This is a genomic window from Metabacillus sp. RB-C-LZQ-3-1, assembly GCF_058315175.1.
The window spans coordinates 1-55757 of the sequence record NZ_JBZFLI010000014.1 but is presented as its reverse complement, the minus strand read 5'-3'; the positions used below and the strand labels follow the sequence as shown (position 1 = coordinate 55757).

The window sequence follows — 55757 nt, the reverse complement described above, 5'->3', positions numbered from 1 at the left end:
CTTAAACTTCTGTTAGCTCGTGAAACAACGGGAATGGGTGTTTGTACTAGATTAATAGATGTTGAGGGTGAATTTGTAAAAATAGTTCGTAGATTAGGAGGAATTAATCTAAAAATCTCAGAGGAATCAGATATTCGAATTAATCCTTTAGCGATGAACGTAACGACGATCCCACTTGAGCAAGATGATGAAGAATTAGAACTACTAGAGGATAGCGACGAAAAAGAGATTATCGAAAAAAACGGAAAGAAATATATATCTTTCGTTCCTTTAAGAGAAAAGTTAAATGAAATCTTAGGATTTTTCGATATTATCTGTCGTGGGAAAAATAGTGAAGAGGAAGGGCTTACTGTATTTGAAAGAAACTACTTAGAAGATGCTATCCAACATTTATTTGAGAAGTTTGGATTTACTACTCATCCATCCTCTTTATATGACAATCAAGTGCGTGAAGTAGATGGGCAGATCATTCAATCACAAGTAAGAAAACCAGAACCAACTATTTCAGACGTTTATCAGTATTTAATCGAAAAGTATGGAACTGAACAAAAGGCTGAGAGGTTAATAGCAGCCATTCGCCCATTCCTTCGCACAGGGAGTAAGCCAATATTTGATGGTGCTACCTATCTAGGGAAAAATGTAACACAAGCCCTTCATACTGCAAGATTAGTAAATTTTGATATTAGTAGCATGGAAGAAAACTTTTTAAGACCCATCGCTTACCACGTAATTCTCAACTATATTTGGGAGTACTTCGTAAAAAGTGTGGAAAATGCGTCAAAGAAAAAGATAGTAGTAGCTGACGAGGCTTGGACTTTAGTAGATTCGGAGCAAACCGTCAGTTTCTTAGAAACTATGGCTCGTAGAGCTAGAAAAAGAAATGCTGGCTTGCGTATTGCTTCACAAGACTTTGTGAGAATACTAGAAAGCAGAAAGGCAAGGGGTATCCTCCAAAACACGTTTACCTTTATGTTTTTAAAGCAAAACAAAATAGATTTACAGAAGATCAGAGAGAATTTTGACCTTTCAGAAGGTGAAATTTCGTGCCTATTTGGAAATCCCGAAAAAGGGGAAGCAATTCTAAGAAGTGGAAAATCGAGTGTTTGGTTACGCACTGATCCAAGTGATGAAGAGTTAACATTCGTAGAAAGTAATACGGCAGTACTGGAAGAAATGCTCCAACGTAAACGAATGAAACGAAGTGAGTAGGTGGTGAAAGCATGGCATTTTTATCGGATAAGATACTCGAAATATTCGGAGGTATATTTGGTTGGATTTACGAAACTTTAGTAGCTCCGTTTACTTCCCTAAAATCTTTGAAAGATTTAATTTTTGGAAAAGATAAAAGTGGGGAACTATTATTTAATACATTTACACAAGCTGATATAGAGAATGCGTATATACCTGGGTTCGAGACAACCATGTTTCTCGCTGCTTTCATTGTCTTGATCTCTATCATTTTATCGGGGATTAGGGTTTCCTCTACAGCCTTTAATCCCGCTAATCGAACATATTTTATAGAGTTTATAAAAGACTTAGCAATAGTGGGAATCATCCTTGCGAATTTAGGGACTGTATATTCTATTATCTTTCAATTTAATGGAGTTATTGTTGATATTTTCAGTTCAGCCTATAAAGCTAATTTAGATGGATTTCAAAAAACACTAGATGATAATATGGGTGAAATTGTAGGACGTATCATTATCAATCTAGCTTTACTAGGTCTAGCAATCTGGGCAAATTTTTACTATATGATGAGAAAACTAACATTACTTATGTTAATGATACTCGGACCGATCATGATGGCACTTTTCTTAAACCCTCGAACCAAAGCTATAACAGGAGCTTGGTTCAAGGAATTAGTTGGAACAGTGTTTGTGCAGGGAGTACATGCTTTTACATTTTGGTTGGTTGCAAGTATGGCGATTTCACAGGAAGGTTTAATAGAAAGTGTGATTCTCTACATCATTTTCATTCCAGTTTCGGAAGGTCTTCGTTCACTACTAGGTTTAGGTGGAGATATGAATGGGAGATTCGCTAAAGCCGGAGCAATGTTTGGTATGGCAGGTCTTGCAGGTGTGTATGGAGCTGCAAAAGGTGCTATAAAAGACCAATCTATTTCAGGTGCCTTACAAAACGCTTATCAAGGTGTAAAAAATAAGGTTACTGGTCAAGGAAATGGAGAAGTAGACGACAAAAAGAACACGATTGGTGCAAATTCAGGAACCGACACAAGCACAACCTCTGTTGCTGAAAAAATGCTAAAAGCAGGGCAAATTACATCAAAAATGGGAAAAGCCGTTGCGGGCATGGCTGGTTCTATTGCCGGTTCAACAATGGGACCAATGGGTGCTATTGGATTGGCTACAATCGGTGGAGAAGTCGGTGGTGTAGTAGGTGGACTATCGGGTCGTGTAGGTTCAGCAGCAGTACAAGGTATAGCTGACCGAATGAAAAAAGGGAACAAAGCTCTTAATGATACGTTAGATAAAGGATTAGCAGAAGGTACAGATGAAAGTCTTAAAGATGCGATTGCTGAAGATGATACAAATGCTTGGGCATCAAAAAACCAAAAGGAAGTTATGCGTGATTTGAAATCTCGTTTTCCAGATGCAACTGAAGATGACCTCAATCAAATGTGGGACAACAAACGGGATGAAATGAAGAAAGGGTTTAGAGCTAATGCGGGGGATAAGTTACAAAAATTAAAAGATGCAAGTGGTAAATATGCAAAAGGATACCAACTTGCTGAACAGACCGCTGATGATCTAACGAATGAATGGGCTAATAACAATCAATCAAATTTTATGAAGGATTATGAGAAACAAAATCCTCCTAAAGATGATATGACTGATAGTGAACACAAAAACTATAACAACCAAAAAGCCGAAGCATGGAATAATGTAGTCGGTGAGAAACGAAAGCAATTTGGCGAACTTACAAAATCAACCGCATCTTCAATGGTTGAAGGACGTTCTAATCCATACATTGACAAAAATACCTTTGCTGAAAAAGTGGGAGAACAAGCTACCAATCTGATTAAGGGTGATATTAAAGCACAAAATCCTAATATGAGTGACGAGGAAGTAGATGTTCAATTCGCAAAATCAAATGGAGGTAAAAATTCCATATATGTAGATGTAGCTAAAAACTCAGGTAATGGAGTAGAAAGCCTTCAATTATTTAATGGAAAGAAAGTCAATCGTGATTTTGTAGCAAGTCAATTAGCAGGAATGCGAACCGATACCGAATCTAAAAATACTTTCTTTGCAGATAAACGTTCTGAAGGATTATCGGATGAACAGATACAAGTTCAGTGGAAAAATGAGCGTGGTAATGAATATCAAAAAAATCTAGAAATCGCTAATGCAAGTGTTCCTCAATCCATTGCTCCACAAGTGGGAACATTAACTCTAGGTGCAAAAGCAGCAGGAAGCTTTGTACTCGGTGCTACTGGCATAGGTTCCGTTGCTAATTTCGCAAAACAAGTTGGTCAAGGCGTTGGTAGTGGTTGGCAACAAGCAGTAGCTTCAAGTGAAAATATCCCTTTAATTAAAGGTGTTGAAGGTACAATAGGGGCAACTGTTGGTGGTTTCCAATCAATAAAAAATGTTCTTACCGAAAATCCTGTTTCAAAGCAAGTCGGTTTTAGTAATTCAGTTGGATATATAAGTGGTGTCGTTGGAGGAGTATCGGGTTATCAAGCAGGTTCAAAATTTGCTTCAAAAATGAATCCTTACAATAACGCTGTAAATAACATCATATCCGAACCATCAGAAGTTCTGCAAATGGCTCAAACCATTAGTGGTGATAACGGGTTAGAAAGACTTGCCCCAGGTGCTGTTCGAATGATAACAACTCCTGATCAATCTTATATAGAAGTAAGAACAAAAACAGGACAATCCCGAATTGTTTCTCGTACTGGTCGTGGTGATAGCACATTGAAAAAAGGGGAAATCGTATATCAAGATTTACAAGTTGAAAATGGTTCATTTGTTACGCAAGACATTAAAGGTGCTGGAACAAGTGTTTACAAAGTGGACTCCGCAGGTGGGAAAATTCCGGTTTCCTCATCTCAAGTTAATGTAAATCCAAACAAATTAATGGGAAATCGAAATACACCAAAAAATCCTTATGTTGTTCAAGAAGTTCAAGCTTTTAACCAACAAGTAGATTCTGGCCAATTTTATTTAAGTGATTTAAAACAACAAGGGATGGAAAATGTACAAATGGTCATTGAAAGAGACCGTAGTTACATGCAAGCAACCACACCAAGTGGAGAAATAGTACGTGTATCACCTTATCAAAAGGGAGATGCTCGTATTCCACAAGGTAAAGTTGTTACTAAGACTTGCGTAGTGAGAGGACATAAAATTCAAGCTGATTCGATCGTTCAAGAAGAGTTCCAAGATTATACATCTACTATTGACCCTGATAAACTCATTTCAAATCGTCCGAATAAACGATTTGATACTAGAAAACAAGGAGAGATTTTACGTAAACGTCAATCTCTTGCGGGGTGGAACGGTTAATGAGTTTACCTCAACAGCAGCATGATGAACAAGAATCAGCCGTTGTCCGATTGGCAAAAGAAAAAGCCTCACAAGCTGTCCAAAAGCAAGGGAAAAATTTATTAAAAAAAGTAGGAAAAAAAGTAGCAAAATTAGCAATAAAGGCGATTGCAAAAGCAATCGCCCTCTTAACAAAAATGATACTTGGCTTTTTAAGTACTATAGGGTTACCCGCTCTCGGAGTAATATTAGGGATAATCATTGTCGTAATAGTGTTTATGATGGCTTCCTCATGGATTTATGGGGGTGATGGTGCAAAATTAACAGGTAAGGATAAGGAGATTCAACAATATATATTAAAACAATCTCATTCCACAGTTGATATGTCACGAGCTGAACAACGGAAATTCCGTGTGCCTGAGAAGTTGATAGCATCAGTCATCCAAATTGATTCTATGGTTAAAGGAAATGAAGATCATAAAAAACTAGTAAAAAAGATGGCCACAGCTTTAAAACCTAATATTGATTATGAAAAATTTAATGAATGGACAGAAACTGAAACAACCGTTTGTCGTGATGGAAAGTGCGGAAAAGCTAAGTTAGTAAAAACAGACAAATGGGTATCAAAAATCAGCTTTGCAGAGTATTGGGATGGAAATACAGATTATACCTATACACCTTATATAACCCCCTGGGTTACTAAGGTAAAGATTGATTATGAAACAGAGAAATACACCGTAACAGAAAAATATGTAGATATTGAGGAAAATAAAGAAACCATTTATGTAAAAAAACCTGTTCAAAAAAAGGTTATTGAGGAATATACAGAATGGGTACTGCAACCAGTATTTGTCGGAACTCAAATATTTTGTTGCGAAAAGAAAGCTGTAACAAAGACAAGAGAAGTAATAAAAACAGTTTACGAGGAAGTACCTGTCGAGATAATAAATGACGTACCCGTTGTAAAAACTAGAAAAGTTGAGAAAGAAAGAATCATAGAAATTAAAACTATTATTAAAACAAGACACCAAAAATTTAATGTTGCCGAAAATTCCGTAACGGACTATTCCAAATTTGATGAAGTTATGAATGCTCACGATATGGGAATAAAAGATAAGAAACTCATTGAAGCTTTATACGCTTCGGCTGGAGGACAAGTAACGTATACAGAATGGTTAGGTTCGATTGGTGGCTATGGAGGGAACTACGGATTTGATGGTATGGTTATACCAGGTGCAGGAGTTCCCACACAATTTATGCAATATTATTTAGATGCTGAGAAGAAATATGGAGTCCATTGGTACTCGATTGCCGCGATACATTTCGTTGAAACCGGCTTTTCGACACACCCAACCATGAGAAGCTCCGTTGGGGCTGTCGGTCATATGCAGGTGCGACCATAAGGTCATATAAGAAATCTCCTTTAGCAAAGAGTAGGCAAGACTACAAAGCCTATCACTACCAAACTTATCCGTGAGGGAAACCAAAATCGGGGAGTGTAGCATGTTTGGAAAGCTATAAGTTATCGAATCATCGCGATACGACTGAATAGCAAAGTGAAAAGATATAAATGAGGATAAAGGCTAAACTGCTTGAATGACAGTCCGAGGGGGTTATTGGTCCACCTTTGGCGGAAGATGGTTATATACGCCATATAGCAAAACAGAATGGGCAATTGGAACCCAATTTCTGAATACACTTTTGATTAATTGCGTGTCAATTGTGAGTAGTCTATTGCTAACCAACTACAATAAGTAGTAAAGGGCGAACGTCATATCCGACATTATATCGTGCTTGTTCTTATATGTACTAAATGGTGATTACCTACGTCAGAACGCTCATTATAATGAGCTATGATAGTCAGTATCTGAATATCTGATATGGTAACGGAGTTCCCGTAATAGTCCGAGTTAGGGAAAGCCTAACACATGGCGAAGGGGAACAGCTTATCAAGTCTAACTAATATTGGGAAGGAGCGCGAGGCTCTATGAGAAGTCCAAACACTGTGTTAGACAGTCTGGCCAAACAATCAAAACGTGAAGATTACAAATTCGAACGAATCTATCGCAATCTGTACAATACTGAATTTTTCCTTATGGCATATTCAAAAATCTATGCTAAAGAAGGTAATATGACGCAAGGTGTAGATGGTCAAACCATTGATGGTATGAGTCTAGAACGAATTGAAAGATTAATAGACAGTCTAAAAAATTTCAGTTATCAACCAAAACCGTCAAAACGGGTATACATCCCAAAGAAAAATGGCGGAAAACGTCCGTTAGGAATCCCATCATTTGAAGATAAACTTGTCCAAGAAGTCGTAAGAATGTTACTCGAAGCAATTTATGAAAGAACCTTTTCTGAAAACTCACATGGATTTAGACCAAAAAGGAGCTGTCATACTGCCCTATCGCAGATTAAAGACAGATTCAATGGAGCCAAATGGTTTATTGAAGGAGACATTAAAGGATTCTTCGACAATATAAATCATCGCAAACTCATCGACATTCTTAGAAGAAGAATTAGCGATGAAAAGTTCATTGACCTTATCTGGAAATTTCTTAAGGCTGGGTATCTTGAAGCTTGGGAATACCATAAAACTTTTAGTGGTACTCCTCAAGGTGGCATTATAAGTCCTATCCTATCAAACATCTATCTAAATGAATTTGATAAATTCATGCTAGACTACAAAAATGGCTTTGATAAGGGAAAAGGTAGAAAACGTCTTAAAGAATACCGGACAAGAGAAGCAAGGCTCTACCGAGCCAATTCTAGATATAAGGATAATTGGAACTCCATGGACGAGGAAGAAAAGGAACAAGCTTTACAACATCTTGATGAGCTAAAAAATCATATGATGGAATTACCGTACAAAGACCCAATGGACAAGGGTTACAAAAGAATCCAATACACACGCTACGCCGATGATTTTATCATAGGGGTTATTGGCAGCAAGGAAGAATGCCAACAAATTAAAAATGACATTAGCGTTTTCTTGGAGGAAGAACTGAAAATTGAACTGTCGCAAGAAAAAACTCTTATTACTCACTCAAGTAAAAGAGCCAGATTTCTCGGCTACGATATAAAAATAAGTCATGACAATAATACAATGAAGTACACAGCTAGTGGACATAAACAAAGAACCAGAACTATGAGCTGTGAGCTATTATTACCTCATGAAGTGTGGAGAAATAAATTAATCGAATACAAAGCGGTAAAAATAGACCCAAAAACCAATGAATGGAAGTCTACCCATAGACCTCACCTTCTTCAGAACGATGACCTAGAAATACTGACCATATATAATGCTGAAATTAGAGGTTTATATAACTACTACAAATTAGCAAATGATGTATACAAATTAGATGGATTTTATCACATCATGCAGTACAGCATGTATAAGACTTTTGCTAATAAGTATAAATGTAGCGTTAAAAAAATCATTAACAAGTTCAGTATTAATGGTCATTTCGCTGTCAAATATGAAACAGCCAAAGGAAACAAAGTCTCGTACTTTTACAAAGATGGATTCAAGAAACAGCAAATCCCATCTACCCTTTACGACATCGATTTATTTTCTAGAACAAGGGACATTATTTACAGCCGAACGAGCCTGATCGATAGATTGCTCGCTAATCAATGTGAATGGTGCCTTAAAACTGATGTAGTACTAGAAATACATCATATCAAGAAGTTAAAAGACCTAAAGGGTAAGAAACAATGGGAAAAACGTATGATTGAACGGAATCGCAAAACTATGGCGCTATGTGAAAAATGCCATGTAGATTTGCATAATGGAAGGCTAGATTGATAAGTGGAGAGCCGTATACGCTGAGAGGTGTACGTACGGTTCGGAGGGGAGTTCTTGGAAACCTACCATAGCAATATGGTAAGGCGCCGGGTTCTTACCCTACTTCATGCCCGCTACGTGGGTTGGATGGAAATATAACATTGGTGGAGGACTTGTAAGTTCTAGTGTTGATATTACTAGTCTTTCTGTAATAGCTAGTGGTCGAGGATATGGTAGAGATGGGGATGGCGATGGGAAGGCAGATCCGTGGAGTGTCGCAGATGCTATTCATACCGCTGCTTATTATCTATCAAAGAATAATTATGGCGCTGACGCAAGAAAAGCTATCTGGCAATATAATCACGCAGATTGGTATGTTGATAAAGTTTTAGCTAATGCTGAAAAATTTAGAGCAGAGGCTGTGTACAAACCTGCTGAGGGTGATATGCCTCCAATGACTGCAGGAGCCTTTATGCGACCTACAACTGGCTCTGTTACATCAGGATATGGTCCGAGATGGGGTAAGTTTCATGGTGGGGTAGATATTGCTAAGGCTGGAACAGTTCCCGTTGTATCCGTTGCAGATGGGGTTGTAGTTCGTTCCTATGTATCTTCTTCTTATGGAAACTGCATCATTATCAGACATAATGTTGAAGGACAACAATACGAAACTCTATATGCTCATTTACGAGATAGAGCTGTACAAACGGGAGCAACCGTAACAAAAGGACAGTTTATCGGGAATATGGGGAATACAGGAGACAGTACAGGGCAGCACCTTCACTTTGAAATACACAAAGGTAGTTGGAATGTTTCGAAGTCTAATAGGATGAACCCGGTATTATTTATTCAGTTTTAAAATTGATAGAGCTTGGATATTTCAAGCTCTATCCTTTTCTGTTCTATGTCTTAATATTGGAGTGATTGAATGCAAACGATAATAAAGATTAGTAGTATCTTCGCTATTATAGTTGGCGTGATAGCTTTGCTATTATGGTATTCCTATGGTCAAAAAGATGTGGAAATGCTTAATTTAGTTTCAGCAAAAGAACAAGTATTGTCGGATATAAAAACAGTAACCTCGGAGGAAGAGAGAGTTTACAAGTGGTTAAGTTCTAAAAATGTGGATACCGGTTATTTAGATAGTCATGATGAAGGAGTAATTGCCCATTATAGACAGAAAAAAGGGGTAGTGGAGTTTCTCTTTGCGACTATACTTATGAAGGACGTAGACCTTTTTATTCAAGCCTTTCAACCAGAAGTAATATCAAGTGATCTATTTAAAGTAGATACAGTTGATAAGAATGAAGTAGGATTAACCTTGATAAACAAAATATCAAGGGATGGTAAACTAACGAAAGTAGGATATGAAACGGAAAAAGGTGTGTTTGGTATAGAAGGTGATGAAGCTCTTGTAACTCTCATATATTCAGATGGCTTAGAAGTGACTATACTCCTTACTTTTGAAAGTGCCGGAACTCAACATGAACATGGTGATGATGCAATTTACTCCATTACAACTTCTGCCTGGGATATGATAAATATTATTGAAAACTCTAAATAAGCTATAAACCCCATCATAATGATTATGATGGGGTTTATTAGTCTCCAAAAACTTCTAGCTTTGCTTTTTTCCAACTACCAAACTTTCTATGATAGGTGGCTGCATTAGGCAAACCATGTTCAATGGCATATTTATTCCATTTCCCCATACTAGAAAAATGCTCGAAATTTCTTTTAGCAATTTTTATTAACTCTTCTTTGGAATAGTTGTATTTAATCTCTTTTGGTACAATCTCTTTCACTTCTTGCAACGAGAGATACCTTCTGATTGTTTTATACGTAGGTAAACTATGTTCTTTCGCATACTTATCCCATTCGGTACGGTCTTTATATTCAGTTCCATGTTCTTTTAAGACAGAAATCATTTCTTCCTTTTTTTCTTCTGCTGAAGGGTATGGTGTTGAATATGACAAATTCAACTTATCCTTTACAGCATTCCATGAGCCAAAATAGGCAATATAAGTATAACCGTTCGGTATGTCATTTTCTTTTGCATATTTATTCCAACGTTCGATTGTAGTAAACATATCTAAATGTTTTGAAGCGATCTCGATTAATTCAGTTTTCCTATCAGTATCTTTTAGACCTAATTCCTCTTTCAACATGGTCCAACTTCCAAAAACAGATATTAGTGATTGAGAAGAAGGGAGTGTATGCTTCTTAGCATACAAATCCCATTGCCTTACAGTTGTAATATGCTTTTTATGTTTTTCTAATATTTTTTTAAACTCTTCTTTCTTCACGTTGTTCTCCTTCCCACTTTATTGCACTTCCGTTTTTCATTAAAGCAATCATATCCGCATTACTCGCAGAATATTTAACTAACTCACGCATAACATGTGGATATTGAACACTATCAACGGTTTCAGATAAACTAGCCAACCTTTCAAGGTTATATAAATAGCGCTTTTGGATATAGTCTGTATATTCAATATAGGCACGAACCTGACCATAAACTTTAAATTGATTATCGAAATGAACTCGTTTTTCTTCTTTTATTTCATAAATTTTTTCGATTGATGAAAGAGGTACTTTGTTATATTCACCTTTCTTTTGTTCATTTGTTACTTTCATTTCTTTTACAAACTCATACTTATCCGTTTCTAAAAACTCCAAACGCAATCCATCAAAGTATTTTTCGGTAATTTCTTGAGAACTATGAAAAAGTTGGCTGTAATCAAAGTCATCTAAAGCATTATTAACAGAGATGGGTTGTGATTTCCAATAATAAGGAGATGGAACAAGCATATAAACTTTTTCATCTTTCGTAATTCCGATTAAAAAGTTATCATCACCTTTCATAGGTAGACGATTCAAGCGTAAAAAAGCTTCATCTAGATTTACTTCATTTGGCCATAAACCTCTAATAAAACTAATTAATTTTCTATCTAATCTTCTAACAAACGCTAATCGTTTTTCTTCTGCCCTTGCTTTTCTTTCAGCATACCCCTTTGGATTCAACCATCGGTACATACGAATAATAATATGTTCGATTAATATTATAGGGGATAACACTGCATACAATGCCCCTTTAAGTGGGAGAATTAATGTATACCGTAATAACCATTTAAGAAATGGATTTTGATTTACAGCATAAACAATTCCACATACGATAAAAAATAGTGCTAAAAGTGCAACCCCGATCACTGCAAGTGTTAAACATAAAGCTATAAAAAATCCTATTACACGTAATAACGTCATTTCGGAAGCACCTTCGTAAACAAGACCAATCTTGTCTGCAAAACTGATAACTCCTATATTCGTCAATAAAGGATGGATAATATCATTCCACTTCCAAACGCATAAAATAACTAATCCAATTCCAAACAACCCCGCTAAACCTGTGTCTTTTCCTCTGTCATAACTCATTTTAGCTTCAGCAGCCCAAAGTAAATCTCTTAACATGTTCATTCACCACCATTTTTCATGTAAATTATATATAACAAAATCAAATGACATTACACTTTTTGATATTATAATTATATAATTAATTGCAAAAAAAGTCAATATTTTAGTGAATTATTTTGGTTAAGGATACGTGTTTTTACAGCATTTACCGTATATAATGAGTATATTAGTGTTCGGGACACCAATTTGAGAGAAAGGGGAGCACAATGCCTCGATTAGATGGTACGGATACATTTAGTGAAATGCTTATTATCGAATCCCAAAAAGGAGTTAAACCAAAGGGGTTAGTTGAAAGACATCATATCACCATAGATCAAGCCAAAAGAATTTCTCGTTATGCTAATTATTTAGTAAAAGTAGAAGGGGAAATATCAGTATCAGCCTTTGAAAAAATGAAATCGTTAGGTTTAAAATCTCTTGTTTTTGCTCCTTTAATCAAAGAATCTGATTTTAAAGGCTTGGAAGAGGTCTTACAGGCTTCTTTTCCAACTATGAAACGTGATACCCTTGCTACACTTATTAAAGCATTAGGGGAAAAAAGAGAGAGGATTGAGCAATTTGAAAAGGAAGTATCAAGTAAATTATCCTGGTTAGAACGAAAGGAAAAAGACCTAAGTGATAAAGAAAATGAGATTGATAAACTACAAAAGAAAATACTAAAACAGTATTCGTTTATAAAAAAGTATGATAAAGTTGTGCAAACCTTTTTTCTAGAACATATCGGATTCTCAAATCCTCGTGATGAATATCAAAGAATGAATCATGAGCCTAAACTCTGCTTATCGAGAAGAATAGATTATAGATGGCAAAAGAACTTACGTAAAAAAGGAATTTTGGAATACTCTGAACAAAATTATGTTTACTATATAAAAGATTTAAATGCACTAGCTGAAGATTTACAACTTCGTATAAAAAGGGGATGGCCTATTTATTGGGATGAAGAGAAGGCGTATAAGATTACAGGTTACTCATACCATAGTGATTCTTTTCGTAATGCAGAGGGTCTTTCTTCTGATTTCCATAGTGTAATGGCACAGGTCAATGAGGATAGAGAAAAATTAAAGGAACAGAAAAAACAATTGCAAAAAGAAATTCGTTCATTAAAAAAGAAATCCCCTAAATCCTTTATCGAAAAAGTACATATAACCAACTATTTATCAGATAGTGAGCTAGAGATACATGGGAAACTACAAGATAGAGTAATGCGATTCCTCTATGATAAAGGATATGTCGTAGCATCTGAATTTACTTTGGAAAATAAAAAAAGAGTAGATGTAATTGCATATGATCCAGCTACCGAAAAGATAATCGTGGTGGAAGTAAAAGCTTCACGTAATGACTTTATCCAAGATACCAAATGGGATACTTATTTAACATACTGTGACGAATTCTACTTTGCCCTCGAAAAAAAGCAAAGACGGTCGATTAGTTTAGATGATAAAAAGTCAAAAGCAGGGTATTGGGTGATTGATAAAGGGAATTTACACGTTGAGGAACATTCTGATTGCAAATTACAATGTCAGGCTAATGGAAATAGAAAAGAAACGATAATAGGGATAAATCGTTTTTTATCAAGGAAATACATTCAAGGGTTTTAATCGGAAAAATGTTGAAATTTAGGGAAAAACATTGATATAGATATAGTCTGAATAGTATAATTAGGTATACAATTAAAAACGGCTAATAGGAGTACCCTACAAAGCAGAAAAATGCACTATAGCTTTTTATTAAAAGCTATAGGTGCAACTGTTTTGGGGTACTCCTTTTTGTTTTGAAAAGAAAGGGAGGTTGGAAAGCTTGGATACACAGCTAAATTCAATTCTCTGCACCATGTTAAGGTATCAAGAGAATTATGATTATTTAACCGGTTTACCTAACCGATTGCATTTAGAATCATACTTAACCGAAGCAATCCACCGAGCAAATAAAACTAACATGATCTTAGCTGTTATCTCAATGGATATTAATCGGTTTAAGGATATAAATGACATTAAAGGGCATAGTTTAGGTGACGATATAATTAAGAGCGTTTCCAGTCGATTAAAAGCCATTCTTGGTAATAACGTTCTCCTTGTAAGACCAGGGGGAGATGAATTTTTTATTGTTCTTGAAAATTTGATGGATAAAAGAAGCATTGAACTCACTGTTTCCAAAATTATTCGTTCATTTGAAACACCTTTTACAATCAAGAAAGAAACTTATTATTTAAGTATGAGTATTGGTATCAGCTTATATAAAGAACACAGTGAAAGTGTAGAAACTCTCATTTGCTTTGCGGAATTAGCAATGTACGAATCAAAAAAGTCTGGAACGGGTTTTGAGTTTTTCCAGCCTCATATGCGGACCTTTACAGATGAACATTTTCATATTGAATTACAATTAAGGCAAGCATTAGAAAATAGAGAAATAGATTTATACTTTCAACCTAAATACTCGCTTATGACGGGGCTTATAACAGGGGCAGAAGCTCTTATTCGGTTGAGGAATAATAAAAGGGTTTCACCCGCTGATTTTATTCCTATTGCCGAAAATACGGGGTTAATTCATCAGTTAGGCGAAATAGTGCTAAATAGGGCATGTGAAGAAGTTAAAAAGTGGAATGCAATTAGTGTGTATCCGTTAAGAGTGGCCATTAACTTTTCAGCTCGTCAGTTCCAGAAACCGGGTATTACGAAAAAAATAATTAAGATAATTGAAGTTCATCAGGTGCCTACTTCATGGTTAGAGATAGAAATAACCGAAAGTTTACTCTTATCACAAGATGCTGTTAAAGAATTGAGAACCCTTCAAAAAATGGGATTTCATATTGCAGTCGACGATTTTGGTACGGGTTATTCCTCGCTTAGTTATATAAAGGGTTTACCGATTCAAACATTAAAGATAGATAAATCCTTCATTAATGACATTCAAGAAGATGGCAGCAATGCAGAAATTACAAGCATTATTTTAAAACTTGCAGAAAAGCTAGGTTTAAATGTAGTAGCAGAAGGAGTAGAGAAAGTACATCAACTGGAGTATCTAAAGAAACAAGGTTGCCAAGAGGTACAAGGTTATTTATTAAATAAACCTATAATCGCAAGCGAATTTTTAGCTCTTATAAGTGAGAGTGGAGTGATTGGCTATAATGAACAATCTATGTAATGGGACTGTGATGGTTTAGGGAAAAGGACCACCCTCGGAGGTGGAAAGGAGTAAGAGAGGTAGGGCTTACTCTACCTAGACTGTATAACATTTATCATATTATCAAATGTTAAGTATACGGAAAGCGTACCTTTAAGTTGAATATTGAATTCGATTTCTATTAATATTATAAAAAAATATAAAAAAGTGGGGTCGTTCATGGATCACTTAGGTTTATGTTTACGGATCGAAAAACTGGTAAAGAAAAGCCTGGGACTTAATTTATTGAAAGAATCGAACATCAATCATCTTAGTGGTTTAATCGAAGTAGATGGGATCATTAATAAATGTGGATTCGCTGCGCTTTGCTCAGGCCTAACACCACATTATATTAACAACTCTACAGAAGAACAAAAAATATTGATTAACCAATTCATAAATAAATATAATTGGTTGCCATCTCTTGATGAAACAAGGTATTGGGAAGTTCTGGAAGATGCCTGTAATGATTATGAAGAGCTACTTAAAGAATTAAATATTATTTAGGAGTATAAAAAAGACGAGAGGAAATGCTCGCCTTTTTTTATTCCGCATTATCTATTTGTTTTCTCATTTCCTTTAATGTTGAATTCATGTAAATAGATGTGGTTTTAGGATTGGAATGCCCTAGTTGATGCTGGATCACATGTAAAGGGACTCCACTTTCAGCCAATTTAGTAGCATAAGTATGTCTTAATTTGTGAGGCGACACCTCTTTTTGATTATAAGCCATCGTATACTTGTCTAGAAGGTTCTGTATGGCTCTAACAGACATTGGATTGCATTTACCCCTATGAAGTGTTAAAAACATCGTTTCTTCGTCCCCTGTAGCTTTATAGCGTTGTTTTCTGACACTTAGGTATCTTTCAAGGTAAGGGATAGCCAATTTCTTTAGTGTGATGGTATCTTTTTTATTTCCTTTTCGAATGACCTTCATATAGCGTTCTTCAAAATCAATATCCAATACTTTAAGACTGGCAGCTTCACTTACTCGAACACCGCTTGCTAAGAATAGGGATATGATGGCTAAATCTCTATCTTTATCACGTTTAAAGTATTGAATTTGCTTATTTGTAATCCTGCTTTGATACTCATTTTTGATAAAATCAAGCAATCTTAAATCATGATCATTATGTAAAATTTTATCTGCCATGTTATTTTCTTTACTTTTTTCAGTTTCTTTATCATCTAAAAGGTCTATTTTCGTCATAACATTTCGATAGAAATAGCACTCACCATCATCATCCTCCGTTTGCGTTGTTAGGTATCGGAAGAGTGATTTTAGAGCTGAGATTTTACGATTAATGGCTTTAGCATTGTTTTTAGTTCGTAAGTTTAAGTGACGAATATAAGCTTCAACTTGTTTCTTCCGTAAATTCTCTAAGAAGGAGAGAGGAACATTCTTAATGGTTGTAACTAATTCATCTTCATCATTTAATACTATTTTATTTTTAATGGCCCAATTAAAGAAATGCTGATACTCTCGTACATAAGCAAGGAGGGTAGAGGGGGATTTGCTTATGGATTTATCCTCTACAAATTCATTAATATATTCTGGCAACTCCTTTACTAAATCGAGTAAACGGGTGAGATGTACTTGTTTTTCTCTTGTTAGTTCTTCCAAAAACATTTCACTCCTTTTCAATGTCGAAATTTGTCGTTAAAACGGATTTTAACGAATAGTTATATTATCATACATTTTTATGTTTTCTCATTGAAAATCTAAATCCTACAACAAACATTAGAATAGAAAAAGGTATTCCTAGAAAAAATGGTAATCCAAATCCCACCAGTAATCCAAGTGCTGCTGCAAGAATACCCCAAATAATACTTATAACCATAGAATATATTTTATAAACTTTTGGCTTTCTCATAAAAACAACCAAAATTATAAAAAGAGGGATAACTATAGCTGGTGAAAATGAAATGATACTTTCCGAATATAGATATGCTAATAAAGCAAAAGTAATTATTCCTAAAAGTCCGAGTTCCTTTCCTACAAAACGACGATTAATCAAAGTACTCCTAGCTTCTAAAATGCCTTCCTTAACAGTTTGTGTGTTATTATTCATATAAAATTTCTCCTTTTAGTTTCTTTCTTTATTAATAATTTTCCTATTATTATAGATTATACCAAACACACATTCTCCTAGTCTATTCAATTATTCGTTAAATTACCATTTACCGTGATGGTTAAGAGTCAAAAAAAAGAGGTATTTTCTCCCCCTAATTTATATAACAGTAGATATTACGAAAATATAGTCCTATTTCGATTTATTGTTTTCTAAATTATCCATTGCCAATTTCAGTACTTTTTCATATGCTTTCGCTTCTAAGTCAATTAACAATTCATTAACATAGTTATATAATTCTTTTGAATTGAAAATGGGAATGGTTAATCGATATTGAAGCACATAATTACTTGATATTAGAGTTAATTCATCTATCTCCTTTAGTTTTTCTTCCTTATCAAATAATGATTTTAACTCCTTTAAAACATGATTTAATTTCAATGGATTATCCCAATCATCACCATATATATAAATATTAAGTAAAGCTCCGTCTTCATTTACTTCTTCTATAACTATTGAGGGGCATTTAAGTTTAGAACTAATGATACTTGTTGCAGTAGGTAATAAAAAAGGAAATTCCTGTTTTGGTAGAGTCCTTATATCGATTTCTTTTAAAATATCCATTGGAAGAACATAACCCCTAATAAACATTGAATCTGTATATTCCAGTTTAATTCCCTTGAAATAAAGATTCTCATATTCATCCAAATTAAATAAATGCCCCATTTTTTTGTTTCTTTCTTCGAGTATTACTTTTCCAAAAAACTCTTCAAGAGTATATGCTCCTTCTTTTATATCCTCAAAGACATGTTTAGAAAATATACCTGTTTTATCTTCAAGTTCATATATTCCCTCTATTATCCAATGTGGTTCATTAAATGGGTGAGAGAATAATCCTTCAAAAATATCATGCACTAAAGTACTACTTATTCCTTCAATTTTAGTTTTTTCTTCTTCATAAAATAGCCACTTCGAATATAAGTATTTAATTATTTCCATTTCACTTAAACTTTCATCAAGGTCATCATAAAACCATTCATCTGGTATATTTATCACTTTAGAACGTATTTCGTTTAATTGCTTTTTAGCTTTGTGAAGCATTTTGTTAGACTCTTTTATATACTGTATTAGTTCATTTTTCATTACAATCATCCCTTGCTAAACGATATGTTTTGCTCAAAAATTTTACTCACCGTGCTTATAAATTAGTGTTCGTAATAATAACAAACATTAAAATGGCCTAGATTTAACAAGGAATGCTAGATGCCTGCTTTTCTAATAAAGACCATTCACGTTAAAATCTTGATTTATTTTATATCTGGCTGATTCAACATCGACATTATCTAAACAGCAAATCATATAAGGCTGCTCCAAATCATAATCTCCTACTGTTATCTCAAAAGCATATTTCTCATAATATTCAATTAGTAGATTAATGGAACGTAATATATCTCTTTTCTTCCCTCGATATCGCTCTTTCCCAATATCTTTAGGATAGGGTTTGATCAAAATATGATTTAAATGAAGTCTTTGTAAATATCTTAAAGCCATTGAAAACATTACATTTGATATTTTGTGATCTTGAAATAGGGGATTTATCTCTATCTCAGTCATAAAACCAATGGTATCATCTGAATCTACTGTTACAGTTCTAGTTTGAGATTCTTCGGATTCATAATCTGTATATGGGATATTAATAGCATAAAGAGCATGATAAAGTTCATCATACTTTTTGTCGTAACCGCCATACCCTTTAAAAAAGTCCTTATTAGTAATAAAAACTTTAGATTCTCCGTACTTTTCATTGTTAAATGATTTACCATCTATAAAAGTTCCTGAAACAAAGAAATTAAAATCAAGTGTTGTTATTCTGCTTTCAAAATCCATCTTCATATTTGCTTCGGGATACATAGCAAATAGACTCTTAAAGCGTTTACCAAAGTCGTCTCTATATCGAATAAGCATAATAGATTCCCCTATTGTTTTTAGTTAAAACAAACTTAACTGACCAATTTCACTCGGTAATTCTTTCTTTTCAAATTCTACATTGCCTGGCAATTCCCCTTTTATTACGAAAAACACATTATTTTCAAAAATTTCACTTTCGATACCATCCATAAATGTTTTTATAAAAACAGCTACAAGTGGATAGATTTTAAGTTTTCCAGTGGAATATGATTCCGCACTAGATCCATTATCAATTAAATATTTGCATAAGTCGTTTAAATTAAATGACTTATTCCTTTTAAGATAATCTTTTATAAGTTCTGTTTCTTTATATGAAAGCATCCTTAATCCTCCTTACCCCTTTTATTTTTTTGGGAACCATTTATTCCATAAGTCTCGGAATAATGGGTTACGTTTAATCATGACCACATAACCAAAAGCTAAAATGACAATGGAGATTGGCTTTATTGGTTGTTTCAAGACGATATTAGCGATTAGAACATATGTTAAAACTACAGGAAAGCAGATTCCTAATATATTTATGTATAGCATTAATTTTTTAAAATCCATAATTTATACCTCTAATTTGGGAAAATTTTATGTATCGATTAAAATATACCACTCATAACTCTCTTCTGCTTTCATAATAATCAATATAGACAAAAAGCCGAGGATAAGTCCTACGGCTTAAATAATTATAGTATTTAATCAAGCTGCAACATTTGTTTGAGAGGTTTTAGGATTAAGACCATATTTGTTATCTTCGTCACTATCTAAACACTCGAACACTAATAAAATGATACTTCCGACAAATGGCACGAAAGAGATCAAAATCCACCAACCGCTTTTCCCAACGTCATGTAACCGACGAACAGTTAGAGCTAAAGCCGGTAAAATAACAGCTAATGAATACAATCCAGTTAGTAACCCAGGAATACCAATTAATGTGTCTACAATCAATAATGTTATAAGTGCAAGAGTATGTATGAGATAAAACATCCAATATTCTTTTCTTCTTGCTCGACCGTTAAAATTAACATAATTTTTTAATACTTTTAAATACCATTGCATAAAATACACCTCTTAATTATTTTTATTCTTCACTACATTAGTTAATAACTATCCTACTGCTTTAAACGCCTTGTTTTTTTATTCAAATCACCTCCTTTTTACCTAAACCAAAATTTATTAATGTAAATTAGTTTCCTCTAATCAATAAATTATTCTCCATTAATCAACCAACTATTCACTAAATCCCCTTGTAATTGCTTATTTTCTAAGTAGGTGGTACGTAAATAATCCTTATCGATCTCATCATTGTTCGCCATATCTATGGCATCCAAAAACAATTGATGAATGCCGTTAAGCTGAATAACAAGATTTTGACGAACATCACTAAATGATGGGTCTATTTCATGTTTTTCAACATCATTTATAAGTTTATTAGAGTCGTTAATAAGACTTTTCATGATAGTTTTAAATTGATCCGTAGATACATCACCAGTATAAAGTCCATCTACAGAATCATTAAAAACTGCTAATGACTTATTAGAACTTTTGATAACTGAATTGAAATAGTTGTCAAACTCTTCGCTGCTTACGTCACTTTCAGATTCTTCTTGCTGTTGTTGTTTGGCTCCCGGTGGAATAGGACCATTGGAAGCTTGTTTTTTAGATGAACATCCAGTAAGTAATAGAAAAACCAATAGAATACAAAAAATCGTAAATAACCGTTTCATATTTTCCTCCTAAATTCTATATAACCTTAATTTATTTGTTCTCTCTTACCTTCTGATAGCATATTTAAAAGTCTATCAAGTTCTTGACTAACCTTTATCGTCTTAGGATCAGTAAGTCCTTCCTGTAACCCTATCCGAATCATTAAATTTCGTGTAGACTCTATATAATTCAATAAATCAAATCCAGATGTTTTATTCAATGTAGACACTCCTTTTGAGTCAAAGACCTTTTTTATTTTGTCGCAGTCCACATAGATTCAAAATAAGAAAAAGTAGGGCTAGGTGGATTAGAACATCTTTCTTTTAATTTGTATTTCTTATGACTTACCACAGTTCTTTCATTTTCAAGCTCTAATTTAACAGCGTCATTAGTGGTTAACTCGACAATCACAGAGTTTTCTCGTAAAGAAACAACTGTACCAATAAATAGAGTATCATTTCTTTCAAATTGAATAACATCTCCAACTAAAGCATACTTATTAGGATAAAGTGTTTTCTTTTTCATTTTAAAATCCTCCCAAAGAAAAAACCCCACGAATAAAGAAAGTCCTCTTATAAAGGTCATTCTCATTATCCGTGGGGTTCTCCCATTCTATTAATATTAAATTATAATTTGAATTGTTAAATAAACGAAAAGTAACTTCTTTAAGAATAACATTTTTTGACTTATAGGTAAACCCTTCTTGCCTATTTTACTATATCGGAAAATAAAAAAAGGATTGCCGACGGCAACCCTATGCAATACTAACATTCTCAAATAAATTGATTTGCTGATTATTATAATAATTTTCGAGATTCATCAAGAATTTCAAATTCTGACGAATGATCTCCGTTGTGGTCATTTCTTCTGGAGCCTTTACTCTTCTCCCGTTTTGAAGAAAAATTTGTCTTTGTTTAGCTGATTTGCGACTATTTAAAAAAGCAGAAGTATCAGTTGAGGTAAAAGGGAAATGAAGCAACATCTCTCCATCCGCTCCACCTAAAAAATGAAAATTTATATCTTTGAATAGATTAAAGACTTTCTCCAATTTTTCTCTTACAATATGCTTTCTATTCGAAAGAAATGGAACAATCCCACCACAGCCAACTAACTCATACTCGCCATCATCTATTAGTTTTTGAAGAGAATCCAACGAATCTGTAAACTGCCATACTGGATAAATATTCGCACCAGGACAAAGACTTTTTAATTTACTGAAATTACGTTGAGTAGCCGCAGGACAACCTATCACATCGAGGTTAAAAAACCCTAATATTCGTGGATGGTCTTTGTACGTATTTATAAAAGCAGCATACTCTTCTACGCTTATCATGGGAATTTCATTTACGTCAAATAACTTCAATTGATAAGCTTCATTTTGTTCTATACGTTCTCGTTTTTGTTTCATAGCTTTTTGACCTTGCTTGAATACGCTATAAGCACCACTATCAATGACACAATACCAATCCTCATTTTCTAAAATACTTATAAAATTGGAATGTCTGATATGGAAATAGTTAAATAAAAGGTAGTTACCTCCCAATTCCTTGTATATCTTTCTGACTGCTGGATCTCGTTCTAATCCAGAGCCTATGAATCGAGTACCTTTTAAAGTTAATCTCAGTAAACCGTGTTTTAATTTTTTAACATATGCTCTTCCCTCAAAAATCTTAAAAAGGAGTCCTAATAAGGCACTTGTGTAATTACTATAAGACTCTAGACACTTTCTTGTAGCAGTTCTTTTATGAAACGTGTAATAAATTGCTAATCTTAGTTTTTTTCTAGAAAGAACTAGACCTTTCTCACTTTTATTTGTTTTAATCACAATACAATCTTTCTGAATGTCCGTTACCATGTTCATTTGACCTGTAACAGTTGAGAAAAATCGTGATTTCTTCAATTCTCTAATAAATCTTCTTTCTTCATTTCTAGCATTAATTTCATATTGTTTTATCATGTGTCATACACCCTTAACGTTTAGTTCTTGAAATAAAAAAAGCTACTGGAACAATAAAACATTCCAATAGCTTTTGACTCTCATAGTTTGTTTGATTTATCTAATCTCATTTTTTAGTTCTACTTAGAATTCGATAAACAACCACAATAATAAGTGCTAGAACTCCAAGATTTAGTCCTTGCCATAACATATCAGCAACGTTCATAATATCCCTCTTTTCTGTTAAAATACTATTCTTTAATAAGACTCCGCAAACTTAGCAAACTCTTCATCAGGAAAGGGACTCATTAAATACATTTCTTTCATATCAAAACGAATTTCGAAGAATAACTCAAATTTCACCATCAAAATCATTGCAATCATCTTCTTTTATGAAATATGTGTTATATTCACCACTTTTTTTTATAAATTCGCTTAAATATTCCATAACATCAATAGTATCTGTTACGTTCGTGTCGCTTGGGTTGTCTTCTGCTAATACTTCATATATTTCAGTCAACTCTTCGTTTATTTCAACACCTTCATTACGTGCTGTGTAATAAAGAGCCTTGAAGATGATATCAGCTTGTATAACAGTGATCGGTTTCTTCATTTTTGTTTTCCTCTCTTTGGCACATTTATTGTCTAGTATCTCGCAATATGGGTCTAGCGAGTAATATCCTCGTATTGTTTAGTAATTCTTTGTTTTAAAGGCATCTGATTTAAGCCAATGTGCTTGCGCTTCTTTCAATTCGTTAGCTGTATCTTTATAGCCCATCAACAATGCAGAAAGTATGATTAGCTTATTTCCTAAAAAGAATAAAATATCGGCAATATATATTCTAATCATCATATCTCCACTCCTTCGTAATAATCGTCTAATAAGTAGCAGCAAACTCAGCGAATCTCTTTTTAAATAACTCAAACTGTTCAAAAGAAAAATGATGGTCAATGTCACGATTGGATTCCCGAAGAGATATTTCCGTTAAAATGGCTGTCATATTCTCAATTGGAGTCTGTTCGTATTCCTCTAACCATTGTCCCATTTGTTCCTCAGAACACCAGCTAACAGTAATACTTTCAAATTTGTAATAGCGCTGTGTAAGGTCATCTTTCTTATAAAACCCATATTCCTGTAGGCTATCTTCACTACTAGAATCATTAATAAGTAAGAGTGAACCGTACTCAAAGTACTGTTTCGGGATTTGAGTTTGATTTACCAAGATATAGGCTAGTTTTTCCGCTTCCTCTCCTGTATTAAGTTGGTTTAATAATTGTTTCATTTGAAACACCCTTTCTAAAAGTTTTTTTAAAAATATAAAAAAGACAAGTAACAAAAATAACCCTTTTTTGCTAGTCGTCTTAACACACGCGCATATGGTTTAATCATGTCCCAAGCAACAAAAAAGAGCCCTGGACTCATAAGGATACAAAAAGATCCTACATGAACCCAAAGGCTCTCGAAATTTGTTAGGGAACGGCTGACCTTAATTGGTCGCATAAAAAAGAAAAAAAGAAAAATCAATATGACTTTAATATAGCATATTTAATTGAAAATAACTATATTTTGGTCATAGAATTCAACATCTAATTCGAGATTGAAAACTAGTAAAGAATTTGAAAAAGGCCCTAATAACGAAAAAGTTATTAGGTGCCATTATTTATAAAAATAAACTTAATTGTTCCATTCCATTAAAGTCCATTTCTTCTCTTACGTATTCTTTTACATTTTTATTTTCCGTTGAAACATTGGCTAGTAATTCATCTTCATTCGGAAACTCTTTTACGATTTCAAAGTCTTCCACCTTATAGCTGCCTAACCACTTATTTTGCGGAAAACTATTAACAAAGAAGTGAGTACCGCTATTTTGATTAGTAGGACGCAATATATACAGCTCACCCGCTTTTGTATTAAAATTTGGAGTAAGTGCTTTTCCTAATAATCTAGTTTCAAGGTTATCGAATTTATAAAAATTAACTTCCTTTGTTTCAATAAGCATTACTTTAGTTTCAACACTCTGAACGGATTCGACCTTTTGTTTAGGAGTATAATGATTGCGTTGATAACAATGACAATACTCTTTCACTTCTGGATCAACGGCAGCATAATGACATTCAAACTTTCCCATTGAACAACTTGCCCACTGAGAACATGCCCCGAATCCCGATTTCGAAAATCCTAACTTTGTAAAACCCGTTCTATTTGATTTTGGTTCCAATCTATTAACCTCCCATTACCAAGCCGCACAAGGCTTAAATAAGTCTAATATCATTTGGTCATCTTTTGTACTAGCTTTATTAATAAACTCTTGTAATGAAATAGGATTCCCTTTTTCATATTTCATGGTATGTCCCATTTGTTTTTCCATTTCTACTAACCTTTGAAATTCATCAGGATATAGTTCAGCTACTTTTTTCATCTCGGCTGGAGATAAAAAGATACAAAATTTGCATGAACAACGAGAAACGTATTGATAGCATGGATGTGGATCTATTTCTGCCAATCTCATTAATTCCCAAACTTCGTCAGTTAGGAGATGATGGACAGGACGATACCAATCTACATAGCGTTTTTTCGTAGGGGCATTTGCACTCGTATAAACTCTAAATGTACCTTTAGCAAGATTCTGTGACCTTCTTGCACTTTCTTGGGCTCTTTCTCCTGAAAGACATAGGTATTTTCCTGGACCCAAAGAACGCACCCATTTAGCGTACACATCACGCTTTTGATAGCTAGTGCAGAACTGTTGACTAGGAGCAGGCCAAAGTCCTCTTTCTCTAATACGTTCCTCCATACTTTTAGGAGAATGTAGAATAACTAAAGGTAAATCAAGCTTCTCCGCACAATAACGTAAGTATTCATCTGTTTGTTCCCAATCGAATAAAGGATTGGGATTGCGTTCTTCAGAAGAATCAACACGCATGTGGACTAGTTTGATTTTATTCTTTGGTACTTTGTATCCGTAAAGTAACAGCAGCACTAAGGCAATACTATCCTTCCCTCCTGAAAAATTACAATGGAGTGAATCATAGTCTTCAAATGAACCCATTTCGCTAGGTAGTGGTATGGCTAATCTCTCTGCTAATTCCGTTAATTTTTGTGTTTTCATATCTGATATCCCCATAACAAAAGGAGCAAGCGCCCCTTATGTTAATAAAGGGGCAACCCTCCTTAAATTTGTTATGATTTAGCTTTTAGATTCTTTCAATTTAGCTATTCCCTTTTTGGACATAGTTTCGATAAGATTTACATATAGCCCCAATTCTTTATTGGATTGCTGTTCAACCTTTGGTCCATGCCCAGGAACATTCTTAAATTTACTCAATCTTTTTAATAACTCTGCTCTCTCCATTGTTATTCCTCCCAACGGTTTATTCATATTCACTAGACAAAAACAAGCCTTTACGTTCTAAATACTCTCTGTCGAGTATCCAATTGTCATAAGGACTTGTGATAATTGACAGTTCTTCGCTAGTGAAAGACTTTTTTGTTTTATAGATAGATGATAAAACTATTAGTAAAAGATTCTGGTGCATAAGAGGCCGAATCATGACCTAATTTCTGATTAATAAAAGATACAAACTTTTCATGCGTTAACATGAATTTTCCTTTTAATTTCAGCATTTGGTCAAAGTGTTCTTTGACAAGGTTTTCTACCTTGTCAGGCTTAATACAATCTTTTACCGAAATAGCAACGACCCAATTAGAACTCATGATTTCATAGGTATTCATACCAACAAATCCTCCTTCTTGGCGAAAGCAAATTTACCAGTACAATAGACCTCCGCAGCAGCATCAATGTAAGTATCGTTAGTGGTATCTAAAAACTTTTCAGTCTTATAGGGGTTGTAATAGATTTTGCTTAACCCATCAACCATTGGTTCATCAATTCCCACTAATGTACCTCTGATAAATGCGTGTACCCGTCTTCGATTTTCATTTACGGTTTTTAGCCTTCCACTTTCAGATACCTTAAAATTAGCCTTAGCGATCCTTACAGAATCACAATGGGCTAAAACCACTCCTTTTTTAGAATCTCGAATACTGTAACCTTCCTTATGGAGATTACGGTACACATCTACGGTCATACCTAGCTCAACAACTCTCCCTTTAAACAGTTCCATGTTAATACTTCCTCTCTAAAAGTTTGGTAAATAAAAAAAGAACGAAATAAACCTGAATATCAGGCAAATAACGTTCTTTACACTCCAAGTTTATTTAATAGACTTAAGTTAGTTATCTTAAAATCGACCATTTCTCCATACTGCATATGTCTTTAATAAAGATCCCCTGTTCCTTACATTCCTGAACCAAAAATTTCTTCGCTCCACGCTTCGGAATCTGATAAGGAAAATTCATAATTTCCGCTTTGACTCCATTGATGATCGCATGGCAATAAGATACTTCATAATGAGGAACATAACCGTCAGTGACTATTCTAAGACGTTCCAGAACGATTTCATCCTGTTTAGTTAACTCTTCGAAATAGAAGGTTTCTCTTTCAATCTCATGATAATCCGGTGTAACAGGATTGGTTTCCAAAACCCCATGTTCCGCATTATAAGCATGAATTTCTTCGATTGACTTTGACATTTTGCTTCACTCTCCCAAAAGTTTTTTTACAAACAAAAAAAGCAACCAATGGAGTTTGATAGACATACGACTAGCGTATAAATATCGAACCCAAAGGTTGCTTTGTGTTTGTTAAGTAACAGCTGACCAATTTAAAAGGTCGCAAAAGAAAAGAAAAAAGTAAAACTATATATAATAATTATAGCAAAGTTAAAAATTCAATACTAGAGAATTTATTGAGCTTTTTCCAATTCTAATTCCACCTGATCAAGTAGCTCGTGCATTAGATTAGCAAAATAACGTACTTCATCAGCTGTGACAGCATCCATCATTTGGTCTTTCAAAGAATTATATAGATTTCTTTGTTCTACGGTCATAACTTCCCAAATTTTAATCATTACTATCCCACCCTCGATTATTTTTACTATCCTATGCAGTAGGGTTTCTGTGATAGAACCGCTTTAGTGTACTTATATTATACCATTTTTGACAGGAATAAATAAACGGATTAGAACAACAAAAAAACCGCAAAGAATACTTTTGCGGTTTAGATTTAGTTATCCTTTCTCTTTAACGGTTTATTGTTCAAGTGTGTAATTATTAATCAGTGTACTCAATACCGAATAAACACTTATCATATAAAAAATGGATTATATGACTATAATCGTTTGTCTCGTAAAACTTTGAGAGTCGTTCATTAAATTCACCTAAATTTTTTTCTTCAATCGTTAAAATTCCTTTACCGTGTTCAATTAAAATTTTATTAGCTGAAATAATACCTGTACGTTTATTGCCATCCCAAAACAATTGTTTACGCATTGCCCACAACATATAAGTTAAAGCTCGTTCTGTAACGCATGAAATGTTCAAAATTTTATTCATTTCAGTTATGACTTCACTTTCCACTGGAATGGTAGGACGGTATTCTACTCCTGAAATCCCTACGTTTCCTTTTCGCAATACTCCCCATTCAATGCTTTCGTTATAGGCAACGAATTCATTTATCTTTTTTGCGAAATCTAAATGAAAAGGTTTATCTATATTACTAATTGTATATCTCCAAGCATTTCTTAGATTTAGAATTTTTTGCACATCATCCATATCTAAGTTGGCAACAGATATTCCTTCTAAAATCGTTTTCGTCTGAGGGAAGGTTACGTTAACACCCTCGATTTTTGCAGTATAATAAATGTTTGCTATCAACGATTTCTTTGCTAAAAACAGATTTTCTCGCCTTGATAAATTAATTTTATCAATCATTCTGCTCACGCCTTTTTTTATATAGATTCTTATTTTTATCTTATCACATACTTATCCCTTTTAGTTTTTTACCAATCACTAAAAGAAAATGATAATTGCCCGTTATTATGGAACAATGCTTCATCTTCTTTTGTTGGTAATACTCTCTCTATATATTTGCGATGTATGGAAGCATAATAGCCTGACTCATCAGAAATGGTTACTTTTGCAAGCGCCCAAATCGTGCCATTTGGCTGCGTGAAGGTGCTTTGTGTATTTGTATTTCGAATAGTCCATATTCGCTTGCACCCGTTTATTGCTACTCGATCTAAAACTTTTAATTTGGGAAAGGGAACGTCAAATGTGTTATATGCTTCTTCATTAGGAAATACAAAAAAACTGTCCCTTCCTTTAATTTCAAGTGATAAAGCTTCAACAACTTTGTAACTCATAATCTAAATCTCTCCTTATGTTTAGTATCCGATAGGTTCTCAGATTTAAAAAGACAACAAAAAAAAGGCGATTAAGCCCTTAATTAGAACTTAACCGCCACTTTTTTTTGGTAAGAATCTCAAATATATTACTTTTTTGAACAGATTGTAATCTCCGCTCTACTCCATCCAATATCTCGTGAATAAGAGAAGCATAATATCTCACTTCCTTTTCACACGTTGATTGGAGCATTTTTTCTTTTAATTCCTCGATTTTTTCAATCTCTAATTTTGATAATCCTTTCATTATTCCTTTCCCTCTCTCTATGTAGTTTTTTTATTGTTCTTCCTAAAAAGGAAGAAGAAAAACTAGACATTTACTTTTTCCCAATTAGTCGTTGTTGAAGTTTGTCTAGTTCTTCTGATTTTGTTTTTTCTGCATTAAGGTCACGATTTAGCAAAACATTTTCTGCTGCCATACCTGCCATTATGGCTATCCCAACCAATTCACGAATATCACTTGGGTTAAAAAGATAGGTAGTCGCAAAAATGGATGCCAAAGCACCAATGAAGAAGTCGGCCAAAAAGCCGAAAAATATCCCATTTGGTCGTTGTCTTCTCTTCGGAAGTACAAGAACGCGATTGTTTCTAATGAGATGTGCTACCAAACCAGTAACGCCACCAATGACTCCTGCAAGCAATACATTTGTTAGTGTAAACATAACAATCACTCTCCTAGTTTTTTAAAAAATCCGCTTGAAACACAAAAAGCGACCTCTAGGACGTCTCGTAAATTGAACACACTGATAGTGTTATTCAAAGAGATCGATCCAGAGATCGCATAAGTTTAGTAAATAACAGCTAACTCATAGAGAGTTGCTAAAAAAAGAAAAAAGAAAAAGTAATACTACATTTATCTTATCATAGACTAGTAGATTGTGGAAGGTGGAAATTTACGCTTCATCTTCTTCATAATCACCATCTAATTCGTCTAATATCTCTTTAATGACATTGCTCCTTCTTCCGTTCTGATATTCTAATAAAAAATCTAAATAAACTATTTCTATGAGATTTTCAACTTGAAGGGAATGTTTAGGTGCAAAAACCGAAAGGTCTTGTAATAACACTTCTGCCCTATATACATTGTCGCGAGGGATTTTAGTAGAAACAGTAGTACGACTTTTGGCTGGAAAAAGAGGTGTGTTATTTACTAAAGGAATCTGTTGATTTCTCAAGATGATACGATTATAAATACTCCCTACATTGGAATCATGTTTACGAACCTGTTCAATAAAATTGGTAAAAATATGATTGATTAAATTGTCTTGGTTATATGTTTTATCTTCCATGCGTAGCTTAGTAATATCATCACATAACACTTCTGCTCTGAGGTATAGGTCATTTGGGACTAATACATTAAAGGAAAAAGAACGTTGTTTTAATAAAGTTCCTAGAAATCGAATAAATGGATTTTCTTGTTCTAAATTTAGAGATTCATTCAATAACAGATCATATTTACTATACTTTATTGCTGTCATTTTTTACTCCCCTTTAAAAGACTTGAATTTCATTTATTAGAATACGATGTGCTGCTTGTCTAATGCTTCGAAGTCCCCACTCTACTTTTAGTTGAACAATTTTCTCGTAAACTTCTTTTGGAATCTTGGTAGATACATAAAGTTCTGTATCTTTATATGGCAAAACTTTAGCGTATTTAGTAAAATTCCGTTCTACCGCAACAGAAAAAACCATATCTAAATAAGGATGAATCTCGCCCTGGTATCCATTTTGCAAACTCAACTTGGCGATTTTTAATTTTTCTTCTTCTGTAACAGGTACTTTAATTTGTGTTTTCTTATCTTTTCGTTGCTTTCGAGGTTTTTGTTCTTGGTTTATAAGATAAGCTGGCTTTACTCGTTTATCAAACATGGGTGTAAATGTATTCTTCATTCCCCTACCCCTTTCTATTTAATGAGAATTCCCGCTTGGAGCAAAAAGTTTCTCAAATTCCTCTGCGCTTATAGAAATGCTTCCTGAAGTATTTAATTTAATGATTTTTTGCTGAGACCGTTGTTTGACTCTTCTCATTTCGGAAATTATTAGATCCTTGCAAAATCCCGAAAAGTTATCGGACTGTTGAAGAGCAAAGTCTAACAATTCTTTTTCATGTGGTTCTGTTATGTTGAAGGACACACTTTTCCGAGTGCGATGTTCATTCAATTTATTATCCCCTTTACTGTCAGACTCATTTTATTAAAACTATATGGGGCAAGCATTAACTATATGACTTATAAATTTAAAAATATTTGCTAATTTACAAAGACAACCATAAAAAAGTGGGATAGAATTTCTATCCCACTTTTTAAACACTAAGTAAAATGATTATAATTTCCTTACATAATTTGCAGAAACCCATCCATAACCTTTACCATATTTTACTTTGTACCAACCATTACTAGATTCTACAATTTCTACGGTTGTATTTTTCGTAAGAGTGCCAATTTTCCCCCCTTTTATACTTGCAGTGGAACGAACATTTAAAGAAGTTGCAGTAACCTTACCTTTGAATAGTACTTTTACTGGCTTAGCTTTTATTGGCTTAGGAGTTGGCTTTGGTTTGGGTGTTGGTTTTTTAATTGTATATACTGTTAATTCAGCTTCAACGTAATCACCTGATGGAACACCTATAATAAATTTTTGACCACTATAAGAAACAGTCTGATTTGCCATACCATGAATACCAAAACGGTCAGTTCCATCAGAAAAGCTAACGTAATAACCCTCAATTAAATTCTTACAAACACCATCGGGAGTTGCGTAATTAGGTACTTTATGTTTCACTGAATCAATTGTCAAAGTACATTTTGCTCTTGGCCATTCTTCAGCTTTAGCAACGAGACCTGTTAAATTTGTACTCAAACAAAAGATAGCAATCATAAAACCTATGAATGTTTTTTTCATTATAAATCCCCTCTTTTTGAGTGAAAGTTTGGAATTTCTATACATAATCACATTGTAAGACTTCATTGAATATCCATAGGCATGATCATCTTATAGTAAGTACCTTCTGGAACTACGATTTTCCCATTAGAATCAAACGAATATGATACTAATGGATACATGCAATAGAGTTGTGCCTCTAAAGTTGAATCAATATAATTTTCGTCAGTAAACATTTCAGCAGCATGGTTTATACTGGTCGCTTTAACAATAGAATGAAAATAATCTCTCCCGCTTACACGTCTTACCACTAGATACTTTTTTATGATAATCCCTCCAATCCCCTTTTATTTAAAGATTTCGAGAACCTTATTAACACCTTCATCTATGTGATTTTCTACTTCTTCTTCTAACAGAGCATCGTAAGCCTTACCCGCTACACCACCATATTCCTTATTTAAGTATACTTCAATCCCATCTTTAGCCACTTCTCCAGAACCGGTAACTACATCCTCCGTTACTTTATCTTGAAGGATTTGACCATCTACTGCCGCTACGTTATATCCATCAGTTGTAACGTAATTTGGAACGGACCATACATTTTTATGTGTAACCCTTGCATTTTTCTCAAATTCTTGGAGATAGCTTAAAAATGTTGTGTTTGGTGGGTAAACATATCGAATAATCCCAAACCCTTCTTCTAATATCTGCTGTTGGACTAATTTGTTATCGAGCATGACATACGCAAGGTGACGACCATACTTATCAGTTTTATCCCCTTTGTCATAGATCAGCGTTACCTTTTTTCCTTCCACGAGCTGTTTATGGTAATTAGATGCTTCTTTACCAAACGGCATAGGAGCACGCTCTCCAACACTTTCGGGAGTGTCTAACAGAAGGTAGCGCACATTAAAGGATTGACTTGCTTTAACATCTAAATCCTTATTAGCTGTAATGGCAACAGCTTCAATAGTGTCACCATCAATTACTTTCTGAACAGTAGCTTCAACGGTTTCTAGTTGGTGTTTCTCTGCCATTTCTAGTAATGAAACACTAGGTAAAGGTTCTGCAGGCGGTGGAGTAGTAGGTACTGTTGCACAAGCAGATAAAGAGAGTGAAAGAACTATTATAGTTAAAAATTTTAAAATCTTCATAACAACCTACCTTTCAAGTTCTAATTTAGTTTTTGAGATTTTAGCTATATATTCAAGGCAATGAATGACTGGGAACCGAATGAGTTGTTTAGATTGATTAAAGGTAACTCCCTTTGATTCTAATAGGCTAATTAATTGTTCTACAGTCATTTCCCCTCTACTTACTTTGTTGAAATGTAAGAGAATGATTTTTTTCCATATAGAAGGTGCTGCATTAATGAATCCTTCTCCTTCCACCTTATGATTCAAGATTTGTTCTATTTTTTCTTTTCTTCTTTTAATCTCTAATTCTTTTTCGAAATTAGTCATAATTAAGCCCCTTTCCATCATCTCGAATTGTTTTTAGAACACTAAAAAACCCCACAAAAAGACTGGTGAAATATTATCAATATCTCACTAGTTTTTTTGTGGGGTACTCCCATTTTTATATATGAAATTAAAATGCTTTATTTATTAATGACTACCTGATTATATCATAATATACGAAGGATTTCTTTAGTATTTTACGTATTAATTTACCAAAAGTCACTGAATTCTATATGACGATCATACTGTTTTAATGCTCGAATAACCCTCTTTGCTACAGGGATAGAGGGAATCTTATCTTTATCATTTGCTAACTTACTTACATAGCTTTGAGAGACTTTTGCTTTTTGAGCTATCCAACTTTGTTTAACGCCTCTCTTGTCTAAGTACTTACCAAATTTGGTTTTACTTGTGGTTACACCAAACATTTTTTTCACTCTCCCAATCTATATTTTCTTATAGTTTTGACAGAGTTTAAATGTTTTATACAAAGAGAAAAGAAGAGAAGATGAAATAACTTTATTCCTCCCAGGAATAAGATTGTGACTAATAGGAAAGTGACTTATCTCTCGAAAACCATGAGATAACTAGTTTTGAGAAGGATTATTCATAAATTAGGAGACTAATAGGTTAAAAGTGGAAAGGTTCAAGACGTTCTTTTTAAAAAATTCGCTGCATATAGTTTTGCAAACACTTGGCAAAGCTTGTATGCAAAGTGTTTGCAGGGCGTATACCGATAAATTTTAATAATCCTTTTAAATATTAAATGCTAGAAATTCTCAAATGTCTTTTTTATATTTAATATAATAATTTACTTACTCTAATAAAAATTAGTAGATATATAGTATGGTATTATAGGATTAAAGTATTAAAGTATTTCTTTGTGTTAGGAGGCAGTTAAATGAGTTATGAAAGTCATACAGCGTGTTGGGCATGTAGTGGAACAACCAAATGTATGTCCTGTGGCGGTTCTGGAAAGTCTGCGGGTGGAACAATGACCTGTCATAAGTGTGGCGGTTCAGGTCAATGTACAACTTGCACATCGGATTATAGAGGATAAATAATAGAGCATGATACTTAATTTAGGTATCATGCTCTATCCGTTTACTTGGTATAAATAACCTTCTATCATTAATATATATCCTTAGTTATCTGATATAACTTATCTATCACTGATAAATAATCTAACTCCGGCTGAAATCCATAAGATACTAAGTGCCCTTTCTCTTCAAAAAAAGATTTTGGTATAGATTTACGTCCTCCATATTTTTGATCATCCCAAAAGGAAATAAGATGATTCGAATCGAGCAAGAAACATTCATCTGTTGAGGCAAACCGAATGATGGAAAAACATATTCCATTTTGATTCAATACCTGGCGCATATGATTAATTTGGTGTTCGTGAAAGTTAGATAGTGGGAGTGAGGTCTTATTCTGAGTTTCTTTCGCTTCAAAATCTATATATTTACCTTTATATACTCCATTGTAATCAGTAGTAGAGGATTGCTTGAAATAAGCTTCACGGATCGTTGCAGCACTTCTAGCGGGGTAATCTACTTTTACAATTTGAATAGGAGTGGGCTTTTTATGAATTACCGCACATTTAGCAACCTCATTATAATAGGTGTTTGTCCGATTTAACATTTCCTCTAGGCCCATTCCCCTATTTGAATAAGTGATTTTTTTAGATTGTACATTCGGCTTTGCTATCGAGTCACTTTTTAGGGATGCACGAACATAGACTTTTCCATTTGAATAATTAACCACTGTTAACGCCCCCTTTTTAGATTTCCTTTATGTATATGCTAGATTTCCGGCTTTATAACACAGAAGTATAAACGAATCCTCATTAGGGCATATAATTTGTAAGGAACAAGTTTGCCTATGTCCTCCCTAGTTAGCGAGATAACAGAACCTCACCGCATTAAGGGGAACAAGAAGATAGGCCTGAACTTGTTCTTTATAGTATCACTCCACAACGGAATGCCTTTGCAGATACGGTGCAAAGGCATGTTTACTATTTTTTCTTTTCTTTTAATAATCTTATCTCTTGTTGTAAATCTAAGACTTTCTGCCTTTCTTTTTGCAACTCTTGTTCATACTGGTTACGAAGTTCTGCCCTTAACTTCTCTCTCTTTTGGTCGTATTCTTCTAATTTTTCTTCTAAAGTCTGTCTAAACTCATTTTGAAGGGCAGTTTGTATTTCTAATTCTCTATTTTTAAAAGCGATCTCATGGTCTTTCTTTAAATCATCTAAAGTACGTTGGTGATTTGCAGCCTGGGACTCTAATTCTAGTTGTAGAGATTCAACTGTACTTTTTAATTCATCATTTAACGATATTGCCTTCCTCATAGATTCAATATCTTTTTCTAAACGGTCAATCTTATCATTTTTATCTGCAATTTTCGAATTCTTCTCTTCAATTGAATCTTTTAATTCTTTAATCCGTTCGTCATAATCATGTTGTTGTTTTTCTAACGCTTCTTCTGCTCTCCACTTGTCAACTCTTGTAGTGCTAGCTTCATCCTCTAGCTTTTTCTTTTCTTTCTCAAGTTCCGAAATTGATTTCCCTAATTCATCATTCTTATCTTTTAACTCATTAATCGTACTTTCAGTACGCTGTTTAAGTTTTTCATAATTGGTTGCTTGAATTTGGATTTTACTGTTAGCATGAGTTACAATCGAAGTAAATCTATCACCAAGTTGATTTAACAATTCATTGACTACATTTATTTGTGAACCGAACTCATGATCAGATTCTAATGAAATTCGAGCTCTCATTCCTAATAATTCTTTTTGAAATTCTTCTAGGGATTTCCCGGAACTTTGGGCAGCAGCCCTCGTTTCATCATAAACACTGTCAGACCATCGAATACTACGATTTTTTATCTCTTCAGTGGTCTTATCGGCTGTGTTACTTAAATTTAATACTTCTTCGTTTTTATTGTCCTTTTGCATTACATTAGTTCCCCATTTCATTAAAATGTATTACATATTATTTCTCCATATAAGAATAATTTCCTTTATTTTTAAAATTAAACCCTAAAATAATGTTGTATTACAAAAAATATACATGTATTACATATGTAATTTTTAGTTTGGGAAAAGGTTAACTAAAAGAGATTGATTCTATATATAGAAAACTACCCATTTTTCAGAATGGGTAGTTTATAAACGTCGTGATTTTTATTTCAAATTTACATCTATAATTTCCAACGGGGGCAAGCTGTTTACCAAATTTACCGTTTGAACAGATACATTAATTATGCGTAGTAGAAGTTCAAAAATGTATCGTTCATCATCAGAGTACAAGTTAGGATCATCAACGATACCCGAGTCCTTATCAGTTTTTACTTGGTACTGGTCTATAATCCATTCGATAGCTGGTTTACCATTTACAACGTACTCATACGCCTTTTTAGGAATATTTGAAATTGTAATATCATTATTGAATACGATCTTGTCTAGAACACCTTTCTTAGGATGCTTCATCTTCATAACTTTGTATGACGGATGTTCTTTTCCTTCAACCTTAACATCTGAATAGGGTTCAACTGTTTCGTAGTTTAAGTGTAAATCCACTAATTTACGACCGATTTCAATGTATTTCTCTTTATTTTTCAAAAGAGGAATTCTAGGGACTTCTTTCGATAAGTCATTTTTATAAAGTTCTTTATACTGTGAAGAATGAAGAACTGCATATATATAATAAAACAATTCTTCTCTACTCATTCCAAAAGATTCCGACACAAGTTCTGATTCATTACTATAAGAATCACTATTTAACAATGAATTATTATCATTTATCTGATTAACAAATACTTTCCCTGTATCCATAAGATGAAAGTTAGGGATGCAATTTCCGATTATCGCAGAGAACTCCCTCTTTGAACCCAATCCAAGAGTTTGAATATACTTAAAATCAACTGGATTAACATTAAAGTTATGATATCTACCAGGCATTTCGATAATGTCATTCTCATAATAAAGCCATTTTTTACAGAACGGTCGATATTGACTTAAAACAACATTGTTTTTATTAACAGTAATAACTTGAGATTTCTCAAACTTATTCTTTAATGCTCTACTCCAATTTACAAATGAACCATCTGTGTTAATTAACTTAACATTTCCAGGCTCCCCTATCTGTTTAAGTCTTTTAATTTCTGAATTGTAGTTCTCAACCATACGTTCCGCATTTTCAATTGTTTTTTCTTTTGAAAATCCGTATACCCAATAATCTCTACTAGTAGTAACCCCAATCATCATTTCATTAAATATTCTAGTGTTGGAGTTAGAGTATAACGGAACAAATGATTGATACCTTTCATCTCTTTGGTTTAACCAATCATTATTTTTGTCAGGGATAATTTTGTCCCAACTAACTCCTTCAACGGATTTAAACTCATCAATGATTGATAGTTTTTGTTCTCTACCTAGAAAATCACCAATATCATGGTAGAAAATTTCATGATTATCCGAACCATCTTTTACAAGAATTGTAATTGCGACTAAGGTCCTACTCCCTTCTCCAAAAACATTCCCAGCTTCTTTTCTTCGTTGTTCTCCAGATGTTCTAGCGTCACCTCTAAGGTTAAAAACGTAAATATAATTAAATTCTTCATACCAACATTTTCGTAATCCATCTGTCGCTTGGCTATCTATGAATGAACCATTTGAAACAAAACCAATTACGCCTTTTTCACCAATTCTATCGGAAGACCATCTAAAAGCCCGAATAAAACTATCGTAAAGTGTTTTTTTCATTTTGGCATTCGTATATTTAGCATACGTATTAGAAATTCTCCCATCTAAATAAGGGTATTCATTATTTGCATTATTATCATTTTCACTTGATTGTCCTGCTGAATATGGAGGATTACCAATTATTGCGAAAATCGGTTCTTTCTGTTGACGTTCAAGACGTTCATTATTTTCTCCAAATATCTCATCCTCAAACGAATCTGCTTTTTCTGTACTTTCAAATGTATCGGTCAAAACAATGCCCTCAAACGGCTTATATTCTCCTTTCATAATAGAATGGAAGGTTTCTTCTATATTTATTGCAGCAATGTAATAACTCAGTAGCACAATTTCGTTTGCGTGAAGTTCTTGCGTGTATTTACGCACCAAATCTTCCTTAGAAATTAATCCACTTTGCAGCAATCTCACGATAAACGTACCAGTACCAGTAAATGGATCAAGAATATGAACACCTTCATCACAAATAGACTTACCAAAATGTTTCTTCAGTACATCTTGAACAGAATTAATGATGAAATCTACAACTTCAACAGGGGTAAACACAATTCCCAATCGCTCAGTTGTTTCTTTGAATCCAACCTTAAAGAATTTGTCATATAGTTGAATGATAATGTCTTGTTTAGCTTTCAGATTATCTAGTCCCTCTGCACGCACACGTACACTTTCATAGAAATCTTTTAGCCGTTCCTGCTCCTTCATGAGCCCGTGTTCATCCATAACCTTTAACACAGCATCCATAGCGCGGGAGACAGGGTTATCATTCGCAAAGCTGTATGATTCAAACAGTGCTTCAAATACTGGCTTTGTAATCAAGTGTTGGGCCAACATTTCAATCGCTTGTTGGTCTGAAATCGCCCCATTGATGTTATGACGTAACCCGGAGACAAACTTTCGAAAGGCTTTATACGCCTCACTGTTAGGATCTTCCAACATCACTCGAATACGCATCATGTGTTGTTGTGCGATTTCAGCAACATCTTTCGACCAATCTTCCCAATATCGTACGTTTCCTACTTTTTTCACTATTTTCCCATAAATCGCGCGTTCAATGCTCGTAAAATCTTCTTCATCAAGCCCAAGTGATAATTGTACTGATACTGGATCTTCTACAATAAATCCGCCTTCGCTCTCATCAGGAGCTGAACCTACTCCAACAACTTGAAGTTGTTCTGGTTTCTTTTTATTAAGTTCCAATTTATTGATCGTGGCATCAAAACGTTCATCTAAAGAACGCAAAGCGTTCAAAACGTCCCAAACTACCTGATACTTCTCGTTTTTATTTAAGACGCTATTTTCATCTACACCTGCTGGAATGCCAATTGGAAGGATAACATATCCATATTCTTTACCTTCTGCCTTACGCATCACACGACCAACGGCTTGTGCAATATCAATACGTGATTTACGAGGTTTTAAGAACATTACAGCATCCAAATCAGGAATATCTACACCTTCTGTAAGGAAGCGTGCGTTTGAAAGAATACGACAAGTATTTGGTGGAACCTCTGCTTTTAGCCAAGAAATTTTCTCATTCTTCTGCAAAGCATTCATTGAGCCATCAGCATGATCTATTTCTACACTCACCGGCTCTCTTTGGTCTCCTGACTCATTGATATACATATCCACAACTTCTGTAAACATTTCTTTAATCAATTTCGACTCACGAATCGTTCCAGCAAAGGCAATCGCACGTTTCATAGGATTAGCTGAAATTATGTTAGAATTACTCTTACGCTTAATCAAACCATTCCAACAGCCGATAATTTTCGTTACATCATCAAATTCAAGTTCTGTATCACGCTTATTCGCCAACATAGTTTGAAAACGCCGAGCGATTACTTCTTCATCAACGGCAAGAACCATGACCTTATAGTCCGTCAAAATCCCCTTGTTTACAGCATCACCAAATCCAATACGGTAGAACTCTTCACCATAAATGTCTTTGTCATTCATATCTGCAATAACTACAGACATTTCATCTGCTTTTTGCTTGGCGTCTTCACCATAAATTCGAGGTGTGGCTGTTTGATACAAACGTTTATTAGTCTTAATATTGTTATCACTATGTACTTTTACAAAAGCACTAGCCTCTTTTCCTACTTCCGTTGCACCAGTTGTGCGATGGGCTTCATCACAAACAACCAGGTCAAACTCATAGAACCCATTTTTCTGAGCTTCGATGATTACATCAATAGACTGATATGTTGAAAACATTACTAAAAACTTACTTTGACTATCAGATGAATCAATAACTAACTGACGTTCCAATAATTTATGATAATCAGTTGTTGCTGGATAACCTAAGTCTGCAGCTGCAATATCTTCAATCTCACTTTCGCCTTTTACCTTTTTCGTTACTTTTCTATCTGAACAAACTGCAAAAGTATCCATATTTTCACGATATTTTGAATCAGCAGTCCAACCTCGTAATGATTGAGAAAGTAATTGAATACTAGGGACAAGATATAATACTCTAAAGGTTCCTTCTTTTTTCTCTGCCATCTTCTCAGCGATAACCATAGATGTGTAAGTTTTTCCTGTACCTGGAGCCATAATCAACTTACCACGGTCAACAACATCAAATCCATTAACTACTGCCTCAATAGCTGGAATCTGGTGGGGGCGGGGCTGCTTAGGTGATTTCAATTCAATTATCTGTGGTTTCTCAAAAGAGAACTTAGACCAATCAATTTCACTATCACGCAATTGGGATAACCCAATGCGAGCAATGTTTTTATCACGATTTAATAAAGCTTCATCTGCATTAATACTCCACTTATCCGTTGAAGTTACAATAATGCCTTCAGCATAATAACTTTTCCCTACTTCGTTTAAGAAAGAATCAATATGAGATTTCTGGATTGTGGTTTCTTTCGAGTAATATTTACATTGAATAGCAATCAACTTACCAGTTTCCCTATTTCGTGCAACTAAATCTATCCCCGTATCCTTCTTAGGAATTCCGTACTCTTCAGGAATATCTCCTAACATCCATACTTCATCAAATAATCGTGCATACATAGGTTCCTTTTTCAAATATGCCGTAACTAACAACTCAAAAAGTGTACCACGATCTCGTTGTGCCATATCTTCGCGTTCTAAATTATTGATAATCTTATCGAATGAATGGCTCATCACTTTATAACTAGACTTTTCTCCCATATATCTAAAATCCTCCAAGCCATATTATCAATTTAAATTTATTTATAATCTTCTCGAACAAACTTCTTTATAAAGTTACAATAAAACGTAAAAGTTATTCATTTAAGTCTAGCTCTACTTTTTTAGAAGGAACAAATGTAGAAATGGCGTGCTTATAGATTAATTGTTGCTTCCCATTTGAATTTATTAATATGGTAAAACCATCATAATTTGTAATAACTCCTTGTATTTGAAACCCACTTGTAAGAAAAATGGTTACGGGAATTTTGTTTTTTCTAACTTCATTTAAAAATCGGTCTTGTACATTAATTTGAGTTTTAGTTTTCATTTTTTCCACTTCACTCTCTCCCCACTAAATAGCATTTAGATCTTTATGATAGAAAATACCTTCTTTAATGGTTGCCATCAAGGTAACCGGTTCTAGTCCAAAGGTGTGTTTATGGTGTAAGCTCCTTCTTTCTCGAAACGATCCACCAAGCTCATAGCGTATTCTTTTGAAATGTACTCTATGCTATCCAACCCTTCCTTTTCGCTGTTGATGGCTTCCATCTGTTCTTTAGTAGCTTTTTCAATAGGTATTTCCATTAGAGAAGCACAAAGAACAGTAGGGGTTACATAGGCGAAATCCTCCGAAAAGGTTTCCTCACCTACATATATCTGTTCAAAGATACTCTTGTTCACTTCTCCTTTGAAAACAACCCTTTTTAAGTAATAACGAGTGTTTGTCGGCTTCATTTTAACTCTCCAATCGTATTTAAAGTAGTGGCTGCTAATCCAAGAATGAGCTTTTCTATGACTTATAACAACATTCTTCTTTTCTAAAGAATAAGTGTGAATTTATTACAGTAATTTTTAATAGCAAATAAATTATGCTATACTTTTAATCGACAATATTCGACTTAATTTTACATACAGAGGTTCATTATGATTAAGAGAATAAAACCATTGAAAATTATTACTAAATTAGAACTTTTACTTGAACATCCAATTAAAAATTTTGGCGATGTTTCAATGTTTATTTCAAAATGCGAGGATAGCGATACATATATTTTTTCAATTCCACGTTACAATTGGGTATATACTTTAGAAAAGGGAAATGAAATAAAAATATTCGCTGCTCCAAGTGGATTTAATCATCCTAACAATAAGTTACAACTAATACATGCTATGCAATACGCCATTTCATTAATTGAAAATAATGAATGATATGTACATGTGCAGTATTAAAGAATCGTTATATTCCCCAATAGTGACTAAATGCTTGAATTGCTAATTCTTCCATAGACTTATTTTCAGCAGATGCTTTTTTTCGAATAAACTCTTTCATATCAGAAGGAATATGGATGATAAAAGGCTCTAAATCACTCTCTATGAAGATTCCCTCTATGTCAAAAATAATCTTTCCTTCAATTAAATAGTGTTGAATAAGGTTAATAATGGATTGATCTTTTTCCTTAGTAAATGGTAAAGATACAGGTTTAACTTCCATTACGATGTATTCATCTTCCGTATTTAACCGAATATTTTGTGGTCCGGCATTTTGATAAAAAGCTTCAATAATATCATAAATATTAGAGACAATATTGTGAGGCTTTACAAAACGAAACTTAGCATATCCTCGTTTGGTGCTATATGGGTGGTCTACTATACCATTGACTGGTGTAAATCCTTGTTCTTTTGCCTGTTGTAGGTTAAGGGATTCGCCATCCGATGTAACAACCTTTCCTTCCCTATCAAGCTCTAAAATTCTTGCTAATTGCCCATTTTCTGTTTGTAAGGACTGATATAAAACGTAACCTTTATCTTTATCATAAAATTGTTTACGTTCTCTCTTTTTTTCTTGGATCTGGAACTCCTTAGAGGATAAAAATTCATTTAAGTCTTCCTGTTTAATGAAATAAAGGTCTTTTCCTTTATATTTCTTCATAAAAGCAGGTAATTGTTCTTTTTTGATATAAGTAAGAATAGTAGCTGGGGTAACCCCTGCTTGTTCAGCGGCTTCTCCAGTTGTAAGACCTGGCTTATCAAATTTTTGTTTTAAAAGCTCTACATCTTCTCTCTTAAAAAGCTTTGTCTTTCGCATTCGCCATTTATGGTCATATAATGAAGTGAGCTTTTGTTCCTTCTCATATTTATATATAGTTTGAGTAGAAACCCCTAGTATTTTGGCAGCTTCATCTGTTGTCACATATTCTTTGGGGTTTATTGTAGTCATATAACCCATCCATCCTTTCTATAGTTTTTTATTTCAGGACTAGAATAATGTTAAATAAACTTTTGCTAATCCGATCAATGCAATTGCGACTGAAACTATCCGAGAAACTAGCCTTCCAATCTTCAGTAAAAACCATAAAACGATTCCTATAACGACAATCATTGCAAATGTATTTAAAGATTGAAACCAATCAAATAGCTGTAACATAGTATTCATAAATTTGCTCACCCTTTCATAGAATTGTTCATTAGATATTAACAAATTAAGATCTTAACCTCTAAAGATTTTAGCAAAACCTAGTATGATTAGTAATAAGCCAAAAAGAGCCGAAATTGAGAATATAAGCGATTTTAAACCGAGTGTGACAAAAATATAATATCCAAAAAACGTTAACAAAGTGGTAATTGCCATTGCCATTGCACTACTAGCCATTTTTTCACTCCTTCGCTATTGGTGTCTACCTTTCGGAATTACCGAATGATTGATAGTTCCGAAATGCGACATAAATTATTTCTCTAAATCCTCGATTACCTCATTCAATTCATTTAAAATTTGCTCTTTCAAATGAAGTATTACTGTTTCAGGGTTAGCAGTTTCACTATGTTCATTTATGATTTCTAAAGTATCAATAAGACCTTGTGTAGCAAGTTTAATTCCCTTTAATTTTTCTAACATTGATTACAACTCCATATTTCGCTATTTGTGTCACTTGCCTAACGTATAGATCATTATTCAATCTGGATGATTACAACTTGCACATACTTTTTCATCATTAACTAATTCAGCATTTTCGCACATTTTGCAAATATCTAATGTTTCGTATTTAGACATTTTCTCAACTCCTTTAGTACGCGATAGGGTCTACTGTTGTTCATCAAATCCGAATTGTTCATTAGTATTTTTTAAGAAAATCAATAAATGCCTTGCCTTGACCATGCCCTATTTCAATACAATCAATCCAATTATCATGAATTGTGTCGTTATCAAGACCTTGACTATCAAGCCAATCTCTTACGATTTTTTCATGTTCCCTTGCTGTCTCAAATGCCTTTGCAGACTTTCTGATACTGTCCTTAATCTCTTTTGGAATATCCATTGAACACACTCCTTTGTTGCACATTTTGTGACGATATCAACGGAAAGCGACATTATTTTTCTTTCCACTCAATGCCTTTTATTGATGCGCTTCTGACAAAAAGATGCAAATTAGCTTCCTCACAATCAGGATTCTTGCAAACAAAGCCATGTTCATAATCATCACTTTTCACTAGCTTTTCATCACAAGTAGGACACCTCAAAATAAACACCCCCTATGGCGCTATATGTGTCACTTGCCTAACGTACTGTACAACTAATCATCAAGCAATCCGTCTATAATTTCGCAAGCCATTTGACCATCTTCGTTTTCGGTTTCTCCTAATGTCTCACCATTTAACATTGCGAAATATCCTGTTGGATAAAGGTCTAAACAGTTTTTGTGATAAAGTTCATCATCAACGATTACAACGGTATCATTCCATTCGAATAATTCTTCACACGCTTCACACTTTTTCATTTACTCACCTTCCTTTTGTTGAACAGTATGTGTCTGTACTACACTAACGAAATGTACATTAAGCTAAATTACTCAACTAATGAGATAAAACCTTCACACATTGAATAAATTTGTAATATTTCTGCATGATTTAACACTTTTTTATTTCTGAAAACCTGCTGTAAATAATCCCAAAATGCCAACTCACACTGTTTTGAATTACCTTTTGCTAATTCTCTAATAAAAGAGTTAAATATCTTAATCTGCAAGGAAGTAATATTATCAAGTTCTACATTTTCATCTGCTTTAAAGAACCTTTTTGATATGTTATTGTGGATATTTTCTATTGTTTTTTTAACTTTTTTTATAATATCTAGTTCTTCTTGTTGTGACGAATCCAAGTAGATGGAATATATACTATTACTAATTCCCTCTATGTCCACTCCTAGCATTCTCAACATCCTTTTCTCGAAATGTTCATTAATTGATTATTTATTAAATTCCTTGTCCATAATTCTAACAAGATAATTTACGAAAGAGGTGAAAATTATGGCAATAAATCCTCGTTTTCAAATTTCAATCCAGTTTGAAGAAGGGCAAGAAGAATGGGTAGAAATAATGAAACAAGAGTTCAAAAATCGCTTAATTCAAGGAAACTATGACTATTTTGCAATCATCGAAGAAGTAAAAGAAAACATGATAGTTAGTTTCGTACCTAGTAAATATGTTAGGCAAAAAGAGTTTATAGAAAGCTTTGAAAAAAATGTATTAGAGCCAGCAAGAAAAGTTGCTGGATTGAAGCAGGCATGATAATTGCCTGTTTTTTTGTTGGACATTTGAAGTCTAAAACAATCTTCCACATCTTCGGATTGTTCAGTAAAAATACATTCTTAGTAGTGAAATTGATCATCTTCACTACACTCTTTTGAAAACTAGCTATCTTTATTTTTTATCCCTAAGTATTTAATGCTAAAAACCAAAACATACCACCTATACTTATTCCAACAAGTAAAAGCCACTTAATCATATCTTTATCCATATTAACCTCCTAGTTTTTACGTCGTTAGTTACTCATTTTTATGTCCCTTTGCTTTATAAAACTTCCAAACAAGTAAGTACACGGTAATTAACGTGATAAAAAAGGTTTTATAATAAATGAAGTAGTCAATAAATGTATCAATCATAACTATCTATCCTCTAATATTAGTAATTATCTATTTATATAAAACGACTTATCACTAAATGCTTTGTATATATTTAATTATAGCACCAATAAGTCTTAATCACTGTTTTCTCTATCTATTTTTTATCATCATCATCATCAAATATTTTTTCTCTATTTTTAAAGAATATGGCAGGTCATCCAAGACGCTGCCATATCTCCTACCAGGTTACATTTATCTTTCCTTTTAAATGCTCCGGCACACTGTTAGACATATATAGTTCATAAATACTTATCGAAACTTCTTCTAATACATCTACAGTTAAATCTTCAAGTGTTAAAGATTCAAAACCTTCGACTAAATGAATGGTATCAATCGAAAAATGAACAGTGTGAGATTGTTCATTAAAGTCCCCTTCCATGTAGGTTACTTCTACTTTTTCATCATGTTTCCTCACAATGGAATATTCTGAACTTCTACCGAATGCGACGACTTTGTACTCTTCACCGAATTCCATTTGACTAATATGCAACTTCTCGTTATTTTTCACACCTACTAATTGATTTACATATCTTGTTACCAATCTGGGAATATCTTCAAAATGAAAAGGTCCTGTCTTTAATGTATAATTCTTATACGTGAAAGACAGTGGATAAATTCCTTCGTTATTTTTTTCACCGATTTCCACCATTACACCATCTATATTCTTTTTAAAAGGTAATTGGTTTTCTCGAATATTAATCATGCAATTCCCTCCCATATTCGTCTAGTTTAATTACAAAACTCTCTTTGATAATCAGCATCATTGATATATAAATCTTGGACAGAAATATATGTTAGATTGTGCTTCTCTGCATAGGATTTGACGTTATTTATAGATTCAGGGAGAAATAACTCATACAAATCATTCCCCATGCCATCTATAAATTTAGCTAGGATCACTTTATTCCATTTCATAAGAACATCCCTTTTATAAATAAATTCACTGTTTTTTCATTTCATCATAGGAGATAGCTTTTGCAATAAATTTCCCATATTTAATATGAGGTTCATCAAAAACTTTAGTTATTTCCATAAAACCAAATTCCCCTCTTAATTTCTGCCCGACTTTCACTTCTCCATAAGGATAGAAAGCATCCTTGTTGATATAACACTCTTCTTCGCTAGGAACACCGATCAAATGATATTGAAGTGTATATCTGTAATGCTCTGCTGTTAACATGGGACATTCCTCCTGTGTTTTTAAAAAAGGAAAAACACTCTGTCATGCTATTCAAAATGCTTTTCCTTTTGTATTACTTACTTTTTAAGAGAATTCTCGGCTTCCTCTTTGTTATCAAATAAAAAGCGTAATTGTGTTTGAGTTAATTCATAGTATCTCGATTCAGCTTGGGTACTAACTATGTAGAATCGGTATTTTGTTCTAGTTCCTCCCCCACAAACGACTGGAACAATCTGATCTTTAACCACTAGATAACCACAGTTCCCTTCATCCCAATAATTATCTTTTCTTTGCCATTCTGGACGAGGTTTCATTATCTTTTCTAAAGCAGATTCATCTTCCACTTTCTCGATTGCTAAAGGAGTAACTTTTAATTTCACACCTTTTTCTAAAGTAATGTTAATTGGGAATTTGTTATTAGCTTTTACATTTGTAATAACCCCTAAATTGCCTTCATGCTTAATGATTTGACCAATCTTTGCCTCTTCTAAAGAGATAGTGACACCATCTGCAATAGAATATGTAACTCTAGGGAATTTTTCTTTCATTTGCTTAAAAACTTCCCTTTTGGCTAATTCCACAACCTCAAGGTCTGTCATTCCCTTTTTAACCTTCACTTTTACTTGCATAGGAGCAAGAGTTAATGAAACAGTTTTGATTGTCATATTACTAACACCCTTTCTAAAAGTTTCTCTAAAAGTTTTTTGTAAGATACAAAACTATAAAACTGTTATTTCTTACTTGTTTTGTAACTTATATCCTCATTATAACTATATATATACTAAATTACAATATAAAAGTAATATTATGTATATATAAATATAAAAACATAAAAATTATATATGTATATAAAGGATAAACAAATACTCTATTTTTTTAGTTGTTTACTAGATTCATAAAGGATAAAATTGAAATTAAAGAAGATAAATAGATTGTTACATCGTGGTTTTTCATAACGAAGTTATGCGTAAGTTGAATAGGATATTTTAAAATACATATAAGTGAGGGGTTGCAAAAATGGTTACATCAAACGAGGTTATTACATGGGAAGATAATACTTTATCTTTGGGTAAAGATAAGCATTCGATAACCGAAACGGTTAAGCAAATGAATGATCACTCCTTCTACCCCATTTTGAGAGAAAAACTTCATCAAGCTGAAAAAGAGCTAAAGAAAAAGTTTCATGACTTTAATGATTATGAAATTCTCTATTATTATGTCCATGAGCAAAAAAACATAGACCAAAATAAAAACCGTAAAGAGAATACGAGAAAAGAATATTTACGTGAGTTGCTGCACTTTGTCAAAAACATTACGCAATATGCTCATGAGATTGGAATAGATATAGAGGAAATTAAAGAGGACTCTCTATTTAAGAGCTTAGAACCACGACATTTAGAACGCTATCAAAAATGGATGATAGAAAGAGCACCTAAGTTAAGGGGGGAAGATTCATACTCTCCAGCAACCATTTCACGTAAGACAGCAATCATTAAAGATTTCCTTTCCTTCTTATTCGAAAAACTATACATTGATGCACCAATACATTCTGAAATGGGTACTGCCACAGTAAGCAAAGACCAACGGCCGGATAGGGACCTGGGAGCAAAAGAAGTGATCGAATTGCTTAAGTTTTATAAAAACGAGAATCATCCTATCATATATGGAATTATTCATGTACTGGTTACGACAGGCATTAGAAATTCAGAATTTTGTAAGGCAAGGATATGCGATTTAAGTTATGATCACGTTCGTTCAGAATACTATCTTCAAGTAGATGGAAAAGGGAATAAGAAAAGAACGGTACCGATTAAGCCGAAAGTCTTTAAAAGTATCTTGGAGTTTCGAGAAATAAGAGGATTAGAAACAAAACTTGATGCTGGAGATGAAAGTCCATTATTCTTAACTTCGGAATTAAAACCATATACGCCTTCTTATCTATCACAATACATAAATAAAGCAGTAAAAAGAGCTGGATTAGACTTTGTAGAGAAAAGGAAAAATCCAATCAGTCCCCACGTTTTTAGACATGCTTTTGCTATTATCTCTTACAATAGTGGAGCTGATGTTTACAGAATAATGAGAAGTTTAGGTCATGAAAATATTGAAACGACGAATATCTACTTACAAAAGGAATTTGAGAAGGATAACAATGCGACCCATATGTGGGATAAGGGAGAGCTGGCGGAATTTATTTAAAGGTGCATGGTTTTTTACTTGGGAGATATATTAAAAAATGTTAGAATTATAAAGTAAGGAAAAAGTAAGGAAAAAGTAAGGGAAAACGAGGTGAGGGAAATGAAATTTTCGCGAACGGCTACAATGACTTCAAAAGGGCAAGTTACCATACCAAAAGCTGTAAGAGAACATTTAAAATTAGAGGAAGGAAGTTTATGTGAATTCACTATAGTAAAAGGAGAAGAAAATGTAATTCTAAAAAAACAAAAGCCTATTCTATCCACAAACAGTGTTGATCACATCTTGATAGAGAAGATTATCTATGCTCCTGAAACATCAGTAAAAAATATAGATAAAAATTTATTAATAGATATATTTAAAGATTTCCTAAATCAAAATAAAATAGACTCTTTCTTTGTAGAAAATTGCATTAGTACTTTAAATGAAGTGATTAACAAAAACCCTGATTTCACTCTAGCTCAAATCTTAACACTAATTTTAGAGCTGGACTTGAAAGAAGAGAATAGTTTAAAAATGATTGCTACTGAATTATTGAAAGACACGAAGTTGCTAGGAAAAATTGAATTCATTATTAGTAATAATTAAATATAAAGACATACAACTAGATTGAATTGAATCCTTATTCAACTATATATTAACTTTCCGATATATATAATATACATACACAAGGAGAGATACAAATGAAGAGAATATTAATATTTATCGTTAGTTTACTTTCTTTTTTTATAGTTGCTTGTAGTAACGAAAGTGAAATAAAAGAAACTGTTAACAAGGATAAAGATAACATTGTAGAAACAAGTGGTGAAAAAAAAAGAGGGTCTATTGAAGAAACTGCAAGAACATTTGTACAAGCTATGATAGACTCTGATGAAGAAGTACTTAAACAAATTTATCGAAATCCAAAAGATCCTTTAGAATACATGCTTCCAGAAAAAGGACCGGAATTTGCAGGAATGAATATTGACGACTTCATATTCTTGTTAGAAAATGATGGAGAAGTACAATTGGAAAGAAAAGATGGTAAAGGTAATATATATTGGTTAAAGATTGAAATGATCGGTGATAAGTATTACATTACGAATCTTTAATACAACCTTTATAAACATGAAATGACGTATCTATTAGATACGTCATTTCTTATGTCATATATGTGGGATAAGGGAAAATTAGCGGAGTATATCTAAATAATAAAAGATAATAACTAAACCTCAAGAAACATAAATTTCTCTACGAATTGTCGAACTTGAGTTTTGTCAATTTGTCTCTTTTTTAATAATGACTCCAGGGTAACAAGACGGGCTTTCATCGAAATATTCTTCTTTAATTCACGAACTGAAACATCACCAATCAATAATTGGATTGCTTTTTCTCTGGTGTCTTGATTCTTGGTAGAATTGTAAAGAAGATAGGCAAGGCAAGAAACTTTATCCATATCGTTCACTCCCTATAATCAAGAATCGAATGTATTATATAATTCGAGTACAGTCTATGTTTTCCTGTTAATGCTCAATACTAATTTATTACAGACGGATTGTATATATGTATGTTTTTTCAAAAAAATAGCAGAGGAATATTCCCACTGCCCAAATATTGCTCATTCAAAGTAAACTAAGAAGATTTATTTTCATCCCCTGAAAATCAGGAATTCATTCAATGCCCATAAAAAAGGTAGCATTTAAAGATTGAATTCAATAAAAAATGGAAACTATTCTAAAAAGGTGGTGAAAATATGAATTTAGACTCTGTTTATATTTCAATAGAAACTACATTTGGTGGACTTGAAGTCGGTGCAACATTTGACACATCTGGTTCCGACGAATATGAAAATTTTAAAGAGGAAGAGTTATCTCATTACGATGATATATTAGATGAAGATTTATATAATGAATTATTAGATGAACTATCTGATGATGACTATTAAGAGTAGCAAAGCTACTCTATATTTTTTATTTAATAAACAATAAAAAAACAAATATGTTCCATAGTGGTTATGGTTAAAAAAATTCTCACTTGTTTGTATATGGGTAAATTAGGTATTTATCCAGTATTCATTAAATTATATGGATGATACTTTTGTTATCGAGAAAAAACTAATTTGGAAATTGCTGTTTAATTCATCAATACACGTAATGGTCTTTTCAATTGGACTTAGTCTCTTAACAACTCCAACCCGTTTAGTAAAGAATCCACCTTTCCATATGGTTATTTCAATTGATGTTCCATGCTCCAAACTTTCCTGTAATAGATTCTGCATCTCTTCAATCTGTAATGGATCTAACTCTGGTCTTGGTTGTCTTTGGTAATCTGTTTCTGCCTGTCGTAGCATAGCCACATGCTCAGGCATGAAGAATCCTTGCCATTTTTTTTGAGTACCTCTATCTCTTATCATATGTTCACCCCTATTGATAAAAAAGGACTCTGACAATGGTGCCAGAGCCAAAATTGAGCGATCGTCAAAAGCTCAACACTATTATACAGGAACATATGTTTGTTGTTAATAGCGGTTAGATGATTTTATCCATTAATCTAATTTATTTGAAAAACCCTAATAAATTTTAATCTCTTTATTTCCACTATATAATCCCCTTCTTCTGTAACTACCCTAAACTTTCTTTCCGATTCCCTATTTCCCTCGGGCTTTAAATCGATATATAGTACCTCAATATCGTTGGAATGAAAATATTTATAAATTCTATCTAGCTGCCGTTCAACACTAATCGAAAAGAAAGTATAATAAATCACCATAAACCCTAATCCTAATAGACCAATAACGAGTGGCCAGTTTATATTCCTCACCTCTTTCTACAACAATATATATCAGTACACGATCCATAAAAGGTAGGTTACACCTAAATAAGTACCGGGAATCAGTAGGATATGTGAGATAAAAATGCTCCATGAATATATGTTATTCTTGTTTATTTTTGTTAGTAGCTTGAACAAATAATTCAATAGCAAAGAACCACCAATGGTCACAACAATAGAATAAATAAGAAATACAATGTCTGTTGTTGATTCCGAAGTTGAAGGGGAATCAGCACTGAAGGCAAGGAAAAACATTCCGAAAAATGCAATGGGATACACAAGAATATACGAAAAAAAGTAAAAAACATAGTTTAATTTATGTTGCATTAAATTCAGTCTACCTACCTTCCTATAATCTGTTTAAAATCTCTTTTGCTATCACACTCTCTTTGTTGACTTCAATAGCAGAAGTAGGATTCTTGGGGTCTTTGGGATTAGGGATACCTTTAGAAATAATTAAATCTGCTTTTTTCGCCTTAGTGATGGCACCATCCATTTTGTTTTTACCAAACTTACTGGTAATAACACGATGGAAGTAGGTAAACCCTACAAATTCCTTTTCTTTTTCAAGTTTGTCAAGGTGATATAAAACCAACTCGACTTCTTTATCCTGTAATAGTTCCTTTGCCCATTTCTCTTTTTGAGAATTCGTAATTTTATTAAGAAATGGAGCATTAGCGTCATAAATTGTAATGTGGTCTGCTAATGAATGTAACCGTTGATTAACTCTTTCAAATGCAATCAGATGTATCGTTTTACCCTTTAACCGAAGTCGCTGCATAACATGAAGCATATCACCATCTCCACTAACGATCATATAATGATTTATAAGAGGAGTAGCGTCAGGATTATGCGTATTTACAACGGTAAGAGAACAAAATAGTTTTATATCAATGATTCTAAAGAATGTCTCAATAGATTAGACCCTATTGAGATGAGGTCAATATTAAGGCAAATAAGGCTTAATAGTGTCCCATATGACTTGTCTCAAAACTCTTATCGTTGTTAAGTTAGTCATTGTTTCTTCTCAGAATTGCTTAACGTTGTAAATCCGCATTTTCGGGACTCTACCCCAAGTCGAGTAAGTTTTACCAAAAGGTGGTGTTTCGCCAGTAAAAGTAAAAGCTGATTATGCCAAATTTTTGTTAGAAAATCCGGGGCTGAACTTTACTCTAAATGTTCGAGATGAAGTAAACGGGAATCAGGTCAACCATTTCGGTTTTCAAGTTCAAACGAGCGAAGAAATTACAGCTCATAAGGAAAGACTTGAAAAAGAAGGATTTTTTGCACGTGATGAGATGAATACAACGTGTTGTTATGCCGTACAAGATAAATTTTGGGTAACAGATCCAGATGGAAATGAGTGGGAGTTTTCTTTACAAAAGCTGATAGTGATGTCCATAAAATAGAATCTACTTCTTGTTGTGTGGCTCCTAATGGAGATACAAGTAGTTCTTGCTGCTAATAAGAGAGAAGTGTGTACACCGTGTGAGTGATGGAGGTTAAATAGTGATGACAGCAATATTAGCAACAATCATTTTTTTAGTAACACTTATTCTTATTATCTGGCAGCCAAAAGGATTAAATATTGGTTGGAGTGCATGTGGTGGGGCTATCCTTGCTTTATTACTAGGGGTAGTTGGATTTAATGATGTACTTGAAGTTATCGGAATTACTTGGAATGCAACATTATCATTTGTAGCCATCATTCTTATTTCCTTGATTTTAGACGAGATTGGATTATTTGAGTGGGCAGCACTACATATGGCCAGAGCTGCTAAGGGAAATGGAATTAAAATGTTTATCTTTATTAGTATTTTAGGAGCAGTAGTCGCTGCATTATTTGCAAATGATGGAGCTGCCTTAATTTTAACACCGATTGTTTTAGCAATGGTTCGTAATCTAAAATTTAATGAAAAAATGATTTTTCCATTTGTTATGGCAAGTGGGTTTATCGCAGATACGACATCTCTACCATTTGTAGTAAGTAACTTAGTTAACATTGTATCTGCAGATTTCTTTAATATCGGGTTTGTAGAGTATGCTTCTAGAATGATCATTCCTAATCTCTTCTCACTCATAGCAACGATTACGGTCTTATTAATCTATTTTAAAAGAAGTATTCCAAATGCGTATGATTTATCTAAATTAAGAAAACCTGTAGAAGCAATTAAGGACTTAAAAATGTTTCGACTTTCTTGGTATGTTCTTGGGATATTACTCATTGGTTATTTTTCTAGCGAATTCACTCAAATCCCTGTTTCACTTGTTGCAGGGGTCATTGCAATCTTGTTTATATTGATGGCACGAAGAAGTAATGCCGTTAATACAAAAACAGTTATAAAAGGTGCGCCGTGGAATATTGTCTTTTTCTCGATTGGGATGTATGTGGTCGTGTATGGTTTAGGAAATGCTTGGTTAACTGAATCGTTAGCTAGCGTCATTCAGTCAACTGCTCAACAAGGTTTATTTGTTGCAACAATAGGCATGGGCTTTCTAGCAGCTTTCTTATCCTCTTTGATGAATAATATGCCCACCGTCATGATCAATGCATTAGCGATTGCTGAAACCAATACATCTGGTACTATTCGGGAAGCTCTTATTTATGCAAATATAATTGGGTCTGACTTAGGTCCGAAAATTACACCAATCGGTTCGTTAGCAACTTTAGTGTGGCTCCATGTTTTATCTTTAAAAGGAGTTAAGATTTCATGGGGAACCTATTTCAAAACAGGTATTGTCTTAACAATCCCTATTTTATTTATTACGTTACTGGGACTATATCTATCATTATTAATTAACTAAAGGAGAATTACGTTATGTTAAAAAAATTAATTTACTTCTTATGTACAGGAAACTCTTGCAGAAGCCAAATGGCAGAAGGTTGGGCAAAGAAATATCTAGGTGATGAGTGGAGCGTATACAGTGCTGGAATAGAAGCACATGGCTTAAACCCAAACGCTGTAAAGGCCATGAAAGAAGATGGTATTGATATTTCCGGTCAAACATCAGATATTATTAATCCTGAAATCTTAAATAATGCTGATTTGGTGGTTACACTATGTGGAGATGCTGCTGATAAATGTCCAATCACACCGCCTCATGTTAAACGTGAACATTGGGGATTTGATGACCCAGCCGGAAAAGATTGGTCCGAATTTCAGCGTATGCGTGACGAAATTGGTGAACGAATGAAGCGATTTAGTGAAACGGGTAAATAAGAAGACCCTTCTTAAATAATTTGAAACGGAAATCTCCTAAAGTTATTTAATAAGACACATTTCGCTATTCCATAATCAGGCGCTTTTCTTAAGTAAGGAGAGCGCCTTCTTAATAATTACTACTGTCCTATCCGATAAATTTATTTCGCTATTCTGCCCAATCAAAAACTAAAGTCCAAGCAAACCTGCATAACAAGTAGCACTTTTTGCTATTCTTTCTATG

72 protein-coding genes and 1 pseudogene (1 of these 73 running past the window's edge) are annotated in these 55757 nt (G+C 33.6%); 19 read left to right on the top strand and 54 right to left on the bottom strand.

Annotated elements, in window-relative coordinates:
* The 6 genes from AC4GZ8_RS19305 to AC4GZ8_RS19280 all read left to right on the top strand — a co-directional run.
* Positions 1-1209, top strand: partial view of a VirB4 family type IV secretion system protein gene (locus AC4GZ8_RS19305; protein WP_491083531.1) — the 3' portion only. 885 nt of this gene lie to the left of the window's left edge; only the last 1209 of its 2094 coding nucleotides appear in the window; its start codon lies off the left edge, out of view; it ends in the stop codon at positions 1207-1209.
* Between the two features lie 11 nt (positions 1210-1220).
* A complete protein-coding gene (locus tag AC4GZ8_RS19300) occupies positions 1221-4532 on the top strand; it encodes a hypothetical protein (RefSeq protein WP_491083530.1) in 3312 nt (1103 codons plus the stop codon).
* Positions 4532-5914 (top strand): hypothetical protein, encoded by a 1383-nt coding sequence (locus AC4GZ8_RS19295; RefSeq protein WP_491083529.1) that lies wholly within the window; start codon positions 4532-4534, stop codon positions 5912-5914. The genes AC4GZ8_RS19300 and AC4GZ8_RS19295 overlap by 1 nt, the downstream gene beginning before the upstream one ends.
* 584 nt (positions 5915-6498) lie before the next feature.
* A complete protein-coding gene (locus AC4GZ8_RS19290; protein WP_491083528.1) occupies positions 6499-8322 on the top strand; it encodes a reverse transcriptase/maturase family protein in 1824 nt (607 codons plus the stop codon).
* Between the two features lie 106 nt (positions 8323-8428).
* Positions 8429-9160 carry a M23 family metallopeptidase gene (locus tag AC4GZ8_RS19285; RefSeq protein WP_491083527.1) on the top strand — a complete coding sequence of 244 codons (732 nt, stop codon included), beginning with the start codon at positions 8429-8431 and terminating at the stop codon, positions 9158-9160.
* Between the two features lie 69 nt (positions 9161-9229).
* The gene (locus AC4GZ8_RS19280) at positions 9230-9865 is read left to right on the top strand and encodes a hypothetical protein (RefSeq protein ID WP_491083526.1); all 636 of its coding nucleotides are present in this window, start codon (positions 9230-9232) and stop codon (positions 9863-9865) included.
* 37 nt (positions 9866-9902) lie between these two features.
* Here AC4GZ8_RS19280 and AC4GZ8_RS19275 read toward each other — a convergent pair whose 3' ends face one another.
* Positions 9903-10607, bottom strand: a complete 705-nt coding sequence (locus tag AC4GZ8_RS19275; RefSeq protein ID WP_491083525.1) for a hypothetical protein — start codon at positions 10605-10607, stop codon at positions 9903-9905.
* Positions 10588-11769 carry a hypothetical protein gene (locus tag AC4GZ8_RS19270; RefSeq protein ID WP_491083524.1) on the bottom strand — a complete coding sequence of 394 codons (1182 nt, stop codon included), beginning with the start codon at positions 11767-11769 and terminating at the stop codon, positions 10588-10590. Before AC4GZ8_RS19270 ends, AC4GZ8_RS19275 begins: the two co-directional genes overlap by 20 nt.
* Positions 11770-11978: 209 nt before the next feature.
* Between AC4GZ8_RS19270 and AC4GZ8_RS19265 the strand changes: the two genes are divergently transcribed.
* The 3 genes from AC4GZ8_RS19265 to AC4GZ8_RS19255 all read left to right on the top strand — a co-directional run bounded on the left by AC4GZ8_RS19265 (position 11979) and on the right by AC4GZ8_RS19255 (position 15438).
* Positions 11979-13370: an MmcB family DNA repair protein gene (locus AC4GZ8_RS19265; RefSeq protein ID WP_491083523.1), complete on the top strand. Its 1392-nt coding sequence runs from the start codon at positions 11979-11981 to the stop codon at positions 13368-13370.
* Between the two features lie 199 nt (positions 13371-13569).
* A complete protein-coding gene (locus AC4GZ8_RS19260; protein ID WP_491083522.1) occupies positions 13570-14913 on the top strand; it encodes a putative bifunctional diguanylate cyclase/phosphodiesterase in 1344 nt (447 codons plus the stop codon).
* Between the two features lie 198 nt (positions 14914-15111).
* Positions 15112-15438 (top strand): hypothetical protein, encoded by a 327-nt coding sequence (locus AC4GZ8_RS19255; protein WP_491083521.1) that lies wholly within the window; start codon positions 15112-15114, stop codon positions 15436-15438.
* Between the two features lie 37 nt (positions 15439-15475).
* Here the strand turns inward: AC4GZ8_RS19255 and xerS are convergent, their stop codons facing one another.
* The 32 genes from xerS to AC4GZ8_RS19095 form a co-directional block, all read right to left on the bottom strand.
* Complete coding sequence (xerS, locus tag AC4GZ8_RS19250; RefSeq protein WP_491083520.1) at positions 15476-16555, bottom strand: tyrosine recombinase XerS; 1080 nt, start codon at positions 16553-16555, stop codon at positions 15476-15478.
* A gap of 67 nt (positions 16556-16622) precedes the next feature.
* On the bottom strand, positions 16623-17003 hold the full coding sequence (locus tag AC4GZ8_RS19245) for a hypothetical protein (protein WP_491083519.1): 381 nt from the start codon (positions 17001-17003) through the stop codon (positions 16623-16625).
* A gap of 192 nt (positions 17004-17195) precedes the next feature.
* Positions 17196-18146: a hypothetical protein gene (locus AC4GZ8_RS19240; protein ID WP_491083518.1), complete on the bottom strand. Its 951-nt coding sequence runs from the start codon at positions 18144-18146 to the stop codon at positions 17196-17198.
* 132 nt (positions 18147-18278) lie between these two features.
* Entirely contained in the window at positions 18279-18968 is a 690-nt protein-coding gene (locus AC4GZ8_RS19235; RefSeq protein WP_491083517.1) for a hypothetical protein, read from the bottom strand.
* Positions 18969-18992: 24 nt separating this feature from the next.
* Positions 18993-19292: a DUF3895 domain-containing protein gene (locus AC4GZ8_RS19230; protein ID WP_491083516.1), complete on the bottom strand. Its 300-nt coding sequence runs from the start codon at positions 19290-19292 to the stop codon at positions 18993-18995.
* Between the two features lie 366 nt (positions 19293-19658).
* Entirely contained in the window at positions 19659-20021 is a 363-nt protein-coding gene (locus AC4GZ8_RS19225) for a DUF805 domain-containing protein (protein WP_491083515.1), read from the bottom strand.
* Between the two features lie 149 nt (positions 20022-20170).
* Positions 20171-20689, bottom strand: coding sequence for a hypothetical protein (locus AC4GZ8_RS19220; RefSeq protein ID WP_491083514.1), 519 nt, complete (start codon positions 20687-20689; stop codon positions 20171-20173).
* A 26-nt stretch (positions 20690-20715) separates the two neighbouring features.
* Positions 20716-20889, bottom strand: coding sequence for an aspartyl-phosphate phosphatase Spo0E family protein (locus tag AC4GZ8_RS19215; RefSeq protein ID WP_491083513.1), 174 nt, complete (start codon positions 20887-20889; stop codon positions 20716-20718).
* A 32-nt stretch (positions 20890-20921) separates the two neighbouring features.
* Entirely contained in the window at positions 20922-21194 is a 273-nt protein-coding gene (locus AC4GZ8_RS19210; RefSeq protein ID WP_491083512.1) for a YkvS family protein, read from the bottom strand.
* 229 nt (positions 21195-21423) lie between these two features.
* Positions 21424-22626, bottom strand: a complete 1203-nt coding sequence (locus AC4GZ8_RS19205) for a hypothetical protein (protein ID WP_491083511.1) — start codon at positions 22624-22626, stop codon at positions 21424-21426.
* A gap of 331 nt (positions 22627-22957) precedes the next feature.
* A complete protein-coding gene (locus tag AC4GZ8_RS19200) occupies positions 22958-23218 on the bottom strand; it encodes a hypothetical protein (RefSeq protein WP_491083510.1) in 261 nt (86 codons plus the stop codon).
* 78 nt (positions 23219-23296) lie between these two features.
* Positions 23297-23455 (bottom strand): hypothetical protein, encoded by a 159-nt coding sequence (locus tag AC4GZ8_RS19195; protein ID WP_491083509.1) that lies wholly within the window; start codon positions 23453-23455, stop codon positions 23297-23299.
* Between the two features lie 28 nt (positions 23456-23483).
* Positions 23484-23888, bottom strand: a complete 405-nt coding sequence (locus AC4GZ8_RS19190; RefSeq protein WP_491083508.1) for a hypothetical protein — start codon at positions 23886-23888, stop codon at positions 23484-23486.
* 378 nt (positions 23889-24266) lie between these two features.
* A complete protein-coding gene (locus AC4GZ8_RS19185) occupies positions 24267-24824 on the bottom strand; it encodes a hypothetical protein (RefSeq protein ID WP_491083507.1) in 558 nt (185 codons plus the stop codon).
* 15 nt (positions 24825-24839) lie between these two features.
* Complete coding sequence (locus AC4GZ8_RS19180) at positions 24840-25715, bottom strand: phosphoadenosine phosphosulfate reductase domain-containing protein (protein ID WP_491083506.1); 876 nt, start codon at positions 25713-25715, stop codon at positions 24840-24842.
* Positions 25716-25793: 78 nt separating this feature from the next.
* Positions 25794-25958 (bottom strand): hypothetical protein, encoded by a 165-nt coding sequence (locus tag AC4GZ8_RS19175; RefSeq protein ID WP_491083505.1) that lies wholly within the window; start codon positions 25956-25958, stop codon positions 25794-25796.
* Between the two features lie 140 nt (positions 25959-26098).
* Positions 26099-26338, bottom strand: a complete 240-nt coding sequence (locus AC4GZ8_RS19170) for a hypothetical protein (protein ID WP_491083504.1) — start codon at positions 26336-26338, stop codon at positions 26099-26101.
* Complete coding sequence (locus AC4GZ8_RS19165) at positions 26335-26730, bottom strand: hypothetical protein (protein WP_491083503.1); 396 nt, start codon at positions 26728-26730, stop codon at positions 26335-26337. The genes AC4GZ8_RS19170 and AC4GZ8_RS19165 overlap by 4 nt, the downstream gene beginning before the upstream one ends.
* Positions 26731-26842: 112 nt before the next feature.
* Complete coding sequence (locus AC4GZ8_RS19160; RefSeq protein WP_491083502.1) at positions 26843-27199, bottom strand: hypothetical protein; 357 nt, start codon at positions 27197-27199, stop codon at positions 26843-26845.
* A gap of 212 nt (positions 27200-27411) precedes the next feature.
* Entirely contained in the window at positions 27412-27576 is a 165-nt protein-coding gene (locus AC4GZ8_RS19155) for a hypothetical protein (RefSeq protein WP_491083501.1), read from the bottom strand.
* Positions 27577-27778: 202 nt separating this feature from the next.
* Positions 27779-28438 (bottom strand): Fic family protein, encoded by a 660-nt coding sequence (locus tag AC4GZ8_RS19150; protein WP_491083500.1) that lies wholly within the window; start codon positions 28436-28438, stop codon positions 27779-27781.
* A 68-nt stretch (positions 28439-28506) separates the two neighbouring features.
* Positions 28507-28869: a hypothetical protein gene (locus tag AC4GZ8_RS19145; protein ID WP_491083499.1), complete on the bottom strand. Its 363-nt coding sequence runs from the start codon at positions 28867-28869 to the stop codon at positions 28507-28509.
* Between the two features lie 79 nt (positions 28870-28948).
* On the bottom strand, positions 28949-29155 hold the full coding sequence (locus tag AC4GZ8_RS19140) for a hypothetical protein (RefSeq protein WP_491083498.1): 207 nt from the start codon (positions 29153-29155) through the stop codon (positions 28949-28951).
* A gap of 70 nt (positions 29156-29225) precedes the next feature.
* A complete protein-coding gene (locus AC4GZ8_RS19135) occupies positions 29226-29570 on the bottom strand; it encodes a DUF4257 domain-containing protein (RefSeq protein ID WP_491083497.1) in 345 nt (114 codons plus the stop codon).
* Between the two features lie 231 nt (positions 29571-29801).
* Positions 29802-30386 (bottom strand): hypothetical protein, encoded by a 585-nt coding sequence (locus tag AC4GZ8_RS19130; protein WP_491083496.1) that lies wholly within the window; start codon positions 30384-30386, stop codon positions 29802-29804.
* A 13-nt stretch (positions 30387-30399) separates the two neighbouring features.
* Positions 30400-30798 (bottom strand): hypothetical protein, encoded by a 399-nt coding sequence (locus AC4GZ8_RS19125; RefSeq protein WP_491083495.1) that lies wholly within the window; start codon positions 30796-30798, stop codon positions 30400-30402.
* Positions 30799-30816: 18 nt separating this feature from the next.
* Entirely contained in the window at positions 30817-31068 is a 252-nt protein-coding gene (locus AC4GZ8_RS19120; RefSeq protein WP_491083494.1) for a hypothetical protein, read from the bottom strand.
* A 162-nt stretch (positions 31069-31230) separates the two neighbouring features.
* Positions 31231-31809 carry an SH3 domain-containing protein gene (locus AC4GZ8_RS19115; RefSeq protein WP_491083493.1) on the bottom strand — a complete coding sequence of 193 codons (579 nt, stop codon included), beginning with the start codon at positions 31807-31809 and terminating at the stop codon, positions 31231-31233.
* Positions 31810-31871: 62 nt separating this feature from the next.
* On the bottom strand, positions 31872-32099 hold the full coding sequence (locus tag AC4GZ8_RS19110) for a hypothetical protein (protein ID WP_491083492.1): 228 nt from the start codon (positions 32097-32099) through the stop codon (positions 31872-31874).
* Between the two features lie 36 nt (positions 32100-32135).
* Positions 32136-32942 carry a thermonuclease family protein gene (locus tag AC4GZ8_RS19105; RefSeq protein ID WP_491083491.1) on the bottom strand — a complete coding sequence of 269 codons (807 nt, stop codon included), beginning with the start codon at positions 32940-32942 and terminating at the stop codon, positions 32136-32138.
* A 6-nt stretch (positions 32943-32948) separates the two neighbouring features.
* Complete coding sequence (locus AC4GZ8_RS19100; protein WP_491083490.1) at positions 32949-33251, bottom strand: hypothetical protein; 303 nt, start codon at positions 33249-33251, stop codon at positions 32949-32951.
* 206 nt (positions 33252-33457) lie between these two features.
* Positions 33458-33676: a helix-turn-helix domain-containing protein gene (locus AC4GZ8_RS19095; RefSeq protein WP_491083489.1), complete on the bottom strand. Its 219-nt coding sequence runs from the start codon at positions 33674-33676 to the stop codon at positions 33458-33460.
* A gap of 473 nt (positions 33677-34149) precedes the next feature.
* Here AC4GZ8_RS19095 and AC4GZ8_RS19090 point away from each other — a divergent pair, with 473 nt between their 5' ends.
* A complete protein-coding gene (locus tag AC4GZ8_RS19090; RefSeq protein WP_491083488.1) occupies positions 34150-34308 on the top strand; it encodes a hypothetical protein in 159 nt (52 codons plus the stop codon).
* A gap of 71 nt (positions 34309-34379) precedes the next feature.
* On the opposite strand, the gene recU is transcribed toward AC4GZ8_RS19090, so the two are convergent.
* From recU to AC4GZ8_RS19065, 5 genes are all read right to left on the bottom strand, one after another.
* A complete protein-coding gene (gene recU, locus AC4GZ8_RS19085) occupies positions 34380-35015 on the bottom strand; it encodes a Holliday junction resolvase RecU (RefSeq protein WP_491083487.1) in 636 nt (211 codons plus the stop codon).
* A gap of 250 nt (positions 35016-35265) precedes the next feature.
* Positions 35266-36207 carry a hypothetical protein gene (locus tag AC4GZ8_RS19080; protein ID WP_491083486.1) on the bottom strand — a complete coding sequence of 314 codons (942 nt, stop codon included), beginning with the start codon at positions 36205-36207 and terminating at the stop codon, positions 35266-35268.
* A 228-nt stretch (positions 36208-36435) separates the two neighbouring features.
* Positions 36436-41175, bottom strand: a complete 4740-nt coding sequence (locus AC4GZ8_RS19075) for a DEAD/DEAH box helicase (protein ID WP_491083485.1) — start codon at positions 41173-41175, stop codon at positions 36436-36438.
* Between the two features lie 94 nt (positions 41176-41269).
* A complete protein-coding gene (hfq, locus tag AC4GZ8_RS19070; RefSeq protein ID WP_491083601.1) occupies positions 41270-41503 on the bottom strand; it encodes an RNA chaperone Hfq in 234 nt (77 codons plus the stop codon).
* Positions 41504-41595: 92 nt separating this feature from the next.
* The gene (locus AC4GZ8_RS19065; protein ID WP_491083484.1) at positions 41596-41910 is read right to left on the bottom strand and encodes a hypothetical protein; all 315 of its coding nucleotides are present in this window, start codon (positions 41908-41910) and stop codon (positions 41596-41598) included.
* Between the two features lie 189 nt (positions 41911-42099).
* Here AC4GZ8_RS19065 and AC4GZ8_RS19060 point away from each other — a divergent pair, with 189 nt between their 5' ends.
* Positions 42100-42381: a hypothetical protein gene (locus AC4GZ8_RS19060; RefSeq protein ID WP_491083483.1), complete on the top strand. Its 282-nt coding sequence runs from the start codon at positions 42100-42102 to the stop codon at positions 42379-42381.
* A gap of 28 nt (positions 42382-42409) precedes the next feature.
* On the opposite strand, the gene AC4GZ8_RS19055 is transcribed toward AC4GZ8_RS19060, so the two are convergent.
* The 8 genes from AC4GZ8_RS19055 to AC4GZ8_RS19020 all read right to left on the bottom strand — a co-directional run bounded on the left by AC4GZ8_RS19055 (position 42410) and on the right by AC4GZ8_RS19020 (position 45376).
* On the bottom strand, positions 42410-43390 hold the full coding sequence (locus tag AC4GZ8_RS19055; RefSeq protein ID WP_491083482.1) for a helix-turn-helix domain-containing protein: 981 nt from the start codon (positions 43388-43390) through the stop codon (positions 42410-42412).
* A 39-nt stretch (positions 43391-43429) separates the two neighbouring features.
* Positions 43430-43606, bottom strand: coding sequence for a hypothetical protein (locus AC4GZ8_RS19050; RefSeq protein ID WP_491083481.1), 177 nt, complete (start codon positions 43604-43606; stop codon positions 43430-43432).
* Between the two features lie 54 nt (positions 43607-43660).
* Positions 43661-43822, bottom strand: coding sequence for a hypothetical protein (locus AC4GZ8_RS19045; protein WP_491083480.1), 162 nt, complete (start codon positions 43820-43822; stop codon positions 43661-43663).
* A gap of 75 nt (positions 43823-43897) precedes the next feature.
* Positions 43898-44065, bottom strand: coding sequence for a hypothetical protein (locus tag AC4GZ8_RS19040; protein ID WP_491083479.1), 168 nt, complete (start codon positions 44063-44065; stop codon positions 43898-43900).
* Between the two features lie 217 nt (positions 44066-44282).
* Entirely contained in the window at positions 44283-44486 is a 204-nt protein-coding gene (locus AC4GZ8_RS19035; RefSeq protein WP_491083478.1) for a hypothetical protein, read from the bottom strand.
* 52 nt (positions 44487-44538) lie between these two features.
* Positions 44539-44688 (bottom strand): hypothetical protein, encoded by a 150-nt coding sequence (locus tag AC4GZ8_RS19030; RefSeq protein WP_491083477.1) that lies wholly within the window; start codon positions 44686-44688, stop codon positions 44539-44541.
* Positions 44689-44741: 53 nt separating this feature from the next.
* On the bottom strand, positions 44742-44945 hold the full coding sequence (locus AC4GZ8_RS19025) for a hypothetical protein (protein WP_491083476.1): 204 nt from the start codon (positions 44943-44945) through the stop codon (positions 44742-44744).
* 68 nt (positions 44946-45013) lie between these two features.
* A complete protein-coding gene (locus AC4GZ8_RS19020) occupies positions 45014-45376 on the bottom strand; it encodes a hypothetical protein (RefSeq protein WP_491083475.1) in 363 nt (120 codons plus the stop codon).
* Positions 45377-45473: 97 nt separating this feature from the next.
* Between AC4GZ8_RS19020 and AC4GZ8_RS19015 the strand changes: the two genes are divergently transcribed.
* Positions 45474-45734, top strand: coding sequence for a hypothetical protein (locus tag AC4GZ8_RS19015; RefSeq protein ID WP_491083474.1), 261 nt, complete (start codon positions 45474-45476; stop codon positions 45732-45734).
* Between the two features lie 573 nt (positions 45735-46307).
* Here the strand turns inward: AC4GZ8_RS19015 and AC4GZ8_RS19010 are convergent.
* The 4 genes from AC4GZ8_RS19010 to AC4GZ8_RS18995 all read right to left on the bottom strand — a co-directional run bounded on the left by AC4GZ8_RS19010 (position 46308) and on the right by AC4GZ8_RS18995 (position 47974).
* Entirely contained in the window at positions 46308-46832 is a 525-nt protein-coding gene (locus AC4GZ8_RS19010; RefSeq protein ID WP_491083473.1) for a hypothetical protein, read from the bottom strand.
* 26 nt (positions 46833-46858) lie between these two features.
* Positions 46859-47044: a hypothetical protein gene (locus AC4GZ8_RS19005; RefSeq protein ID WP_491083472.1), complete on the bottom strand. Its 186-nt coding sequence runs from the start codon at positions 47042-47044 to the stop codon at positions 46859-46861.
* A 25-nt stretch (positions 47045-47069) separates the two neighbouring features.
* On the bottom strand, positions 47070-47309 hold the full coding sequence (locus tag AC4GZ8_RS19000) for a hypothetical protein (protein WP_491083471.1): 240 nt from the start codon (positions 47307-47309) through the stop codon (positions 47070-47072).
* A 77-nt stretch (positions 47310-47386) separates the two neighbouring features.
* Complete coding sequence (locus AC4GZ8_RS18995; protein ID WP_491083470.1) at positions 47387-47974, bottom strand: hypothetical protein; 588 nt, start codon at positions 47972-47974, stop codon at positions 47387-47389.
* 352 nt (positions 47975-48326) lie between these two features.
* On the opposite strand from AC4GZ8_RS18995, the gene AC4GZ8_RS18990 reads away from it, so the two are divergent.
* From AC4GZ8_RS18990 to AC4GZ8_RS18980, 3 genes are all read left to right on the top strand, one after another.
* A complete protein-coding gene (locus AC4GZ8_RS18990) occupies positions 48327-49508 on the top strand; it encodes a tyrosine-type recombinase/integrase (protein WP_491083469.1) in 1182 nt (393 codons plus the stop codon).
* Between the two features lie 99 nt (positions 49509-49607).
* On the top strand, positions 49608-50093 hold the full coding sequence (locus tag AC4GZ8_RS18985; protein WP_491083468.1) for an AbrB/MazE/SpoVT family DNA-binding domain-containing protein: 486 nt from the start codon (positions 49608-49610) through the stop codon (positions 50091-50093).
* A 95-nt stretch (positions 50094-50188) separates the two neighbouring features.
* On the top strand, positions 50189-50596 hold the full coding sequence (locus tag AC4GZ8_RS18980; protein ID WP_491083467.1) for a hypothetical protein: 408 nt from the start codon (positions 50189-50191) through the stop codon (positions 50594-50596).
* Positions 50597-50709: 113 nt separating this feature from the next.
* On the opposite strand, the gene AC4GZ8_RS18975 is transcribed toward AC4GZ8_RS18980, so the two are convergent.
* Complete coding sequence (locus AC4GZ8_RS18975; protein WP_491083466.1) at positions 50710-50940, bottom strand: hypothetical protein; 231 nt, start codon at positions 50938-50940, stop codon at positions 50710-50712.
* A 297-nt stretch (positions 50941-51237) separates the two neighbouring features.
* On the opposite strand from AC4GZ8_RS18975, the gene AC4GZ8_RS18970 reads away from it, so the two are divergent.
* A complete protein-coding gene (locus AC4GZ8_RS18970; RefSeq protein WP_491083465.1) occupies positions 51238-51429 on the top strand; it encodes a hypothetical protein in 192 nt (63 codons plus the stop codon).
* Between the two features lie 135 nt (positions 51430-51564).
* Here AC4GZ8_RS18970 and AC4GZ8_RS18965 read toward each other — a convergent pair whose 3' ends face one another.
* Positions 51565-51897 carry a YolD-like family protein gene (locus AC4GZ8_RS18965; protein ID WP_491083464.1) on the bottom strand — a complete coding sequence of 111 codons (333 nt, stop codon included), beginning with the start codon at positions 51895-51897 and terminating at the stop codon, positions 51565-51567.
* A gap of 765 nt (positions 51898-52662) precedes the next feature.
* Positions 52663-53142 (bottom strand): hypothetical protein, encoded by a 480-nt coding sequence (locus AC4GZ8_RS18960; RefSeq protein ID WP_491083600.1) that lies wholly within the window; start codon positions 53140-53142, stop codon positions 52663-52665.
* A gap of 271 nt (positions 53143-53413) precedes the next feature.
* On the opposite strand from AC4GZ8_RS18960, the pseudogene AC4GZ8_RS18955 reads away from it, so the two are divergent.
* The 3 genes and pseudogenes from AC4GZ8_RS18955 to arsC form a co-directional block, all read left to right on the top strand.
* Positions 53414-53778, top strand: a pseudogene (locus tag AC4GZ8_RS18955) (ArsI/CadI family heavy metal resistance metalloenzyme); the annotation flags it as partial.
* Positions 53779-53825: 47 nt separating this feature from the next.
* Complete coding sequence (locus tag AC4GZ8_RS18950) at positions 53826-55118, top strand: arsenic transporter (protein WP_491083463.1); 1293 nt, start codon at positions 53826-53828, stop codon at positions 55116-55118.
* A gap of 14 nt (positions 55119-55132) precedes the next feature.
* Entirely contained in the window at positions 55133-55534 is a 402-nt protein-coding gene (gene arsC, locus AC4GZ8_RS18945; protein WP_491083462.1) for an arsenate reductase (thioredoxin), read from the top strand.
* Positions 55535-55757: the final 223 nt, after the last annotated feature.

Bases quoted from the DNA above. Each gene is read 5' to 3' on its own strand.
- AC4GZ8_RS19220 (WP_491083514.1), bottom strand. From the start codon at position 20,689: ATGAAACGGTTATTTACGATTTTTTGTATTCTATTGGTTTTTCTATTA.
- AC4GZ8_RS19145 (WP_491083499.1), bottom strand. From the start codon at position 28,869: ATGAGTTACAAAGTTGTTGAAGCTTTATCACTTGAAATTAAAGGAAGG.
- AC4GZ8_RS19150 (WP_491083500.1), bottom strand. From the start codon at position 28,438: ATGATTGATAAAATTAATTTATCAAGGCGAGAAAATCTGTTTTTAGCA.
- hfq (WP_491083601.1), bottom strand. From the start codon at position 41,503: ATGAAAACTAAAACTCAAATTAATGTACAAGACCGATTTTTAAATGAA.
- AC4GZ8_RS19180 (WP_491083506.1), bottom strand. From the start codon at position 25,715: ATGAAAACACAAAAATTAACGGAATTAGCAGAGAGATTAGCCATACCA.
- AC4GZ8_RS19020 (WP_491083475.1), bottom strand. From the start codon at position 45,376: ATGCTAGGAGTGGACATAGAGGGAATTAGTAATAGTATATATTCCATC.
- AC4GZ8_RS19055 (WP_491083482.1), bottom strand. From the start codon at position 43,390: ATGACTACAATAAACCCCAAAGAATATGTGACAACAGATGAAGCTGCC.
- AC4GZ8_RS19265 (WP_491083523.1), top strand. From the start codon at position 11,979: ATGCCTCGATTAGATGGTACGGATACATTTAGTGAAATGCTTATTATC.
- AC4GZ8_RS19235 (WP_491083517.1), bottom strand. From the start codon at position 18,968: ATGCTTATTCGATATAGAGACGACTTTGGTAAACGCTTTAAGAGTCTA.
- AC4GZ8_RS19005 (WP_491083472.1), bottom strand. From the start codon at position 47,044: ATGAAATGGAATAAAGTGATCCTAGCTAAATTTATAGATGGCATGGGG.
- AC4GZ8_RS19050 (WP_491083481.1), bottom strand. From the start codon at position 43,606: ATGAATACTATGTTACAGCTATTTGATTGGTTTCAATCTTTAAATACA.
- AC4GZ8_RS19075 (WP_491083485.1), bottom strand. From the start codon at position 41,175: ATGGGAGAAAAGTCTAGTTATAAAGTGATGAGCCATTCATTCGATAAG.
- AC4GZ8_RS19300 (WP_491083530.1), top strand. From the start codon at position 1,221: ATGGCATTTTTATCGGATAAGATACTCGAAATATTCGGAGGTATATTT.
- AC4GZ8_RS19100 (WP_491083490.1), bottom strand. From the start codon at position 33,251: ATGACTAATTTCGAAAAAGAATTAGAGATTAAAAGAAGAAAAGAAAAA.
- AC4GZ8_RS19115 (WP_491083493.1), bottom strand. From the start codon at position 31,809: ATGAAAAAAACATTCATAGGTTTTATGATTGCTATCTTTTGTTTGAGT.
- arsC (WP_491083462.1), top strand. From the start codon at position 55,133: ATGTTAAAAAAATTAATTTACTTCTTATGTACAGGAAACTCTTGCAGA.
- AC4GZ8_RS19045 (WP_491083480.1), bottom strand. From the start codon at position 43,822: ATGGCTAGTAGTGCAATGGCAATGGCAATTACCACTTTGTTAACGTTT.
- AC4GZ8_RS19280 (WP_491083526.1), top strand. From the start codon at position 9,230: ATGCAAACGATAATAAAGATTAGTAGTATCTTCGCTATTATAGTTGGC.
- AC4GZ8_RS19230 (WP_491083516.1), bottom strand. From the start codon at position 19,292: ATGCTTTCATATAAAGAAACAGAACTTATAAAAGATTATCTTAAAAGG.
- AC4GZ8_RS19170 (WP_491083504.1), bottom strand. From the start codon at position 26,338: ATGAATACCTATGAAATCATGAGTTCTAATTGGGTCGTTGCTATTTCG.
- AC4GZ8_RS19175 (WP_491083505.1), bottom strand. From the start codon at position 25,958: ATGGAGAGAGCAGAGTTATTAAAAAGATTGAGTAAATTTAAGAATGTT.
- AC4GZ8_RS19160 (WP_491083502.1), bottom strand. From the start codon at position 27,199: ATGTCAAAGTCAATCGAAGAAATTCATGCTTATAATGCGGAACATGGG.
- AC4GZ8_RS18975 (WP_491083466.1), bottom strand. From the start codon at position 50,940: ATGGATAAAGTTTCTTGCCTTGCCTATCTTCTTTACAATTCTACCAAG.
- AC4GZ8_RS18980 (WP_491083467.1), top strand. From the start codon at position 50,189: ATGAAGAGAATATTAATATTTATCGTTAGTTTACTTTCTTTTTTTATA.
- AC4GZ8_RS19190 (WP_491083508.1), bottom strand. From the start codon at position 23,888: ATGAAACAATTATTAAACCAACTTAATACAGGAGAGGAAGCGGAAAAA.
- AC4GZ8_RS19225 (WP_491083515.1), bottom strand. From the start codon at position 20,021: ATGCAATGGTATTTAAAAGTATTAAAAAATTATGTTAATTTTAACGGT.
- AC4GZ8_RS19090 (WP_491083488.1), top strand. From the start codon at position 34,150: ATGAGTTATGAAAGTCATACAGCGTGTTGGGCATGTAGTGGAACAACC.
- AC4GZ8_RS19035 (WP_491083478.1), bottom strand. From the start codon at position 44,486: ATGGATATTCCAAAAGAGATTAAGGACAGTATCAGAAAGTCTGCAAAG.
- AC4GZ8_RS19125 (WP_491083495.1), bottom strand. From the start codon at position 30,798: ATGAAGAATACATTTACACCCATGTTTGATAAACGAGTAAAGCCAGCT.
- AC4GZ8_RS19165 (WP_491083503.1), bottom strand. From the start codon at position 26,730: ATGGAACTGTTTAAAGGGAGAGTTGTTGAGCTAGGTATGACCGTAGAT.
- AC4GZ8_RS18970 (WP_491083465.1), top strand. From the start codon at position 51,238: ATGAATTTAGACTCTGTTTATATTTCAATAGAAACTACATTTGGTGGA.
- AC4GZ8_RS18950 (WP_491083463.1), top strand. From the start codon at position 53,826: ATGACAGCAATATTAGCAACAATCATTTTTTTAGTAACACTTATTCTT.
- AC4GZ8_RS19240 (WP_491083518.1), bottom strand. From the start codon at position 18,146: ATGAAAAATGAACTAATACAGTATATAAAAGAGTCTAACAAAATGCTT.
- AC4GZ8_RS19195 (WP_491083509.1), bottom strand. From the start codon at position 23,455: ATGATTAGAATATATATTGCCGATATTTTATTCTTTTTAGGAAATAAG.
- AC4GZ8_RS19295 (WP_491083529.1), top strand. From the start codon at position 4,532: ATGAGTTTACCTCAACAGCAGCATGATGAACAAGAATCAGCCGTTGTC.
- AC4GZ8_RS19135 (WP_491083497.1), bottom strand. From the start codon at position 29,570: ATGTTTACACTAACAAATGTATTGCTTGCAGGAGTCATTGGTGGCGTT.
- AC4GZ8_RS19155 (WP_491083501.1), bottom strand. From the start codon at position 27,576: ATGATTAAAATTTGGGAAGTTATGACCGTAGAACAAAGAAATCTATAT.
- AC4GZ8_RS18985 (WP_491083468.1), top strand. From the start codon at position 49,608: ATGAAATTTTCGCGAACGGCTACAATGACTTCAAAAGGGCAAGTTACC.
- AC4GZ8_RS18965 (WP_491083464.1), bottom strand. From the start codon at position 51,897: ATGATAAGAGATAGAGGTACTCAAAAAAAATGGCAAGGATTCTTCATG.
- AC4GZ8_RS19060 (WP_491083483.1), top strand. From the start codon at position 42,100: ATGATTAAGAGAATAAAACCATTGAAAATTATTACTAAATTAGAACTT.
- AC4GZ8_RS19080 (WP_491083486.1), bottom strand. From the start codon at position 36,207: ATGCAAAAGGACAATAAAAACGAAGAAGTATTAAATTTAAGTAACACA.
- AC4GZ8_RS19200 (WP_491083510.1), bottom strand. From the start codon at position 23,218: ATGAAGAAACCGATCACTGTTATACAAGCTGATATCATCTTCAAGGCT.
- AC4GZ8_RS19130 (WP_491083496.1), bottom strand. From the start codon at position 30,386: ATGACAGCAATAAAGTATAGTAAATATGATCTGTTATTGAATGAATCT.
- AC4GZ8_RS19140 (WP_491083498.1), bottom strand. From the start codon at position 29,155: ATGAAAGGATTATCAAAATTAGAGATTGAAAAAATCGAGGAATTAAAA.
- AC4GZ8_RS18995 (WP_491083470.1), bottom strand. From the start codon at position 47,974: ATGACAATCAAAACTGTTTCATTAACTCTTGCTCCTATGCAAGTAAAA.
- AC4GZ8_RS19205 (WP_491083511.1), bottom strand. From the start codon at position 22,626: ATGATAAAACAATATGAAATTAATGCTAGAAATGAAGAAAGAAGATTT.
- AC4GZ8_RS19255 (WP_491083521.1), top strand. From the start codon at position 15,112: ATGGATCACTTAGGTTTATGTTTACGGATCGAAAAACTGGTAAAGAAA.
- AC4GZ8_RS19010 (WP_491083473.1), bottom strand. From the start codon at position 46,832: ATGATTAATATTCGAGAAAACCAATTACCTTTTAAAAAGAATATAGAT.
- AC4GZ8_RS19290 (WP_491083528.1), top strand. From the start codon at position 6,499: ATGAGAAGTCCAAACACTGTGTTAGACAGTCTGGCCAAACAATCAAAA.
- AC4GZ8_RS19285 (WP_491083527.1), top strand. From the start codon at position 8,429: ATGCCCGCTACGTGGGTTGGATGGAAATATAACATTGGTGGAGGACTT.
- AC4GZ8_RS19105 (WP_491083491.1), bottom strand. From the start codon at position 32,942: ATGAAGATTTTAAAATTTTTAACTATAATAGTTCTTTCACTCTCTTTA.
- AC4GZ8_RS19065 (WP_491083484.1), bottom strand. From the start codon at position 41,910: ATGAAGCCGACAAACACTCGTTATTACTTAAAAAGGGTTGTTTTCAAA.
- AC4GZ8_RS19245 (WP_491083519.1), bottom strand. From the start codon at position 17,003: ATGAATAATAACACACAAACTGTTAAGGAAGGCATTTTAGAAGCTAGG.
- AC4GZ8_RS19095 (WP_491083489.1), bottom strand. From the start codon at position 33,676: ATGTTTGGTGTAACCACAAGTAAAACCAAATTTGGTAAGTACTTAGAC.
- AC4GZ8_RS19040 (WP_491083479.1), bottom strand. From the start codon at position 44,065: ATGTTAGAAAAATTAAAGGGAATTAAACTTGCTACACAAGGTCTTATT.
- AC4GZ8_RS18990 (WP_491083469.1), top strand. From the start codon at position 48,327: ATGGTTACATCAAACGAGGTTATTACATGGGAAGATAATACTTTATCT.
- AC4GZ8_RS19000 (WP_491083471.1), bottom strand. From the start codon at position 47,309: ATGTTAACAGCAGAGCATTACAGATATACACTTCAATATCATTTGATC.
- AC4GZ8_RS19025 (WP_491083476.1), bottom strand. From the start codon at position 44,945: ATGAAAAAGTGTGAAGCGTGTGAAGAATTATTCGAATGGAATGATACC.
- AC4GZ8_RS19270 (WP_491083524.1), bottom strand. From the start codon at position 11,769: ATGTTAAGAGATTTACTTTGGGCTGCTGAAGCTAAAATGAGTTATGAC.
- AC4GZ8_RS19210 (WP_491083512.1), bottom strand. From the start codon at position 21,194: ATGAAAAAGAAAACACTTTATCCTAATAAGTATGCTTTAGTTGGAGAT.
- AC4GZ8_RS19015 (WP_491083474.1), top strand. From the start codon at position 45,474: ATGGCAATAAATCCTCGTTTTCAAATTTCAATCCAGTTTGAAGAAGGG.